59 protein-coding genes (2 of these 59 only partly in view) are annotated in these 54,107 nt (G+C 67.4%); 24 read left to right on the forward strand and 35 right to left on the reverse strand.

Annotated elements, in window-relative coordinates:
• The 3 genes from BMX32_RS00970 to BMX32_RS00980 all read right to left on the reverse strand — a co-directional run.
• Positions 1-328: the beginning of an argininosuccinate synthase gene (locus BMX32_RS00970; protein WP_029213696.1), read on the reverse strand. The gene continues 878 nt to the left of window position 1, outside the view; 328 of the gene's 1,206 nt are visible here — the first part of the coding sequence; the start codon lies at positions 326-328; the stop codon falls past the left edge of the window.
• A 40-nt stretch (positions 329-368) separates the two neighbouring features.
• Positions 369-1,400, reverse strand: coding sequence for an N-acetylornithine carbamoyltransferase (locus BMX32_RS00975; RefSeq protein ID WP_089973972.1), 1,032 nt, complete (start codon positions 1,398-1,400; stop codon positions 369-371).
• A gap of 393 nt (positions 1,401-1,793) precedes the next feature.
• On the reverse strand, positions 1,794-2,345 hold the full coding sequence (locus BMX32_RS00980) for a glycine zipper 2TM domain-containing protein (RefSeq protein WP_029213698.1): 552 nt from the start codon (positions 2,343-2,345) through the stop codon (positions 1,794-1,796).
• Between the two features lie 225 nt (positions 2,346-2,570).
• On the opposite strand from BMX32_RS00980, the gene cysS reads away from it, so the two are divergent.
• Together cysS and BMX32_RS00990 are read left to right on the forward strand one after the other, a co-directional pair.
• On the forward strand, positions 2,571-3,950 hold the full coding sequence (gene cysS, locus BMX32_RS00985; protein WP_029213699.1) for a cysteine--tRNA ligase: 1,380 nt from the start codon (positions 2,571-2,573) through the stop codon (positions 3,948-3,950).
• Positions 3,947-4,381: a SufE family protein gene (locus BMX32_RS00990; protein ID WP_029213700.1), complete on the forward strand. Its 435-nt coding sequence runs from the start codon at positions 3,947-3,949 to the stop codon at positions 4,379-4,381. The genes cysS and BMX32_RS00990 overlap by 4 nt, the downstream gene beginning before the upstream one ends.
• 90 nt (positions 4,382-4,471) lie before the next feature.
• Here BMX32_RS00990 and dksA read toward each other — a convergent pair whose 3' ends face one another.
• Positions 4,472-4,960: an RNA polymerase-binding protein DksA gene (dksA, locus tag BMX32_RS00995; RefSeq protein WP_089973973.1), complete on the reverse strand. Its 489-nt coding sequence runs from the start codon at positions 4,958-4,960 to the stop codon at positions 4,472-4,474.
• Positions 4,961-5,714: 754 nt separating this feature from the next.
• Between dksA and yidD the strand changes: the two genes are divergently transcribed.
• From yidD to BMX32_RS01010, 3 genes are read left to right on the forward strand one after another with little or no spacing between them, the layout of a single operon-like run.
• Positions 5,715-5,921, forward strand: a complete 207-nt coding sequence (gene yidD / locus BMX32_RS18840; protein ID WP_244511464.1) for a membrane protein insertion efficiency factor YidD — start codon at positions 5,715-5,717, stop codon at positions 5,919-5,921.
• Positions 5,914-7,254, forward strand: a complete 1,341-nt coding sequence (locus tag BMX32_RS01005; protein ID WP_089973974.1) for a dihydroorotase — start codon at positions 5,914-5,916, stop codon at positions 7,252-7,254. The genes yidD and BMX32_RS01005 overlap by 8 nt, the downstream gene beginning before the upstream one ends.
• Complete coding sequence (locus BMX32_RS01010) at positions 7,251-8,042, forward strand: M23 family metallopeptidase (protein WP_089973975.1); 792 nt, start codon at positions 7,251-7,253, stop codon at positions 8,040-8,042. Before BMX32_RS01005 ends, BMX32_RS01010 begins: the two co-directional genes overlap by 4 nt.
• 122 nt (positions 8,043-8,164) lie before the next feature.
• Here BMX32_RS01010 and folE2 read toward each other — a convergent pair whose 3' ends face one another.
• From folE2 to efp, 6 genes are all read right to left on the reverse strand, one after another.
• Positions 8,165-9,091, reverse strand: a complete 927-nt coding sequence (gene folE2 / locus BMX32_RS01015; protein WP_089973976.1) for a GTP cyclohydrolase FolE2 — start codon at positions 9,089-9,091, stop codon at positions 8,165-8,167.
• Positions 9,092-9,187: 96 nt separating this feature from the next.
• On the reverse strand, positions 9,188-10,024 hold the full coding sequence (locus BMX32_RS01020; RefSeq protein ID WP_029213706.1) for a squalene/phytoene synthase family protein: 837 nt from the start codon (positions 10,022-10,024) through the stop codon (positions 9,188-9,190).
• Positions 10,021-10,701 carry an HAD-IA family hydrolase gene (locus BMX32_RS01025; protein ID WP_089973977.1) on the reverse strand — a complete coding sequence of 227 codons (681 nt, stop codon included), beginning with the start codon at positions 10,699-10,701 and terminating at the stop codon, positions 10,021-10,023. The genes BMX32_RS01020 and BMX32_RS01025 overlap by 4 nt, the downstream gene beginning before the upstream one ends.
• Positions 10,698-11,402: a bifunctional 2-polyprenyl-6-hydroxyphenol methylase/3-demethylubiquinol 3-O-methyltransferase UbiG gene (ubiG, locus tag BMX32_RS01030; RefSeq protein WP_029213708.1), complete on the reverse strand. Its 705-nt coding sequence runs from the start codon at positions 11,400-11,402 to the stop codon at positions 10,698-10,700. The genes BMX32_RS01025 and ubiG overlap by 4 nt, the downstream gene beginning before the upstream one ends.
• Before the next feature lie 3 nt (positions 11,403-11,405).
• Positions 11,406-12,740 carry a TRZ/ATZ family hydrolase gene (locus tag BMX32_RS01035; RefSeq protein WP_029213709.1) on the reverse strand — a complete coding sequence of 445 codons (1,335 nt, stop codon included), beginning with the start codon at positions 12,738-12,740 and terminating at the stop codon, positions 11,406-11,408.
• Between the two features lie 92 nt (positions 12,741-12,832).
• Positions 12,833-13,414: an elongation factor P gene (gene efp / locus BMX32_RS01040; RefSeq protein ID WP_029213710.1), complete on the reverse strand. Its 582-nt coding sequence runs from the start codon at positions 13,412-13,414 to the stop codon at positions 12,833-12,835.
• Between the two features lie 88 nt (positions 13,415-13,502).
• On the opposite strand from efp, the gene epmB reads away from it, so the two are divergent.
• A complete protein-coding gene (epmB, locus tag BMX32_RS01045) occupies positions 13,503-14,528 on the forward strand; it encodes an EF-P beta-lysylation protein EpmB (RefSeq protein ID WP_089973978.1) in 1,026 nt (341 codons plus the stop codon).
• Between the two features lie 102 nt (positions 14,529-14,630).
• Positions 14,631-16,697 carry a GGDEF/EAL domain-containing response regulator gene (locus BMX32_RS01050; protein WP_089973979.1) on the forward strand — a complete coding sequence of 689 codons (2,067 nt, stop codon included), beginning with the start codon at positions 14,631-14,633 and terminating at the stop codon, positions 16,695-16,697.
• Positions 16,698-16,869: 172 nt separating this feature from the next.
• Here BMX32_RS01050 and rplS read toward each other — a convergent pair whose 3' ends face one another.
• The 5 genes from rplS to ffh form a co-directional block, all read right to left on the reverse strand.
• Positions 16,870-17,265, reverse strand: coding sequence for a 50S ribosomal protein L19 (gene rplS, locus BMX32_RS01055; protein WP_029213713.1), 396 nt, complete (start codon positions 17,263-17,265; stop codon positions 16,870-16,872).
• A 10-nt stretch (positions 17,266-17,275) separates the two neighbouring features.
• Complete coding sequence (gene trmD, locus BMX32_RS01060) at positions 17,276-18,058, reverse strand: tRNA (guanosine(37)-N1)-methyltransferase TrmD (RefSeq protein WP_029213714.1); 783 nt, start codon at positions 18,056-18,058, stop codon at positions 17,276-17,278.
• Positions 18,059-18,077: 19 nt separating this feature from the next.
• Positions 18,078-18,593: a ribosome maturation factor RimM gene (gene rimM / locus BMX32_RS01065; RefSeq protein WP_089973980.1), complete on the reverse strand. Its 516-nt coding sequence runs from the start codon at positions 18,591-18,593 to the stop codon at positions 18,078-18,080.
• Positions 18,593-18,844, reverse strand: a complete 252-nt coding sequence (gene rpsP / locus BMX32_RS01070; protein WP_029213716.1) for a 30S ribosomal protein S16 — start codon at positions 18,842-18,844, stop codon at positions 18,593-18,595. The genes rimM and rpsP overlap by 1 nt, the downstream gene beginning before the upstream one ends.
• A 130-nt stretch (positions 18,845-18,974) precedes the next feature.
• Positions 18,975-20,354 carry a signal recognition particle protein gene (gene ffh, locus BMX32_RS01075; protein WP_089973981.1) on the reverse strand — a complete coding sequence of 460 codons (1,380 nt, stop codon included), beginning with the start codon at positions 20,352-20,354 and terminating at the stop codon, positions 18,975-18,977.
• Between the two features lie 106 nt (positions 20,355-20,460).
• Between ffh and ccsA the strand changes: the two genes are divergently transcribed.
• A complete protein-coding gene (ccsA, locus tag BMX32_RS01080) occupies positions 20,461-21,258 on the forward strand; it encodes a cytochrome C assembly family protein (RefSeq protein WP_089976783.1) in 798 nt (265 codons plus the stop codon).
• Positions 21,259-21,292: 34 nt separating this feature from the next.
• Here ccsA and radA read toward each other — a convergent pair whose 3' ends face one another.
• The 3 genes from radA to BMX32_RS01095 form a co-directional block, all read right to left on the reverse strand.
• Entirely contained in the window at positions 21,293-22,681 is a 1,389-nt protein-coding gene (radA, locus tag BMX32_RS01085) for a DNA repair protein RadA (RefSeq protein ID WP_089973982.1), read from the reverse strand.
• A 69-nt stretch (positions 22,682-22,750) separates the two neighbouring features.
• The gene (gene alr, locus BMX32_RS01090) at positions 22,751-23,839 is read right to left on the reverse strand and encodes an alanine racemase (RefSeq protein WP_089973983.1); all 1,089 of its coding nucleotides are present in this window, start codon (positions 23,837-23,839) and stop codon (positions 22,751-22,753) included.
• A 112-nt stretch (positions 23,840-23,951) separates the two neighbouring features.
• Entirely contained in the window at positions 23,952-24,920 is a 969-nt protein-coding gene (locus BMX32_RS01095; protein ID WP_089973984.1) for a CsgG/HfaB family protein, read from the reverse strand.
• Between the two features lie 234 nt (positions 24,921-25,154).
• On the opposite strand from BMX32_RS01095, the gene BMX32_RS01100 reads away from it, so the two are divergent.
• On the forward strand, positions 25,155-25,484 hold the full coding sequence (locus tag BMX32_RS01100; RefSeq protein ID WP_089976786.1) for a low molecular weight protein tyrosine phosphatase family protein: 330 nt from the start codon (positions 25,155-25,157) through the stop codon (positions 25,482-25,484).
• Between the two features lie 29 nt (positions 25,485-25,513).
• Here BMX32_RS01100 and BMX32_RS01105 read toward each other — a convergent pair whose 3' ends face one another.
• From BMX32_RS01105 to BMX32_RS01135, 7 genes are all read right to left on the reverse strand, one after another.
• Complete coding sequence (locus BMX32_RS01105; RefSeq protein WP_089973985.1) at positions 25,514-26,269, reverse strand: SGNH/GDSL hydrolase family protein; 756 nt, start codon at positions 26,267-26,269, stop codon at positions 25,514-25,516.
• Between the two features lie 167 nt (positions 26,270-26,436).
• Positions 26,437-27,885 carry a flavin-containing monooxygenase gene (locus tag BMX32_RS01110; protein WP_089973986.1) on the reverse strand — a complete coding sequence of 483 codons (1,449 nt, stop codon included), beginning with the start codon at positions 27,883-27,885 and terminating at the stop codon, positions 26,437-26,439.
• A 307-nt stretch (positions 27,886-28,192) separates the two neighbouring features.
• A complete protein-coding gene (locus tag BMX32_RS01115) occupies positions 28,193-29,608 on the reverse strand; it encodes a replicative DNA helicase (protein ID WP_089973987.1) in 1,416 nt (471 codons plus the stop codon).
• Between the two features lie 170 nt (positions 29,609-29,778).
• The gene (gene rplI, locus BMX32_RS01120) at positions 29,779-30,225 is read right to left on the reverse strand and encodes a 50S ribosomal protein L9 (protein WP_029214019.1); all 447 of its coding nucleotides are present in this window, start codon (positions 30,223-30,225) and stop codon (positions 29,779-29,781) included.
• Positions 30,226-30,330: 105 nt separating this feature from the next.
• Positions 30,331-30,561: a 30S ribosomal protein S18 gene (rpsR, locus tag BMX32_RS01125; protein ID WP_029214018.1), complete on the reverse strand. Its 231-nt coding sequence runs from the start codon at positions 30,559-30,561 to the stop codon at positions 30,331-30,333.
• Between the two features lie 15 nt (positions 30,562-30,576).
• Positions 30,577-30,999 (reverse strand): 30S ribosomal protein S6, encoded by a 423-nt coding sequence (gene rpsF, locus BMX32_RS01130; protein WP_029214017.1) that lies wholly within the window; start codon positions 30,997-30,999, stop codon positions 30,577-30,579.
• A 144-nt stretch (positions 31,000-31,143) separates the two neighbouring features.
• Positions 31,144-31,470, reverse strand: a complete 327-nt coding sequence (locus BMX32_RS01135) for a HesB/IscA family protein (protein WP_029214016.1) — start codon at positions 31,468-31,470, stop codon at positions 31,144-31,146.
• Between the two features lie 121 nt (positions 31,471-31,591).
• Between BMX32_RS01135 and asnS the strand changes: the two genes are divergently transcribed.
• From asnS to BMX32_RS01165, 6 genes are read left to right on the forward strand one after another with little or no spacing between them, the layout of a single operon-like run.
• Entirely contained in the window at positions 31,592-32,995 is a 1,404-nt protein-coding gene (asnS, locus tag BMX32_RS01140; protein ID WP_089973988.1) for an asparagine--tRNA ligase, read from the forward strand.
• A 15-nt stretch (positions 32,996-33,010) separates the two neighbouring features.
• On the forward strand, positions 33,011-33,826 hold the full coding sequence (locus tag BMX32_RS01145) for a MalM family protein (RefSeq protein ID WP_089973989.1): 816 nt from the start codon (positions 33,011-33,013) through the stop codon (positions 33,824-33,826).
• Positions 33,827-33,833: 7 nt separating this feature from the next.
• Positions 33,834-34,166: a hypothetical protein gene (locus tag BMX32_RS01150; protein ID WP_089973990.1), complete on the forward strand. Its 333-nt coding sequence runs from the start codon at positions 33,834-33,836 to the stop codon at positions 34,164-34,166.
• 34 nt (positions 34,167-34,200) lie between these two features.
• Positions 34,201-34,989, forward strand: a complete 789-nt coding sequence (locus BMX32_RS01155; RefSeq protein WP_089973991.1) for an SDR family oxidoreductase — start codon at positions 34,201-34,203, stop codon at positions 34,987-34,989.
• A gap of 7 nt (positions 34,990-34,996) precedes the next feature.
• Entirely contained in the window at positions 34,997-36,448 is a 1,452-nt protein-coding gene (locus BMX32_RS01160) for an aldehyde dehydrogenase (protein WP_089973992.1), read from the forward strand.
• On the forward strand, positions 36,438-36,863 hold the full coding sequence (locus tag BMX32_RS01165; RefSeq protein ID WP_089973993.1) for a RidA family protein: 426 nt from the start codon (positions 36,438-36,440) through the stop codon (positions 36,861-36,863). The genes BMX32_RS01160 and BMX32_RS01165 overlap by 11 nt, the downstream gene beginning before the upstream one ends.
• A gap of 37 nt (positions 36,864-36,900) precedes the next feature.
• On the opposite strand, the gene hutG is transcribed toward BMX32_RS01165, so the two are convergent.
• Both hutG and gorA read right to left on the reverse strand, forming a co-directional pair.
• The gene (hutG, locus tag BMX32_RS01170) at positions 36,901-37,677 is read right to left on the reverse strand and encodes an N-formylglutamate deformylase (protein WP_089973994.1); all 777 of its coding nucleotides are present in this window, start codon (positions 37,675-37,677) and stop codon (positions 36,901-36,903) included.
• A gap of 16 nt (positions 37,678-37,693) precedes the next feature.
• On the reverse strand, positions 37,694-39,055 hold the full coding sequence (gene gorA / locus BMX32_RS01175; RefSeq protein ID WP_170843531.1) for a glutathione-disulfide reductase: 1,362 nt from the start codon (positions 39,053-39,055) through the stop codon (positions 37,694-37,696).
• Positions 39,056-39,231: 176 nt separating this feature from the next.
• On the opposite strand from gorA, the gene BMX32_RS01180 reads away from it, so the two are divergent.
• Positions 39,232-39,804 (forward strand): C40 family peptidase, encoded by a 573-nt coding sequence (locus tag BMX32_RS01180; RefSeq protein ID WP_244511361.1) that lies wholly within the window; start codon positions 39,232-39,234, stop codon positions 39,802-39,804.
• 125 nt (positions 39,805-39,929) lie between these two features.
• Positions 39,930-40,424 (forward strand): Ohr family peroxiredoxin, encoded by a 495-nt coding sequence (locus tag BMX32_RS01185; protein ID WP_089973995.1) that lies wholly within the window; start codon positions 39,930-39,932, stop codon positions 40,422-40,424.
• 102 nt (positions 40,425-40,526) lie between these two features.
• Here BMX32_RS01185 and BMX32_RS01190 read toward each other — a convergent pair whose 3' ends face one another.
• On the reverse strand, positions 40,527-41,015 hold the full coding sequence (locus tag BMX32_RS01190; RefSeq protein ID WP_089973996.1) for an FKBP-type peptidyl-prolyl cis-trans isomerase: 489 nt from the start codon (positions 41,013-41,015) through the stop codon (positions 40,527-40,529).
• A gap of 53 nt (positions 41,016-41,068) precedes the next feature.
• Entirely contained in the window at positions 41,069-42,304 is a 1,236-nt protein-coding gene (locus BMX32_RS01195; RefSeq protein ID WP_089973997.1) for an MFS transporter, read from the reverse strand.
• 122 nt (positions 42,305-42,426) lie between these two features.
• Here BMX32_RS01195 and BMX32_RS01200 point away from each other — a divergent pair, with 122 nt between their 5' ends.
• The 4 genes from BMX32_RS01200 (at position 42,427) to BMX32_RS01215 (ending at position 45,559) form a co-directional block, all read left to right on the forward strand.
• On the forward strand, positions 42,427-42,720 hold the full coding sequence (locus BMX32_RS01200) for an EF-hand domain-containing protein (protein WP_089973998.1): 294 nt from the start codon (positions 42,427-42,429) through the stop codon (positions 42,718-42,720).
• 50 nt (positions 42,721-42,770) lie between these two features.
• On the forward strand, positions 42,771-43,427 hold the full coding sequence (locus BMX32_RS01205; RefSeq protein WP_089973999.1) for a class I SAM-dependent methyltransferase: 657 nt from the start codon (positions 42,771-42,773) through the stop codon (positions 43,425-43,427).
• 224 nt (positions 43,428-43,651) lie between these two features.
• The gene (locus BMX32_RS01210) at positions 43,652-45,034 is read left to right on the forward strand and encodes a DEAD/DEAH box helicase (RefSeq protein WP_089974000.1); all 1,383 of its coding nucleotides are present in this window, start codon (positions 43,652-43,654) and stop codon (positions 45,032-45,034) included.
• A gap of 87 nt (positions 45,035-45,121) precedes the next feature.
• Entirely contained in the window at positions 45,122-45,559 is a 438-nt protein-coding gene (locus BMX32_RS01215; RefSeq protein ID WP_089974001.1) for a hypothetical protein, read from the forward strand.
• On the opposite strand, the gene rimJ is transcribed toward BMX32_RS01215, so the two are convergent.
• Both rimJ and fghA read right to left on the reverse strand, forming a co-directional pair.
• Positions 45,543-46,097: a ribosomal protein S5-alanine N-acetyltransferase gene (rimJ, locus tag BMX32_RS01220; protein ID WP_170843532.1), complete on the reverse strand. Its 555-nt coding sequence runs from the start codon at positions 46,095-46,097 to the stop codon at positions 45,543-45,545. The genes BMX32_RS01215 and rimJ overlap by 17 nt on opposite strands.
• Positions 46,094-46,942, reverse strand: coding sequence for an S-formylglutathione hydrolase (gene fghA / locus BMX32_RS01225; RefSeq protein ID WP_089974002.1), 849 nt, complete (start codon positions 46,940-46,942; stop codon positions 46,094-46,096). The genes rimJ and fghA overlap by 4 nt, the downstream gene beginning before the upstream one ends.
• Positions 46,943-47,089: 147 nt before the next feature.
• On the opposite strand from fghA, the gene BMX32_RS01230 reads away from it, so the two are divergent.
• Entirely contained in the window at positions 47,090-48,943 is a 1,854-nt protein-coding gene (locus tag BMX32_RS01230; RefSeq protein WP_089974003.1) for a DEAD/DEAH box helicase, read from the forward strand.
• Between the two features lie 538 nt (positions 48,944-49,481).
• Here BMX32_RS01230 and BMX32_RS01235 read toward each other — a convergent pair.
• Together BMX32_RS01235 and BMX32_RS01240 are read right to left on the reverse strand one after the other, a co-directional pair.
• Complete coding sequence (locus BMX32_RS01235; protein WP_089974004.1) at positions 49,482-49,850, reverse strand: YkgJ family cysteine cluster protein; 369 nt, start codon at positions 49,848-49,850, stop codon at positions 49,482-49,484.
• A gap of 4 nt (positions 49,851-49,854) precedes the next feature.
• Positions 49,855-50,721, reverse strand: coding sequence for a KPN_02809 family neutral zinc metallopeptidase (locus BMX32_RS01240; RefSeq protein WP_089974005.1), 867 nt, complete (start codon positions 50,719-50,721; stop codon positions 49,855-49,857).
• A 105-nt stretch (positions 50,722-50,826) separates the two neighbouring features.
• On the opposite strand from BMX32_RS01240, the gene BMX32_RS01245 reads away from it, so the two are divergent.
• A complete protein-coding gene (locus tag BMX32_RS01245; RefSeq protein ID WP_089974006.1) occupies positions 50,827-51,258 on the forward strand; it encodes an MAPEG family protein in 432 nt (143 codons plus the stop codon).
• A gap of 49 nt (positions 51,259-51,307) precedes the next feature.
• Here the strand turns inward: BMX32_RS01245 and BMX32_RS01250 are convergent, their stop codons facing one another.
• Complete coding sequence (locus BMX32_RS01250; RefSeq protein ID WP_089974007.1) at positions 51,308-52,882, reverse strand: TerC family protein; 1,575 nt, start codon at positions 52,880-52,882, stop codon at positions 51,308-51,310.
• Between the two features lie 122 nt (positions 52,883-53,004).
• On the opposite strand from BMX32_RS01250, the gene BMX32_RS01255 reads away from it, so the two are divergent.
• Complete coding sequence (locus BMX32_RS01255) at positions 53,005-53,781, forward strand: CPBP family intramembrane glutamic endopeptidase (RefSeq protein ID WP_089974008.1); 777 nt, start codon at positions 53,005-53,007, stop codon at positions 53,779-53,781.
• Here BMX32_RS01255 and BMX32_RS01260 read toward each other — a convergent pair.
• Positions 53,778-54,107, reverse strand: partial view of a class I SAM-dependent DNA methyltransferase gene (locus BMX32_RS01260; protein ID WP_089974009.1) — the 3' portion only. It continues 267 nt past the right edge of the window; only the last 330 of its 597 coding nucleotides appear in the window; the start codon falls outside the window, past its right edge; it ends in the stop codon at positions 53,778-53,780. The two genes, BMX32_RS01255 and BMX32_RS01260, sit on opposite strands and share 4 nt — an antisense overlap.

Here is a 54,107-nt window from a genome sequence, read left to right on the forward strand (position 1 = left end):
CGAGTTCGTCGCAACGCTCCAGCGACGCCTTCACGATCAGGTAGCGGTCGGACACGAGCAGCGGGTACTGACCCTGATAGAACTCACCCGCCCAGATCAGCGGCGTGACGAAGCTGTCCCAGATCGCCTGCGCGGCGTCCACGGTGCGATGCGACGCGGCACCCAGTTCGACGGCGCGCTGCTCGATGTACTCGCGCTCTTCCGAGGACACACCGCCGGTGTCGACGAACACCGTATGCACGGCATAACCGCGCTCGATCAGGTAGGGGACGCAGAAGCTGGTGTCGAGGCCGCCCGAGAAGGCGAGGACGATATCGTTGCTGGACATGCGGGCTCCGGAGAAAGGTCGGGAAAGGGAAGAAGGAAAATCAGAAACCGAGGCCGGACGTCGTGCCCGACTGGGAAATGAGCGATGCCATCACGGCCTTCTGCACGTGCAGGCGGTTTTCGGCCTCGTCGATGGCGATGCAGGCGGGCGAATCCATCACCGCGTCCGTCGCCTTGATGTTCCGGCGCAGCGGGAGGCAGTGGCTGAAGAGGCCGTTGTCGGTCAGCGCCATCTTGGCCTCGTCGACGATGAAGTGCCTGTTGGCATCGCGGATCGCCTTTTCTTGGTCCCAGCGACCGAAGTACGGGAGCGCGCCCCAGCTCTTGGCGTAGATCACGTGCGCACCGCTGTAGGCGGCTTCGATGTCGTGCGACACCTGCAGCGAACCGCCGTTCTCGCGCGCGTTGGTCTTCGCGAACGCCATGTAGCGTTGGTCGAGGATGTATTCCGGCGTGGGGCAGAGCAGCGTCACGTCCATGCCCATCTTCGTCGCGATCAACAGCGCCGAGTTGGCGACCGCCGTGTTCAGCGGCTTCGGATGGTAGGTCCACGTGAGCACGTATTTCTTGTTCTGCAGATCGCCCAGGTGTTCCTTCAGCGCCAGCGCGTGGGCCAGCTCCTGGCACGGGTGCGTGATGGTCTCCATGTTGATGACCGGCACCGTCGCGTAGCGTGCGAACGACTCGATCACCTTGTCCTGCCGGTCGATGGACCAGTCGACGAACTTCGGGAAGGCGCGCACGGCGATCAGGTCCACATAACGCGACAGCACACGCGCCACTTCGGCGATGTGCTCTTCCGTGTCGCCATCCATCACCGAGCCCACCTCGAACTCGATGGGCCATGCGTCCTTGCCCGGGGAGAGCACGACGGCGTGGCCGCCGAGCTGGAACGCGCCCAGTTCGAAGCTCGTCCGCGTGCGCATCGACGGATTGAAGAACATCAGCGCGACCGACTTGCCGGCCAGCTGCTGGCCCTGCGGCGAGCGTTTGAACGCCGCGGCCTGGTCGAGCAGCGCGTCGATTTCGGCGCGGCTGTAGTCCTGGGTGGAGAGGAAATGGCGAACGGTCATGGCGGTCCAGATCGGTCGGTGGCCCGAAGGCCGTGAAGGAAGCGGGAATCGGAAACGAAAAAACCCGGCGCATGGCCGGGTTTTTTAGTCGGTACGAATGAAACGCGCGCGACAGCCTACCCGGCCGAGTATCCCATGTACGGTCGACGAGCACGCGACGTCATCCCTGCGGCCATGCGGGCGCTGGTCAGGACGATGGCGGTGTAGACAGTGTGGGACACGGCAGGGTCTGAAAAGATGGAACGGCGATCATGCCGGGAATTGGTGCGGCGCGCAACAGGTTGCGGAGCCTTTAAACGGTGGGAGCCAGCCTGCTGGCGATGGGAGCTTGCGGCAAGCACCCATCGCCAGCAGGCTGGCTCCCACCAGAGCCCAGCCCTAAAGGCTGGAGGCTTAGTCCGCCGGGGACACGTTCACGCGGACGCGCAGCCGCTCGCCCGGGTCGTAGTTGAGGCGCGAGACGTACACCTCCCCGCGATAGCGATATTCGACGTCGTAGCCGGCGATGCGGCGCTGTTCGGACACCGAACTGACGTCGCGGCAGCGGGTTTCCGTGCCTTCGTAGGTGCGGTCGCCGCTGCGGGAGACGTTGTTGCCTACCGCGCCGCCGGCGACGGCGCCGACGACGGTGGCGGCCTTGCGGCCGTCGCCCTTGCCTACCGTGTTGCCCAGCACGCCGCCGACGACGGCGCCGAGAATGGTGCCGGCCGCGCTACCGCCGCCCGACTCGCGACGCACCACGGGCTGGTCGTAGCACTCCTGACGCGGGGTCTCCACGCGGGCGACGCCATAGACCGGGTCCACGCGCAGCACGTCGGCCCAGCCGTAATGGGTGTTGTCGTCCGGACCGGACGGTCCCGGGCCGGGACCGTAACGGCCGTCCTGGGCGCTGGCACCGGAAGCGAAGACCGCGAGGATGAGCGCGGGGATAAGCAGGCGAGACATGTAGGGAAACCTCCGGAGGGCGCACGAGCGCGCCCTACTGGCGTGCATTTCAGCAACACCACGCTGAATCCACGCTTAGAAGTCGTCTGCAGAAATGTCGTCTGCCATGTCAACCGAATCCGCGCCCGCGCGTGGGCAACCGCCGCCGGGTCATCCCTGAACGGGCGCGTCCCTTGCTACTATCTCCGACCGACCACCCGCCGCGCCCTGCCCCACGGAACATCGATGCCGATTTCGCTCTACAACACCCTTTCGCGCCGTACGGAGGCCTTCGCCCCCCTGGATCCGCAGCGGGTGACGATGTACGTGTGCGGTCCGACGGTCTACAACTACATCCATATCGGCAACGCGCGGCCTCCCGTCGTCTTCGACGTGCTGGTGAAGCTCCTGCGCCGGCACTACCCGAACGTGGTCTACGCGCGGAACATCACCGACGTCGACGACAAGATCAATCGTGCCGCCGCCGACGCGGGCGTGCCGATCGCCGAGATCACGGGCCGTTACGCCCAGGCGTACCGCGAGGACACGGCGCGTCTCGGCGTGGCGCCTCCGGACGTCGAGCCGCATGCGACCGACCACATCCCCCAGATCGTGGCGATGATCGAGCGCCTGATCGCGACCGGGCATGCCTACGAGGCCGAAGGCCACGTGCTCTTCCATGTCGAGTCTTACCCCGCCTACGGTGCGCTTTCGGGCCGTGATCCCGACGAGCTGCTCGCGGGCGCCCGTGTCGAAGTGGCGCCGTACAAGAAAAGCCCCGGCGACTTCGTCCTCTGGAAGCCCTCCGACGCCACCCTGCCCGGCTGGGACAGCCCCTGGGGCCGCGGCCGTCCGGGCTGGCACATCGAGTGCTCGGCGATGAGCGAAGCCCATCTGGGCGACACCATCGACATTCATGCCGGCGGCGTGGACCTGACGTTCCCGCATCACGAGAACGAAATCGCCCAGAGCACCTGCGCGCACGGCGGCAAGCCGTTCGCGCGCTTCTGGATGCACAACGGCATGCTGACCTTCGACGGCCGCAAGATGTCGAAGTCGCTCGGCAACGTGCTTCAGTTGCACGAGCTGCTGAACAGGCACCCCGGCGAGGCCCTCCGCCTGATGCTTCTGCGCGGACACTACCGCCAGCCGCTCGACTGGTCCGATGCCGCCATGACGCAGTCCGTCCGCACGCTCGACGGCTGGTACGGCGTGCTGCGCGACCTGGCGGACGTCGACGCGGGGGAGCCCGTGGTCCCCGCCTCGGTCGAAGCGACGCTGTGCGACGACCTCAACACCCCGCAGGCGCTGGCGGAGATCTCGCAGCTCGCCGACGCCGCCCGCCGCGCGACCGGCGACGACCGCAAGGCGGCCAAGGCCGCGCTGATCGGCGGAGGTGCGCTGCTGGGCTTGCTCCAGCAGGATCCCGAGGCCTGGTTCCGCCAGGGCAATCCGAACGGCACGATCGACGCCGCCGCCATCGAGGCCCTGCTCGACGAGCGCCGCGCGGCCCGCGCCGCGAAGGACTTCGCGCGCTCCGACGCCATTCGCGATCAGCTGAAGGATCTCGGCATCGCCATCGAAGACAGCGCACAAGGCACGCGCTGGAGCGTGGTGAAGGCATGAGCGAGCCCATGGAACCGACCGCCGTCGAGGCACAGGCCGCCATCGCGGAAGAATTCGCGTTCTTCGGCGACTGGACCGAGCGCTACCAGTACCTGATCGATCTCGGCCGCCAGCTCCCGGCGTTTCCCGACGATCGCAAGAACGAAGAAAACCGCGTGCACGGCTGCCAGTCCATGGTATGGCTGATTCCCTCGGGCGACGCGGCGAAGATGCATTTCGACGCGGCCAGCGATTCGGCCATCGTGTCGGGCCTGATCGCGCTGGTGCTGCGCGTCTACTCCGATCGATCCGCCCGGGAGATCGTGGACACCCCGCCGGATTTCATCCAGCAGATCGGGCTGGCCAAGCACCTGTCGCCCACGCGGTCGAACGGGCTCGCGGCGATGTTGGCGCGTTTGAAGGCATATGCGGCGGAGGCTTTGGCGCGCTGATCGATCCGGTGGGAGCCAGCCTGCTGGCTCCCACCAGAAAGAAAAGGCCCCGCTGTGCGGGGCCTTTTCGTCTGCGACGGCCGGAAAGGCTCAGTCGCCCATCTGCTTCTGCAGGTGCTCGCGACGCTCCTGCGCGTCGAGCGACAGGGTAGCGATCGGACGCGCGTCGAGACGATCCACGCCGATTTCCTCGTCGGTCTCTTCGCAGAAGCCGTAGCGGCCTTCTTCGATGCGGCGCAGCGCCTTGTCGATCTTCGAGATCAGCTTGCGGTAACGGTCGCGGGTGCGGAGCTCGAGCGAGTTCTCGGTCTCGCGCGTCGCGCGCTCGGCTTCGTCGCCGACGTCGCGGACTTCCTCGCGAAGGTTGTCCATGGTCTGGCGGGATTCTTCCACCAGCTGCTCGCGCCAGTCCTTCAGCTTGTTGCGGAAGTACGCGAGGTGACGAGGATTCATGTACTCCTCGTCGGCCTTGGGCTTGTAACCCTTCGGCAGGTCGATGACGGTGGAAGCGGGCAGCGCATAGCGGCCGTCTTCGCGCGTGATGCCGTTGTCGGCGGTATGGGAGGCAGTGCTGTTCATGCTGGCTTGCGCGGACTTCTCGTTACTGGATGAGGATGCGCCACCCACGGCGGACGCGGTCCGCTGCGGTGTGGCGGCAACGGCCGATGCCTTGCGGCCCGTGTCGGGCGCGGGAGCGGCCGCTGCGGCGGTCTTCGCTTTCGGCGCGGGAGCCGGAGCGGGTGCGGCCTTTGTCGGGGCCGCGGGTGTCTTGCTGGCGGACTTGGCAGGTGCCGCCTTCTTCGCGACGGGAGCGGCCTTCACCGGCGCTTTCGTCGCGACCTTCGGCGCTTCCTTCTTGGCGGCGGCGACCTTCTTCGCCGGAGCGGCCTTCACGGGAGCCTCCCTGGCCGGCGCCTTCTTCGCAGGTGCCTTGGTGGCCGGCTTCGCCGCGGCCTTCTTCGCCGCCGGTGTAGCGACCTTCTTCGGCGCGGGCTTCGCCGCCGTCTTCGTGGCGGATTTCACCGCCGCGCGCACGGCCGTCTTCGCCGGCGCCTTCGTTGCCTTTGCCCCGGCCACGACCGTCCCTGTCTTTTTCACGTCGCCTGCCCCGCCCTTCTTGGCGGTACTTCTGGCGGCTGCGGAACTACGAGCGTTTTTCGCCATATCCTTCACCTCGGTAGCCGTGGCGGCGGGGTGTTATAGCCCAGATGCGTTACCCCAGCAACCTATCTTCTGGGATACTGTCCATTGGCCTACGCCGGTCGACACCGGACCCACAGTGACCCGCCTCCTCCTATTCCTGTTGTCCTTCTACAAACGGTGGCTGAGCCCGATGCTGGGCGCTCGCTGCCGCTTCCATCCATCCTGTTCCGATTATGCACGCGTTGCCATAGCGCGTTTCGGTCCCTTGCGTGGCGGCACCCTGGGTGCCTGGCGCATCCTGCGCTGCCAGCCGCTTTGCGAAGGCGGCCACGACCCCGTCCCCGAGCAATTCATCCTGCGCCGCTGCGGCGCACAAGGAGCAAACACCCATGACTGATGCCTGGCTCATCAAGAACGCCGAACTCGTGAACGAAGGCAAGCGCTTCCATGCCGACCTCCGCATCCGTGACGGAAAAATCGCAACCATCGCTACCGGCCTGGAAAGAGAACGTGACGAACAGGTGATCGACGCGACCGGCCTGTGGCTGCTGCCGGGGATGATCGACGACCAGGTGCACTTCCGCGAGCCCGGCCTCACGCAGAAGGCCGACATCGCGCATGAATCCCGCGCCTGCGCCGCCGGCGGCATCACCAGCTTCATGGAGATGCCGAACACGAAGCCGCCCGCGCTCGACCGCGAGTCGCTCGAGAACAAGTACAGCATCGCCGCCGGCTCGTCGGCCGTGAATTACGCGTTCTACATGGGCGCCAGTAACGACAACCTGGAGGCGATCCGCGCGCTCGATCCGAAGGCGGCGCCCGGCGTGAAGGTGTTCATGGGCGCCTCCACCGGCAACATGCTCGTCGACAACCCGGAAACGCTCGACGGCATCTTCCGCGACACGCCGGTGCCGATCATCACGCACTGCGAAGACACGCCGATGATCGACGCGAACCACGAGAAGGCCCGCGAGAAGTACGGCGAGGACATCCCGGCGTGGGAGCACCCGCACATCCGCTCGCGCGAGGCCTGCATCAAGTCGACCCGTCTCGCGATCTCGCTGGCGAAGAAGCACGACACGCGCCTGCACGTGCTGCACATCTCCACCGCGGACGAGCTCGCCCTGTTCGAGCCCGGCCCGATCGAGGGCAAGCGGATCACGGCCGAGACCTGCGTGCACTTCCTGCACTTCGGCGGCAAGGCCGACTACGACGAGAAGGGTTTCCTCATCAAGTGCAACCCGGCGATCAAGGACGAGGCCGACCGCGAGGCGATCACGAAGGCGCTGGCCGAAGGTCGCCTCGACGTGCTCGCCACCGACCACGCGCCGCACCTGCTCGAGGAGAAAGCGCAGAAATACGACAAGGCGCCATCCGGCCTGCCGCTGGTGCAGTTCGCCCTCCAGGCGGCCCTGCAGCGGGTGACCGAGGGCAAGCTCACGCTGGAGCGCATCGTGGAGACCGTCTGCCACAACCCCGCGAAACTGTTCGACGTCGAGAACCGCGGTTTCCTGCGCGAGGGTTACGCGGCCGACCTCGTGCTGGTGGATCCGAACACGCCGCATACCGTGACGCGCGAGGAAGTGCTCTCCAAGTGCGGCTGGTCGCCGTTCGAGGGTTACACGTTCAGCAGCAGCATCGCCTCGACGTTCGTTAACGGGCAGCGCGTTTTCGACGGAAAGACGGTGGACGGCACGGTCCGCGGCCAGCGCCTGACCTTCGATCGATGAGACGAATCGTAGCGGCGTTCGCCGCAGCGTCGATCGGCACGGCGGCCCTCGCCGCCGTGCCCGACCTTCCCACCCGCGTGTCGCAAGGCGCCCTCGTGATCGGACACGTCGCGCCCGGCACGCGGGTCGCCGTGGCCGGCAAGCCCGTGCACGTCGGGGACGATGGCGTCTTCGTCTTCGGCGTCGGTCGCGACGAGCAGGGTCCGGTGGCCGTGACACTCGGTGCCACGACGCGCAGCGTGTCGGTCGTGCCACGCGACTGGCCTATCGAACGCGTGGAAGGCGTGCCGCCGAAGACCGTGAACCCGCCGCCCGCGATCGCCGCGCGCATCGAGCGCGAGCAGGCGGCCGTGGTGGCGGCGCGCAACCGCGACGATGCGCGCGACGATTTCATCCACGGTTTCGTCTGGCCTGTCACAGGCCGCATCAGCGGCCGCTTCGGCAATCAGCGCATCTACAACGGCGACCCGAAGGCGCCGCATTCGGGCATGGATATCGCGGTCCCGGAGGGCACGCCGGTGAAGGCGCCGGCGTCGGGCATCGTCACGTTCGCCAATCCGGATTTGTACCTGACCGGCGGCACGGTGCTGCTCGACCACGGCTTCGGTCTGTCGTCGAATTTCCTGCACCTGTCGCGTATCGACGTGAAAGTCGGAGAGCGCGTGGCGCAGGGCCAGGTGATCGGCGCGGCCGGAAAGACGGGCCGCGCCACCGGGCCGCACGTGCACTGGGGCTTCAACTGGTTCGGCGTGCGGCTGGATCCACTGCTGTTGCCGGGAATCCGGTAGGCACTGTCGCTAGCACCCATCGCCAGCAGGCTGGCTCCCACCAGAACACCGTCGGCCGACTGGCCTCCACCTACCCGGTGGGAGCCAGCCTGCTGGCGATGGGTGCCGCCGGAACGTATCTTCTAGCGCTGCACTTTCGAAGCGAACGCCACCGCGTCGTGCGGATGCAGGCTTTCGTGATGGGCGACGCGCAGATGGAAATCCGCGATCGTCGCATCGTCCGACAGCGCCTTCTGGATACGACGCGCGGCGTCTTCGCAGAACATCAGGTTCTGGCCGTTCGCCAGGGCGAAGGCCTGCTCGTCCGCGCGCTTGACCGCGGTCTGCACGGGCGTGCCGAGTGCGCCTTCCACGTTGTCGATCATGCCGATCAGGTTGAACACACCCTCGCCCATCGGCTTGACCCGGATCGTGGCGGTGCTGCGCTGCGCGTGCGGCGTGGCGACGATGCCCTTCTCCGTGCCCAGCCAGGCGAGGATCGTGTCGCGATCGAGCGGCTGGTCGGCCGTGAACGTCTTCGCGAAGTTGTCCTGGATCAGCTGGCGCGACAGCGCCGCCGACGCCGGACAGGTCGACGAATAGACCACGTCGGTGGTGATCTGCACGCAGAAGTCCGTGCCGCTGAGCGTGGCGTCGATGGTGATCGGGTACGCGCGCCAGCCGCTGTTGTCGCTGCGCAGCGAACGGCGTCGCACGAGATGCTCGAAGCCGATCGTAATGCGCGCGTGGTCCGACAGGCCATCGTGCGAACTAAGGAACGACGCCAGCAGATCGCGGATGCCGCCCACCGTCAACGGACCGGCCGACAGCGCGTCCGAGACCAGCAGGTAGAGGCGCGACATGTGGATGCCGCGGGCTTCCGGTTTCGTGAGATTGACGAAGGCGCCCACCCGGGCGCCCGTGGAGCGCACATCGCCGTCGCCGGCATCGAACGCCACCGGCATTTCCATGCCATCCATGCCGACCCAGTCGAGCGTGCCGATGGCCAGTGCGTGTTCCTGCGACGCCACATCGGGCAACAGGCGGGTGGGGGAATCGTGGATATACATGGGGAGGATCCTGGGCCGAGCCGTCTTGCGGCTTACTGAGAATCAGATGGGGTTCCGGGCGAGGGCCTCAATGGGCCGTCGCGGGAAACGATCCGTTCAGGTGAAACGCCCCGCGTGCCGTGCGGCGAGCCACGCGCGGATGGCCGTGGCGGGGCCGGTGCGCGACTGGCGCCGGTGCAGCTCGGCGAAGGGTTCGCTCGCGCGCGCGGCCGCCCGCGCCGTCGACAGCGCCGTACGCCCTTCCATGCCGCGGAATGTGCTGAGGGGCTCGCCGAGCGCCAGCGCCTCGCGCAGTGCCGTCGCGAGCTCGCCGAGCTGCGCCCGCAGCGCCTCGCGACGGGCCGGCGTGTCGTCCTTGAGGTGGCCACGCGAGAGTCCATGCCGGGCAAGCCGCGACATGGGCAGCGGCAGCCGCTCGCGCTCGGCGTCGAGTTCGAGACGGGACAGCGCGAACACGAGGTGTGACAGGGCGGCGATACGCGACGCGGATTCCGCCGGCGCCGCCGGCCCGAACCACCAGGCGGTCTCGAGCGCGGCCAGCGCGCCGTGCAGCCCGCGCGCGGCGGTGACCTGCGCGGCGAAGTCCGACGAGGTGCCCTGCTCCAGCTGCGCCATCGCCGCGAGCACGGGGGCGAGCCACAGACCGGCCGGTATCTCCTTCGCGCGCGGGCTGGCGAAAAGCAGCTTGGTGAGCGGGTGCCGGCCACCGCTGGCGGCCGCGCCGGCAAGCTCTTCGGCCCACCATTGCAGCTTCGCCGCGGCCACCTGCGGCTCGCGGATCCCGTACGCCGCGGAGATCAGTTCCTGCTCCAGCGCCGCCAGCGCGACCCGTTCGTCACGAGAGGTCTCGTCGACGAAGCCCAGCGCGATGCGCTGCTGCGGCTGCACGGCGAGCCATTTGTCCACGAAGTTCTGGATCGCGCCGTCGCTCACGCCGCGACCTCCTTCAGGCCGAGCAGCGCGCCGAGCGCGTCGACGTCGTCGACCACCGCATCGGCACCCCAGGCGTCGGGATCGCCGCCATCGAGGTAACCCCAGCGCACCGCCACGGTGAACAGGCCCGCGGCGTTGCCGGCGAGCACGTCGCGCCGGTCGTCGCCCACGAACACCGAGCGGGCGGGATCGCAGCCGGCGACCGCGCAGGCATGCAGCACGGGGGCGGGATCGGGTTTGCGCATCGGCAGCGTGTCGCCCGAAACCACCGCGGCCGGTTTCCAGTGCGGCATGGCCTTCGGTAGCAGCGCGTCCGTGAGGAACCCCGGCTTGTTCGTGACGATGCCCCAGCGCATGTCCGCCGCCCCGATCGCGACGAGCATCGCGTCGATGCCGGCGAAACCGGCGGTATGGCTCGCCATGTCGGCTTCGTAGACCGCGAGGAATCGCGGCACGAGCGCCAGGATGCCCGCCTCGTCCGCCGAGGGGAACGCCACGCCGAGCATGGCGCGCGAGCCGCGCGAGACGACCTCGCGCACGCGATCGAACGGCGGCGCGTCGACACCCTGCTCCCTGCACACGACGACCAGCGCGGCGTAGAGGTCGCGCGCGCTGTCGATCAGCGTGCCGTCGAGGTCGAAGAACACGCCCTCGGGTCGAAACGGCAGCGCGTTCATCCCGCTTTCCTCGCCGCGAGCACGTAGTTCACCGCCGTATGCCGCGACAGGCTCGCGTTGCGCGTGAGCGGGTTGTACGCGAGGCCCTGGATGTCTTCGAGCTCCAGGTCGAAGCGGCGCAGCATCGCGGCGACCTCCGACGGTTTCAGGAACTGCGCGTAGTGATGCGTGCCGCGCGGCAGCAGGCGCATGAGGTACTCCGCGCCCACGATCGCCGCGCCGAACGCCGCGGGCGTCCGGTTGAGCGTGGACAGGAACACCTGGCCGCCCGGCTTCACCATCGCCGCGAGGTCGCGCACGATCGCGACCGGATCGGGCACGTGCTCGATCATCTCCATGCAGCAGACAGCGTCGAACGAAGCCGGCTCGGCCTCTGCGAGTTCCGTCGACGACTGCACGCGGTAATCGACCTGCAGGTTCGATTCGAACAGGTGGAGTTTCGCGATCTGGATGAGTTTTTCACCCAGGTCGATGGCGGTGACGCTGGCGCCGGCACGCGCGAGGGCTTCGCTCAGCAGGCCGCCGCCGCAGCCGATGTCGGCCACCTTCGCGCCGCGCAGGTCGACGCGACCCGCGACGTACGCGGCACGTACGGGATTGAGGTCGTGCAGCGGACGGGACTCGCCGTCGGGATCCCACCAGCGGGCGGCGAGCTTCTCGAAACGCGCGATCTCTTCCGCGCTGACGTTGGCGTTCTGCATGATTCAGCCCTTGTTCTCGGAAATGCGCTCGCGCCAGGCGCGTGCTTTGGCGCGGATAGCGGCGGTGTCGATGCCGACCAGTTCGCCCGCGGCGAGCTTGCGCGCGCCGTCGATCCACACGTCGCTGACCTGGTGGCGTCCCGTGGCGTACACGAGCTGCGAGGCCACGTGATAGAGCGGCTGCGTTTCCAGCGCGTCGAGGCGCACGGCGACGAGGTCGGCGCGCTTGCCCGTCTCGATCGAGCCGATGCGGTCGCCCAGGCCAATCGCCTTAGCGCCGTTCAACGTGGCGGCGCGCAGCGCATAGGCCGCGTCGAACGCGGCGGCGTCACCCGCGACCGCCTTCGCCAGCAGCGCCGCGGTGCGCATCTCGCCGAACATGTCGAGGTCGTTATTGGACGCGCAGCCGTCGGTGCCGATGCAGACGTTCACACCCGCGGCGCGCAGCTTCTCCGCCGGGCAGAACCCCGATGCCAGCTTGAGGTTCGATTCCGGGCAATGCACCACCGACGCGCCGGCCGCGGCGCATGCCGCGATCTCGTCGTCGGTCAGCTGGGTCATGTGCACCGCCACGAGGCGATCGGTGACCAGGCCGAGCTTCTGCAGGCGCTCGAACGGGCGCACCCCGTCCTTCGCCACGCCCTCCTCCACCTCGTGCGCCGTCTCGTGCGTGTGCAGGTGGATGGGGATGTCGAGCTCCGCGGCGAGATCGCGGATGCGCACGAAATTGTCGTCCGACACGGTGTACGGCGCGTGCGGCACGAACGCGGTCGTGAGCAGCGGCTCGCCGCGCAGCGACGCGTGCACCTCGAGCGCGCGGCTGAAGTACTCGTCGGACGTCTGCGCCCAGGCCGTCGGGAAATCGATCACCGGCAGGCCGATCACGGCGCGGAAGCCCATCGTGCGGTACGTCGCCGCGATGACGTCGGGGAAGAAGTAGTTTTCGTTGGCGCAGGTGGTGCCGCCGCGGATCATCTCGGCGACCGCCAGCTCGACGCCGTCGCGGATGAAGTCGGGCCCCATGACGCGGCCTTCGGCCGGCCAGATGTGCTCCTGCAGCCAGGTCATCAGCGGCAGGTCGTCCGCGAGGCCGCGCAGCAGCGTCATCGGGTTATGCGTATGGGCGTTGATCAGGCCCGGGATGACGGCGTGCTCGGGCAGCGTCACGCGCTCGCGCGGCGCATAAGCGGCCTGCGCGTCGGCGATCGGGAGCACGGCGACGATCTGGCCGTCCTGCACGGCCACGGCATGGTCGTCCAGCACGACGGCATGCGGCTCGACGGGAACGACCCAGCGGGCTTCGACGAGGAGATCGATCGGAACGGGGCTTTCGCTCATGGGGGCCTCGGTGGGGTAGCGGGAGCCTCATACAAGAACGGCACGGCGCCTTGGGCTGCCGTGCCGCTCCTGACATCAGAACGCCTGAGATCTTACTTGACGCGGCTGTCGTACTCGCCGGTGCGGGTATCGACCTTGATCACTTCGTCCTGGTTGACGAAGAGCGGCACGCGTACGACGGCACCGGTCTCGAGCGTGGCCGGCTTGCCGCCGCCACCCGAGGTGTCGCCACGAACGCCCGGATCCGTCTCGACGATCTTCAGCTCGACGAACTTCGGCGCCTGCACGGCGATGATCTGGGTCTCGTTGAAGAGCGTGATCTGGCAGAGCTCGTCGCCCTTGAGCCACTTCCAGGTGTCGCCCATGGCGGCCAGGTTGGCGCGGTACTGCTCGAACGTCTCGGAATGCATGAAGACCCACTCGCGGTCGTCGCCCGTGCCCTCGATGTACGAGAAGCTGGCGTCGGTGTCGACGGCGTTGGCCTCTTCGTACGAATCGCTCGACTTCAGCGTGAGCTCCGTCGTGCGGCCGTCCTTCAGGTTGCGCACGCGAATGCGCGTGAAGGCCTGGCCCTTGCCCGGCTTGACGAATTCGGCTTCGGTGATGACCCAGGGATCGCCGTTGTGAAGGATCTTCTTGCCCGTTTTGACGTCATTGAGGCCAAGGGTCGCCATGCGCTTTCTGCTCCAGAGTTAAATCCGCCCCGACGGGCAGCTAAAATGATGTCGTCACGGGCCTTCAATGCCCGATCCAAGGCCGCCAATGATAACCGCAAGCCCCACGTCCCGCCTATCGCCGCCCATTCGGGACTGGCGCGAGCTGTGGCGGGAATCCATCACCGACGCCGAAAGCCTGCTGGACGCCGTGGGGCTCGCCGGCCGCGCGGACCTCCTGCCGCCCGACGACGCCGGCTTCCCACTGCGGGTGCCGCGCGGCTTCGTGGCGCGGATGCGCCGGGGCGACGCGACCGACCCCCTGCTGCTTCAGGTCCTGCCTCGCCGCGCCGAACACGACGTCGCCCCGGGGTTCTCGGTAGACGCCGTCGGCGACATGGCGTCCCGGGCCGGCCACGGCGTGCTGCACAAATACGATGGCCGGGCCCTCCTGATCGCCAGCGGCAGCTGCGCGGTGAACTGCCGCTACTGCTTCCGCCGCCACTTTCCCTACGGCGAGGAAATCGCCGCCGCGGCGCAGTGGCGCGAGGCCCTCGCGCACGTGCGGGGCGATACCTCGATCCGCGAGCTGATCCTGTCCGGCGGCGACCCCCTCTCGCTGGCCACCCACAAGCTGGAAGAGCTCACGCGCTCGCTCGCCGACATGCCGCACGTGATCCGCCTGCGGATCCACACCCGCCTGCCCATCGTGCTCCCCGAGCGCGTGGACGAAGCGCTCGTCGCCTGGCTCGCCGCCCTGCCGCTGCAGAAGGTCGTCGTGCTGCATGCGAACCATGCCAACGAATTCGATGCCTCAGTGGATGCCGCCTGCACCCGACTGCGCGACGCGGGCGCCACCCTCCTCAACCAGTCGGTCCTCCTTCGCGGCGTGAACGACGACGTGACGGCGCTGGCCGCGCTGTGCGAGCGCTCCTTCGCCGCCGGCGTGCTTCCGTACTACCTGCACCAGCTGGACCGGGTGCAGGGCGCCGCGCATTTCGAGATCGACGACGACCGCGCGCTGTGGCTGGTCGAGGCCCTGCGTGCCCGCCTCCCGGGCTACCTCGTTCCGAAACTGGTGCGCGAATTGCCCGGCGATCCGTCGAAGCGCCCTATTGCCGATTTCGCGCGTTAGTATGGTGGGCATCCGGTCAGCATGATCCGACCGGACCGCGCTGTGGGGGGAGCGGGCCGGCGAGCCGGTTCGCGGGATGAGCAAGCGGCAATTCGGAACGGCATGAAACACGACAACGTCATCAGGATCCTGTTCATCGAGAACTCGGTGGAAGACGCCGAGCTCTTGATCAATGTTCTGCGCAATGGCGGCATCGCCGTCCGCCCGGCCCGGGCGACCACGCCCGACGACATCCAGGTCGCGCTCGACGACGCCGTTCCCGACCTCGTCCTCATGAACCCTTCGGTAGCCGGTATCGATACGGCCGCCGTCATGCGCCAGCTCGATGCCAGCGGCCGCGACCTCGCCATGATCGCCGTGGTCGACAGTCTCGACGACGACGCGATCGCCGACCTCTTCGCCAGCGGCACGCGCGGCGTCGCGCTGCGCAAGCGCTCGGATCAGGTGCTGGCCGTGGTCCAGCGCGAGTTCGAAGCCCTCTCCACGCGCCGGCAGGTCCGTCGTCTGGAAACGTCGCTGCGCGAGACGGAGCGTCGTTGCGACGCCCTGCTCGACTCGTCGCGCGACGCCATCGCCTACGTGCACGAAGGCATGCACGTGCGCGTGAACCAGGCCTACCTCGAAGCCTTCGGCTTCATGGAATTCGACGACATCATCGGGCTGCCCATCCTCGATCTCGTGGCGGGCACGCACGCCGACGACTTCAAGAACACGCTGCGCGGCCTATCGAAGGGCGACCGGATTCCGCCCCCGATGGAACTGCTGGCCCGTCGCGACGACGGCAGCACGTTCAAGGCGTCGGTCGAGTTCGCCCACGCCACCTTCGAAGGCGAGGCGTGCCTGCAGATCGTCTTCCGGCAGCAGACCGTCGACGCCGCGCTGGTCGCCCAGCTGCAGCGGGACCCGGTGACCGGCCTCTACAACCGGTCGCGCACGCTCGAATGCATCGACGAAGCCGTGGCCTCCGCTGCCGCCGGTCGCTCCGGCCAGGCGGTGCTGCTGCTCGAGCCCGACAACTGGAAGGATCTGGTCGCCAGCGCGGGCATCGGCAACGCCGACCACCTGCTGGCCGCCATCGCCGCCAAGATCGCCGAGTCGATCGATCCGGAAGAAGACATCGCGGGCGTGCTCGGCGACCACACGCTGGGCCTGATCCTGGCGCCGCGCGGCGACCTCGAGCACGCGGCGCTCACCGAGCGCCTGCGCACGACGATCGCCGAAACGATCTTCGACGCCGGGTCGCGCTCGCTGACCGTCACGATCACGATCGGCGGCACGCTGCTCGCCGAGAAGAACGCGAACACCGAAACCGTCCTCGACCAGGCAAGCGCCTGTCTGCGCGCCGCGCAGAACCAGGGCGGCAACCGCGTCGAGCTGCACGATCCCAGTGCGCGCGAAAAGGCGGACGCCGAGCGGGAGCAGTACTGGCTCGACCTGGTCCGCGAGGCACTCGCGCAGGACGGCCTGCGCCTCTACCACCAGCAGATCATCAGCCTGCAGGACGCCGCCGGCGAGTTCTACGAGATCCTCGTGCGCATGCGCGGCCCGAAGGGTGACGTGCTGCCCTCGTACTTCTTCCCGGTCGCCGAGCGCAACGGCCTGCTTCCCGCGATCGACCGCTGGGTGCTCGGGCATGCGATCGACGCCCTCGCCCACCGCGAGAACGATGGGCTGACGACGACCTACTTCGTGAAGATGACGCTGCAGTCGCTGGAAGACCCGGACCTGCTGCCATGGCTCGTGCGCCGGCTGGAGTCGGCGAAACTGCGCCGCAGCAAGCTCGTGATCGAGATGCCGGAATCCAAGGTCCTCACCAGCCTGCGCCCGACGCAGGAGTTCGTCGCGGGCTGGCGCAAGGCCGGCGGCGGTTTCGCCATCGAGCAGTTCGGCTCCGGCCTGAATTCGTTCCAGATGCTGAACCACGTCGAGGCCGATTTCCTGAAGATCGACCGTAGCTTCATGACCGACCTGCCGCAGCACCCCGAGAACCAGAAGAAGATCGCGGAGATCTGCAAGGAAGGCCACGCCTCCGGGAAGCAGACGGTGGCGGAATGGGTCGAGGACGCCGTGAGCACGTCGCTGCTGTTCGCCGCCGGCGTCGATTTCATCCAGGGCAACTTCCTGCAGGAACCCGCGAAGGTGCTGGCCGAGGAATACATGCCGGTCTGAGGGCGCTGTCGCGGGATCTTCGAACGAGAGGACCCGGCGCCTTGCGGTGGGAGCCAGCCTGCTGGCGATGGGTACTTGCACAAGAGCTCGCCGCCGTAGCGGCTCCGACAGGAAGCCACAAAAAAAGCCCGCGATCGCTCGCGGGCTTTTTCGTACGCCTTGCGGCAGCCGATTACTCGGCGGCGGCGGCAGCCTTCTTGGCGGCCTTGGCGGCAGCAGCGGCGGCCACGTCTTCCTTGATGCGGGCGGCCTTGCCTTCCAGACCACGCAGGTAGTACAGCTTCGCGCCGCGGACCTTGCCCTTGCGCTTCACTTCGACCGAATCGATCGCACGGCTGTGCGACTGGAAGACGCGCTCGACGCCCGTGCCGTGCGAGATCTTGCGCACGGTGAAGGCGGAATGGAGGCCGCGGCTGCGCTTGGCGATGACGATACCTTCGAACGCCTGGACGCGCTCGCGGTTACCTTCTTTCACCTTGACGTTGACGATCACGGTGTCGCCAGGACCGAAATCCGGCAGCTGGCGGGTGATCTGCTCGGCTTCGAACTGTTGGAGGAGTTTGTTCATGGCGCACCTGTCAATTTTCATTACGGCGGTCGTTACCGGCCGCACCGTTTAGCCGCGTAAATTCACGGCGGAATTCATCCAGCAATGACCTCGACTCGTCGTCGAGAGCACGCTGCGTTAGCAGATCCGGCCGGCGTAGCCAGGTACGACCCAGCGACTGCTTGCGACGCCAGCGGCGAATGGCCGCGTGATCGCCGGAAAGCAGGACCTCCGGCACGCCGCCCCAGACATCGTGATGCACGGGGCGGGTGTAATGCGGGCAATCCAGCAGACCATCCGAGAAGGAGTCCTGCTGGGCGGATTGCACGTCGTTCAACGCGCCTTCCTGCAGACGACCCACCGCATCGATAACCACCGCTGCGCCGAGCTCTCCACCAGACAGCACATAATCGCCGATTGAAAGCTCTTCGTCGACCTCGTGCTCGATCAGGCGTTCGTCCACACCCTCGTAACGTCCACAGATCAGGGCGATTCGCGGCATTTTCGCCAGCGCTTCCACCCGTTTCTGCGTCAGCCGCGCACCTTGCGGGCTGAGGTAAATCACATGCACCGGCTCCGGTGCCGCCTCGCGAACCGCCGCGAGCGTGGCTCGCAATGGCTCGACCAGCATCACCATGCCCGGTCCGCCCCCGAAAGGCCGGCCGTCCACGGTGCGATAGTTATCGGTGGCGTAGTCGCGAGGGTTCCAGGCTTCCACCTGTAACAGTTCGCGCTGCTGCGCCCGTCCGATCACCCCGATTCCGGCCGACTGGCGTACGAAATCGGGAAACAGCGAAATCACGTCGATACGCATGACCGTCAGGTTTCGCCGCTCAGAACTCGGGGTCCCAGTCCACCACGATGCGCCCGGCGTCGATATCGACCGAATGCACGTAAGGGCCCTGGACGAACGGAATCAGACGCTCCCTTTCACCATCCTTGACCACCATGACGTCGTTGGCGCCCGTGGCGAACAGATGGCTTACCCGTCCCAGATGCGTATCTTCGCTGGTCACGACCTCGAGACCCTCGAGATCCGTCCAGTAGAACTCACCGGGCGACGGCGGCGGCAGCACATCGCGCGAGACCGTGATCTCGCAGCCGATCAGTGCGGCCGCCTGGTCGCGATCCTCGATGCCCGGCAGGGTGGCGACGATGCCTTTGCCCTGCGCGCGCCCTCGGACTCCGTTCATTTCCTGCTCCATACCCGGCGCGGTGAGCAGCCAGGGCTGGTAGCGGAAGATCTGGATGCGGGGCTCGGTCCAGCTCTCGAGCTTGACCTGACCCTGCACGCCATGGAGCCCGACAATGCGTCCGACACGGACGCGCTTACCGGACCCCGTCGACATCAAGCAGCCAGCTTGCCGGCTTCCTTCACGAGAGCACGGACCTTGTCGGTCAGCTGTGCGCCCTTGGCCACCCAGGCCTGGACCTTGGCGACGTCGAGCTCGAGGCGCTTGTCGGCACCCGAAGCGACCGGGTTGTAGTAGCCGACACGCTCGATGTTACGACCGTCGCGCGGGCTGCGCTGGTCGGTAACGACGACGTGATAAAACGGACGGCCCTTGGCGCCACCGCGCGAAAGACGAATCTTGACCATAAGTTACGAGCTCCAGAATGCCGTAGACCGGCAAGGCGCGCGCGAGAAGCGGGCGCGGTAAAGCCGGACATTTTAGCGAAAGTTTCGAAAAATGGAAGGGGTTCAGCCCCTTCCGTGATCAGGCGGCGCGTCAGCGCGGCGGCATCATCCCGCCCATGCCACCCATGCCCTTCATGGCGCCGCGCATCTGGCGAAGAAGACCCTTGCTGCCGCCCTTGGACAGCTTGGACATCATCTTTTCCATCTGCATGAACTGCTTCAGCAGGCGATTGACATCCGCCGGCTGGGTGCCCGAACCCCGCGCCACGCGGGCCTTGCGGGAGCCGTTGAGGAGATCCGGATGCCGGCGCTCCTTCTTCGTCATCGAGCCGATGATGGCGACCATGCGCTTCAGCTCGTTGTCGTTGACCTTGGATTTGACGCTGTCGGGGATGCTCGACATGCCCGGAAGCTTGTCCATCAGGCCTGCGAGGCCGCCCATGTTGCTCATCTGCTCGAGCTGGTCGCGCATGTCGTTGAGATCGAAGCGCTTGCCCTTGATGACCTTCTCGGCGAGCTTCTGCGCTTTTTCCTGATCGACCTTGCGCTCGACTTCCTCGACCAGCGACAGGACGTCGCCCATGCCCAGGATGCGCTGAGCCACGCGATCCGGATGGAACGGCTCGAGGGCGTCGGTCTTCTCGCCGGCACCCAGGAACTTGATCGGACGGCCCGTGACGTAACGCACCGACAGGGCGGCGCCACCGCGGGCGTCGCCATCGGTCTTCGTGAGCACGACACCGGTGAGGGGCAGCGCGTCGGAGAACGCCTTCGCGACATTGGCGGCGTCCTGGCCCGTCATCGAGTCGACGACGAACAGGGTTTCGATCGGATCGAGGGCGCCGTGCAGCGCCTTGATCTCGTCCATCATCGCTTCGTCGACGTGCAGGCGGCCCGCGGTGTCGACCAGCAGCACGTCGATCACCTCGCGGCGAGCCGCGGCCACGGCGGCCTTCGCGATGTCCACGGGGTTCTGCCCCGCTTCGGACGGGAAGAACGACACCTCGACCTGCGATGCCAGCGTGCGCAGCTGCTCGATGGCGGCCGGACGGTAGACGTCGCAGCTGACCACCATCACGCGCTTCTTCTTGCGCTCCTTGAGGAAGCGGGCGAGCTTGGCGACCGTGGTGGTCTTGCCCGCACCCTGCAGGCCGGCCATCAGCACGATGGCGGGGGGCTGGGCGGCGAGGTTGAGCTCGGTGTTGGCCGCGCCCATCAGCGTCGTCAGCTCGTCGGAGACGACCTTCACCAGCGCCTGACCGGGCGAAAGGCTCTTGAGGACTTCCTGACCGACCGCGCGGACCTTCACGCGCTCCACGAGGGCCTTGACCACCGGCAGGGCGACGTCGGCCTCGAGCAGCGCGATACGCACTTCGCGCAGCGTCTCGCGAATGTTTTCCTCGGTCAGCCGGCCTCGGCCGCGCAGGCGGTTGACGGTGTCGGACAGGCGTTGGCTGAGCGATTCGAACATGAGGAATTCGGCAAGTGATGCAGTGAGTTGGCGATTATAGCCGGATTCCTCGGGTACAACCTGCCGCATTCACGGCCGACGGGCCGCTATGCCACACTCCGCGTCCATGATCGTCACCCTGCTCACCGCGGCCGCCGTCGCCCTGTACCTCACCGCCGCCGGCGTCCTCGCCCGGCCGCTGGCCACGGGCGGCCAGCCGCTGACCCGCGTCGGCATGGGGCTGGCGACGCTCGCCGCGCTGGCGCACGGCGTCGTGTTGCTGACCGCGCATCGCGGCACGCTCGACCTGCACTTCTTCGCCGCGCTCTCGCTGGTGGCATGGATCGCCTCGGCGCTCACGCTGGTGGTGAACCTGTCGCGGCCCGTGGCCGGGCTCGGCATCCTGGTGTTTCCGCTCTCGGCCGCGCTCGTGGCCATCGACGCGTTCGTCGCGCCACGCACCGCGCCCGAAACGATGACCTGGCAGATCGAGCTGCACGTGACGATCGCCGTCTTCGCGTTCGGCATTCTGTCGATCGCCGCGGCGCTGGCCATCCTGCTCGCGATCCAGGAGCGTGCCCTGCGCCGGAGCCGCTTCGGGCACTGGCTGCGCGCCCTGCCCCCGCTGACGCTCACCGAGGTGCTGCTGTTCCGGCTGATCGCGGCGGGTTTCGTGCTGCTCACGCTCACGCTGGTCACCGGCGCGCTCTTCGTCGGCGATCTTTTCGGCCAGCACCTCGTGCACAAGACCGTGCTGTCGATCATCGCCTGGATCGTGTTCGGCGTGCTGCTCTGGGGCCGCTGGCGCCATGGCTGGCGCGGCATTCGCGCCGTCTACCTCACGCTCGTGGGCATGGGCATCCTGTTGCTGGCGTTCTTCGGCACCAAGGCCGTGCTGGAGCTGATCCTGCACCGCACGGCCTGAGACGCCGGTTCCCTGCACGCACGCGTCGCGTGCGTCAATCCCGACTGGCGTCGATCGCCTGCGAAAGCCGCTCCACGCCGATGACTTCCATGTCGCCCACGCGGCCGCGCCTGGGCGCGTTCGCCGCGGGCACCACCGCGCGCCGGAACCCATGGGTCGCCGCCTCCTTCAGGCGCTCCTCGCCGTTGGGCACGGGCCGGATCTCGCCGGACAGACCGACCTCCCCGAACGCGATGGTCTTTTCGGGCAACGGACGATCGCGCAGGCTCGACAGCACGGCCATCAGCACGGGAACGTCCGACGCCGTTTCCTGCACGCGAATGCCGCCGACCACGTTGACGAACACGTCCTGATCGTAGGCCGCGACGCCGCCATGACGGTGCAGCACCGCCAGCAGCATCGCGAGACGATTCTGCTCGAGGCCCAGGACCACGCGGCGCGGATTGCCGAGCGACGACTGGTCCACCAGTGCCTGCACCTCGACCAGCAGCGGGCGCGTGCCTTCGCGCGTGACCATCACGGCGCTGCCCGGCGTGGGCCCGGCATGCGCGGAGAGGAAGATGGCCGACGGATTCGGCACCTCGCGAAGCCCCTTCTCCGACATGGCGAACACGCCGAGCTCGTTCACGGCGCCGAAGCGGTTCTTGAAGGCGCGAAGCACGCGGAAGCGACTCCCGGATTCGCCCTCGAAATACAGCACCGCGTCGACCATGTGCTCCAGCACGCGGGGGCCGGCGATGCCGCCCTCCTTCGTGACGTGACCCACGAGGAAGACCGATGTGCCGGTCTCTTTCGCGAATCGCGTCAGCTTCGCCGCCGATTCGCGTACCTGACTGACCGAACCCGGCGCCGCCGTGAGCATTTCGGTCCAGATCGTCTGGATCGAATCGATGACGAGCACGCGCGGCCGCGCCGAGGCGGCCTGCTCGAGAATGCGTTCGATGCAGGTTTCCGCCAGCGCGTGCAGCGGGCCGAGCGGCAGGTCGAGGCGCTGCGCGCGCCCCGCGACCTGGCCGAGCGATTCTTCGCCCGTCACGTAAAGGCTCGGAAGGCTCGTGCCCAGCGTTCCCAGCATCTGCAGGAGCAGCGTCGACTTGCCGATGCCCGGATCGCCGCCGATCAGCACCACCGAGCCGTCGACGAGGCCGCCGCCCAGCACGCGGTCGAGCTCGCCGATGCCGGTGTTGGTGCGCGCTTCGGCCGTGTGCAGTACCTCGGTCAGCGGCGTGATGCGCGGCGCGCCGGCGGCGTCGCCCGCGTAACCGCCACGGCGGGTCCCGGTAGCGACGGCGTTGGGCCTGGCGGGCTGCACGACGAATTCGGAGAGCACGTTCCACTCGTTGCATTCGACGCACTGGCCCTGCCATTTACTGTGTTCGGCGCCGCACTGCGTGCAGACGTAAGCGGTCTTGGCCTTGGCCATCGGGGCGGTGATTCCGTGAAGTGATGCGATGTTGTACCGCGACGGCGTCGCAGCAGACGATACGGGGCGTCAGGCCTCGTCCTCGACGAAGAGTACGCGGCGGGTCATGCCGCACGTCAGGTCGTAGGAGATCGTACCCGCGGCGGTGGCCACCGTTTCGACGGGAAGGCCCTCACCCCAGAGTGTGACGCGATCGCCCGGACGTGCGCCCGGGACGTCGCGCAGATCGATCGTGATGAGGTCCATCGAGACGCGCCCGACGAGACTCGCGCGCCGTCCGTTCACCAACACCGGCGTGCCGGGCGCTGCGCTGCGCGGATAGCCGTCACCGTAACCGATCGCGGCGACGCCCACGTCCATGTCCTCGGGACATTCGTACGTGCCGTTGTAACCGACGCGCTCGCCCTTCGCGAGACGGTTGATGGCGACCAGGCGGGTGTTGAGCGTCATGACCGGCCGGAACCCGAAATCCGCGCCCGTGCGGCCCTCGACCACCGAAAGTCCGTAGAGAAGCCCTCCCGTGCGCACCCAGTCGCCGCGCGCATCGGGCCAGCCGAGCACGGCGGCGGAATTGGACAGTGCGCGAGGCCCGGGGAGCCCTGCCGTACCTTCCCTGAAGCGACGAATCTGCAGTGCCGTCTCGCGCCCGCCGAATTCTTCCGACGAGGCGAAATGCGTCATCAGACCGACCTCCGGATCGATGGCCGGCATGGCCAGCAGCGCCGCATGCACCTCGCGGGCGCGAGCGGCCGCGAAGCCGAGGCGATGCATCCCGGTGTCGACCTTGATCCAGACGCGCAGGGGCCCGCGCGACGGATCCGCCCTCGCGAGCCACGGCAACTGCGCGTCGTGATGGATCAGTGCCTCCAGCCGAAGGCGCTGCATCTCCGCGATGTCGGACGCGGTGTCGGGGCCCGAAAGCACCACGATGCGTTGCCGGTGCCCCGCGGCGCGCAGACGCAGGCCGTCGGCGATGGCGGCCACCGCGAACGCCTCGGCATCGCCATCGAGCGCGCGCGCCACCCGTTCGAGGCCATGCCCATAAGCGTCGGCCTTGACCACCGCCATGACTTTCGCGCTGCCCGCCAGCGCACGCACGCGGGCAAGGTTGTGGCGCAAGGCACCAAGGTGAACGGTGGCGACGGTGGTACGGCTCATGGGCTCGGTGGCGGGCTGCGCCTGTCGGAGGGACCGCTGAGTCTATCCGGATTGGGCGGGCAGCCGGATGGCGGCCGGAGGGCGGGCCGGTGACGCGGCCCGCCCGTCGCGGTCACTTCGCCAGGTCGAAATGCTCCGACGACAGCCAGCCGCGGTTGCCGTGTTCGTCTTCGACTTCCCAGATTACGCCGGCCTTCTGGCCGGTCGGGTAGACCGTCATGCCCGGATCGAGGGAACGCACGGCCTTGCCCTTCATGGCCGAGGTCGCGAACAGGCGCGTGGCGACACGCACGGTGCCCGACTGCCGGGAGTTGGCGGCCGATGCGTTGCCGGGCATGCCGCCCATCTCGTCCACGAGCTTCGTGTAGGCATCGAGGTAGGCCATGGTGATCACCTGGCCGATCGTGGTGTTCGCGTACGCGCCGATGCCGCCGCCCACGCCACCCTGCGAGCCCTCGAAGACACCCTTCGCGCCGAAGCCGATGTCGTTCTTCTCGCCGTGCCCCTCGGTGAGGGCCACCTGTTCCGACGAGCGGACGTCGGTGACGGTCAACGTCACGTCGGCCGTCTTCGAACTGATGTTGATGGCGCTCACCAGACGCCCCGCGCCGCCACCGATCAGACCTCCGGCGAGCGCACCCAACGCGCTGCCGCCCGCGTCGGCGTTCTTCGATACGAGATCCGGTACGAGCACGTAGTCCGCCGCCTTCACCTGGCCCTTGCCGACATTGGCGCCGCCACGAAGCTCTCCGCCCGCGGCCAGTTCGCGCTCGCGCATGGCCGCACCCATGCCCTTGCCGCGATCGAGCAGTGTGAAGCATCCGGACTTGCTGACGAACACCTTGATGAGTTTCGTGGGCGACGGCAGCTGTTGCTGCGTCCACCAGTGCACGTCGCCTTCCGGCTCGATCACCGAAAGGGTGCCGAGCTTACGCGCGCATTTCGGAATGGCCGCGACCTTCGCCTCGTGCTGCTTCTGGCTGCGGGTGACGAGCGGATTCGCCGTGGTGCATGCCGAGACCGCCAGCGTGCACGCGACCGCGAGCGACGCCGCGGAGGCGCGCTTCAGAGTGATTTCCATGTTGGGAGTTGTCCTGTGAGCGCCCGGTTGAACGCGCCTTCGCGCTGACCGGGCGCTCGCGCGAAGGCATCACGCGAGCGACATGCTAGGCAACGCCAACCCAAACGTCTTTAGGGTTTCGTCCTAAAGTGGCCGACGAATTCGCCGTGTCCAGACATCGGAATGTTCCGACAAAGGAGCGACTATCCTTACGACACGCTTGCCCGCCACCTGATCCAGGACGGACTCCCACGCATGCAACGCATCCTCTTTCTATGCGCCAGAAACCGGTTACGTAGCCCGACGGCGGAACACGTCTTTGCGGGCCGGCCGGGTATCGAGACCGACTCGGCCGGAGTGAACCGCGACGCCGAGGTCCCGGTGTCGGCCGAGCATCTGGACTGGGCCGATGTCGTCGTAGCGATGGAGCGACGCCACGAGGCGAAGTTGCGCCGGGACTTCAGCCAGCACCTGAAGAAAAAGCGCGTCGTCTGCCTCGATATTCCCGACGACTACGACTACATGGAGCCCGCGCTCGTTGCCCTGCTGGAACAACGCGCGAAGCGGTTCCTTCCGCCGTCGTAAACGTACAGCCAGCGAAGCCGGCCAGCGCGTCAGCGGCCGCTCGCGAGCGCCTTGTCGATCGCTGCCTGCGCCAGCGGCATCATCACCGCATACCCGGCGGCGTTGGGATGCAGGCCATCGTCGCTGAGTTCCCGCCGCAGCGAGCCCTGCGCGTCGACGGTCGCGGCGTAGTAGTCGAGATATACCAGGCGATGGGCGCGCGCGTAGTCGCGCGTCCACGCGTTGAGCGCGCGGATCGTTTCCGGCGGCCGTTGCTTGCTCTGCTCGGGATTGCTGGCGTCGTGCACGGGCAGAAGCGATGCCAGGACGACACGGATGCCATTCGCCCTGGCGAGTTCCGCCATCGACGTCAGGTTGTTTTCGATCGTCGAGAGCGACTCCGGCCCGGTATTTCCCGCGATGTCATTGGTACCCGCGAGAATCACCACCACCGACGCCTTGAGCGCGACGACGTCGGGCCGGAAGCGCAGCAGCATCTGCGGCGTGGTCTGACCGCTGATGCCACGATTCACGTATGCATGCCCGGGGAAGAATTCGCCATCCGGGCGACCCCAGCCGTCCGTGATCGAATCGCCCATGAAGACGACGCGCTTCTCTCCTTTTGCCGGAGGCGCCAGCGCGGCGTTGTCGCTGGCGTAGCGGGCGAGATCGGGCCAGTCGTTGAGGCGGCGCTCGATGTCGGCGCGCTGCTCCGGCGACAGCGGATCCGGCACGACGATGCGCTCGCCGGCGACCGTCATCGTGGATACGAGTGCCAGCATCGTGGCGAAAAGCGTGCGGTGCATCGGCCATCCTCCCCGGGGGTCTTCCGGCAGCTTAGCAAGTCGGCGCGGCGTGTCACCCACGAACCGGTCACAGAGTCCGGGCGATACGACACGGCCCCCACGCGTGGCGGGCATCCGTTCGCGCGCGAGCGTGCCGCCCTTGGGCCACGCGGCGATCATCGGCGTCGCTACGAGAGCTGGAGCGCGGAATCCTCGATCGGTTCGCGAAGCAGGACGCGCCGGTCCCTTTCGTAGCTGTGGGAGACGCGCCATGGCCCGGTCTTCCCCTGACGCGGCATCGCTGCTTCCCCGCGTTCGACGTAACCTGCTCGCAACGCATCGAGAATGCAGACATCCAGCGCTTCGTCCCGCGGCGCGCGCGGCACCGCCATGGTGGCGCCCTGCTCTTCCATCGCGATGAGCAGTCGGCAGACGTACTGCGCCGCCAGGTCCACCTTGAGCGTCCACGAGGCGTTGATGTACCCGAAGAGGACGGCGAAATTCGGCACGCCGTCGAGCAGTACACCCTTGTACGTCAAGGCACGTCCTGCGGGCACCGGACGGCCGTCGACCTCGATCGTCATGCCGCCCAGCGCCTGGAGGTCGAAGCCCGTGGCGCTGACGACGATGTCCGCCGCGATCGCCTCGCCGGACGCGAGGCGCACGCCGCCCGCATCGAAAGACTCGACCACGCCGGTTACGATGGACGCCTTGCCTGCGGCCATGGCGTCGAACAGATCGCCATCGGGGAGCACGCACATCCGTTGCGTCCACGGGGCGTACGACGGCGTGAAGTCGGCCATCGATCCCGATGCGCCAAGGCGCTTGCGCACCCGACCGAGCAGCACGGAGCGCACACGCGCGGGCCAGCGCATCGCCGCCTTGTACAGCGTGCGCTGGAGAAAAATGTTCCTGCGCCGGGCCAGCGCATAGACGATGCGCTTGGGCAACACGCGCAGCAACGTCTCGGAGATCGCGTCGCGCGACGGCACGGCGAGCACGTAGCCGGGCGAGCGCTGCACCATGGTGACGTGCGCGGCCTCGGCGGCGAGCGCGGGCACCAGCGTGACGGCGGTCGCGCCGCTACCGATCACGACCACGCGCTTGCCGCGCCAGTCGAGGTCGTCGGGCCAGTGCTGGGGGTGGACGAAACGACCCGCGAAGGATGCCAGTCCGGGGAAGGCCGGCACGTGCCCGCGATCGTAGTCGTAGTAACCCGTCGCGCCGATCAGAAATGCACAGGTCAGCGTGTGCGTCGCTCCTGCCCCGTCCTCGGCGCGAAGTGTCCAGCGACGCTCCACGGACGACCAGGACGCGTGCGTGGTGCGCAGTCCGAAGCGGATCTTCGCGTCGATGCCGAACTCGCGCGCGGTGTCGATCACGTACCGGCGGATCGACGGGCCGTCGGCCAGCACCGTGAGCTCGTTCCACGGACGGAACCCGAAGCCGAAGGTGAACATGTCGGAGTCGGACCGTACGCCGGGATAACGGAACAGGTCCCACGTCCCGCCCATCGCATGACGTCGCTCGACGAGGGCGACACGCTTGTCCGGGCAGGCGAGCGCGAGACGGCACGCCATGCCGACGCCGGAGAGTCCGGCACCGATGATCAGTACGTCGTAGTGATCGGATGTCATCGGGCCGGCCTCCTCGTGGGATGGAGGTTACGCCGATCGACGCGCCATATCCGGGCATCGCGGCGAGTTTGCCCGCTGCCGCGGGTTCGCTGGCAAGCCAGCTCCCACAAGGTGACCCCGGTCACGCAGGACCGAAGCGAACCCGCTGCCACAAGGTGGCCGCGGCTACGCGGGAACGAAGCAAGCCGGCTCCCACACGGCAATCGCCGTAGTGCGGGACCGGGCCGGACCGCCTGCCGCAGGCCATCGCGGTGCGGCAGTCCTGTGGGAGCGCGCTCGCGCGCGATCGGGTGCTCGCCGAAGCCCGTCAGTCGAACGACCCGACGTACGAGTCGGGCGCCCAGTTCTCGAACTTGGTGTAGTGACCGAGGAAGGCCAGTTTCACGGTGTCGGTCGGGCCGTTACGCTGCTTGCCGATGATGATCTCGGCGAGGCCCTTATCCGGCGATTCCTTGTTGTAGTACTCGTCGCGGTAAATGAACATGATGACGTCGGCGTCCTGCTCGATGGCGCCCGACTCGCGAAGGTCCGACATCATCGGCCGCTTGTCGGCGCGCTGCTCCAGCGAACGGTTGAGCTGCGACAGCGCGATCACCGGCACGTTGAGCTCCTTCGCCAGCGCCTTGAGGCCTCGCGAGATCTCGGAAATTTCCGTCGCGCGGTTCTCGGAATTGCCCGGCACCTGCATCAGCTGCAGGTAGTCGATCACGATCAGGCCGAGGCCGTGCTCGCGTTGCAGGCGACGCGAGCGGGAGCGCATTTCCACCGGCGACATCGCCGGCGTGTCGTCGATGAAGATCTTCGCGTCGGCCAGCATCGTGATCGCGGACGTCACGCGCGGCCAGTCTTCCTCGGCCAGGTCGCCGTTGCGCAGGTGCTGCGCGTGCACGCGCCCGAGCGACGAGATGAGACGAAACGCCAGCTGCGATGCCGACATTTCCATCGAGAACACCGCGACCGACTTCTTGCCGCGCATCGCGGCGGCCTCGGCGAGATTCAGCGCGAACGCCGTCTTGCCCATCGATGGACGGGCGGCGACGATCACCAGATCAGAGGGCTGCAGACCCGAGGTCAGTTCATCGAGATCGGTGAAGCCGGTCGAAAGACCCGTCAGCTGGCCCTTCTTCTCGTAGCGCTCGGAAAGCATGCGGAAGGCTTCGCCCGCCGCTTCGCGCACCGACACGATGTCCTTCTTGCCGCGCGCGCCCGATTCCGCGATACGGAACACGCGTTGTTCGGCGAGCTCCATCACTTCCTGGACGCTCTTGCCTTCCGGACGGAAGCCGTCTTCCGTGATCGACGTACCGGCGTCGATCAGCTGGCGCATCACCGACTTCTCGCGAACGATGTCGCCATACGCCGCGATGTTCGCGGCGCTGGGCGTGGAGTTCGCCAGCTCGAGCAGATACGTCGAGTCGCGGATCATTTCCGACATGTCGTTGGCGACGAACCAGTCGCCGAGCGTGATGGCGTCGCAGGGCATGCCCTTGTTCGCCAGTTCGTTGATCGCGCGCCAGATCACGCGGTGGTCGCGGCGGTAGAAGTCGTCGTCGGTGAGCTTGTCGGCCACCTTGTCCAGCGAATCCGGCGAGAGCATCAGGCCACCCAGCACGGCCTGCTCGGCCTCGATGGAATGGGGCGGAATGCGCAGTGCGTCGATGGCGGAAGGCTCGCGACGGCGCTTGCGGTCGCCGCGGTCGCCGCGCTCGGGATTGAAGGACATGGTTTACCTCGTGTTGCAGACGGCGCCCACGCCGGATCGGCTGGCCGTAAAGGCGATCATACGCGGAGACGTCTCACGCGTTGAGAGGATAAGTCTGTGGATAACTTGTGGGCAGAAACGAAAACGGGCGCCTTGCGGCGCCCGTCTCGTGGATCGCGATGGATCGGAGCTTACGCGCCGACCACCTTGACCTTGGCCGTCTGCTGAATGTCGGCGTGGAGGACGATGACGACCTCGTACTCGCCCACATTGCGGAACGGGCCTTCGGCCTGGATCACTTCACTCTTGTCGACTTCCAGACCCTTGGCGGTCAGGGCTTCGGCGACGTCGCGCGGCGTGACCGAGCCGAACAGCTTGCCTTCCGGCGAAGCGTTGACTTCGATCGTGACCTCGGCGCCTTCGAGCTTGGCGGCACGGGCCTCGGCACCGGAGAGCTGCTCCTTGGCCTTGGCTTCGTACTCGGCGCGACGGGCTTCGAACGCTTCGAGGTTGGCGGCGGTCGCGCGAGCGGCCTTGCCGGTCGGGAGGAGGAAGTTACGACCGTAACCCGGCTTGACATTGACCTTGTCGCCGAGATTACCGAGGTTCTTCACCTTCTCGAGGAGGATGAGTTCCATGGGATGTTCCTTTCGTTAGCGCGGGATGGGCCCCGCGCAGCCAGTGATTGGTTGTCCGAGTGTCGTTCAGCGGGCGCCCCTCCCTGCGGGAAGGGCGCTCGACGATCAGACGTCGTGGTTGTCGGTGTACGGCAGCAGCGAGAGGAAGCGAGCGCGCTTGATGGCGGTCGCGAGCTGACGCTGGTAGCGGGCCTTCGTGCCGGTGATGCGGCTCGGAACGATCTTGCCGTTCTCCGTGACGTACTGGCGCAGGGTGTTGAGATCCTTGTAATCGATCTCTTTCACGCCTTCGGCGGTGAAACGGCAGAACTTGCGGCGGCGGAAGAACTTGGACATGGCTGTGATCCCCGATTAGTCGTCGCTGTCGCGATCGTTGTCGTTGTCGCGACCGCCACGGCGGTCGTCGCCGTCGCTGTCGTCGTCACGGCGACGCGAACCCTTCTGCTCGTCCTTTTCCTTGCTCTTCAGGATGAAGGACTGCTCGACGTCGGCTTCGTCGCGACGGATCACGAGGTGGCGCAGGACGGCATCGTTGAAACGGAAGCCCGTCTCGAGCTCGTTCAGGGCGTTCTGCGAAACCTCGATGTTCAGCATCACGTAGTGAGCCTTGGCGAGGTTTTCGATCGGGTACGCCAGCTGGCGGCGGCCCCAGTCTTCGAGACGATGGATCTTGCCGTTGTCGCCTTCGATCAGCGCCTTGTAGCGCTCGATCATGGCGGGCACCTGTTCGCTCTGGTCCGGATGGACCAGGAACACGACTTCATAATGACGCATGGTGGCTCCTTGTGGATGCACCCCTTGCGGGGATGGCAGCCTCCCGGGCGTGCCGGTGAGGCAAGAAACCCCTCCGGGCGGAGAGGTAGCCGCGCATTGTAAGGAGATTCGGGCGTCGCGGTCAATCGGGCCCGGCCGGGCGGCTCAGGAGACCGTGAAGCTCTCGCCGCAACCGCACTCGCCGGTGGCGTTGGGGTTGTGGAAGACGAACGACGCGTTGAGGCCCTGGCGCTGGAAGTCGATCAGGGTGCCGTCGACCAGGGGCAGGCTCTTCGGATCCACCACGACGCGGATACCGTCGATGTCGAGCACCTTGTCGTCGTCGGCGATGACGTCGGCGAGGTCGACGACATAGCCGAAACCCGAGCAACCCATGCGTTTCACGGAGAAACGCACGCCCGTCGCATCGGGCGCCCTGTCGAGGAAGGCACGCATGCGGTCGGAGGCGGCGGGGGTGATCTGGATGCTCATGAAAACGTTTTCTGCCCGTGGTATACCGATGAACGGTGCCGTTCACGCGACCCTTACATTATCATGCAGGGTCGCGTCCTTCGCGCCTTTACATGCGGCGCCTTTTCAGGAGTTTCAATCGATGACGGTGGTAAGCGTCAAGCAGGCCCTCGCCGGCGGTGCGTCCGCGGGCGAACACGAAGTCACCGTCCGTGGCTGGGTGCGCACGTTGCGCGAGTCCAAGGGCGGGCTCTCGTTCGTCAACGTGAGCGACGGCTCCTGCTTCGCCCCGATCCAGGTCGTGGCCACCTCGGATCTCGCGAACTACGAGACCGACGTGAAGCGCCTGTCGGCCGGCGCGGCGGTCATCGCCACGGGCAGGCTGGTCCCGTCGCAGGGCAAGGGCCAGGCCTTCGAGATCCAGGCCACGCGCATCGAGGTCACCGGTTTCGTCGAGAACCCCCTCACCTACCCGATCCAGCCCAAGCAGCACTCGATGGAATTCCTCCGCGAGGTCGCGCACCTGCGCCCGCGCACGAACCTCTTCGGCGCCGTCACCCGCGTGCGCCACACCATGATGACGGCGATCCACCGCATCCTGACGGAGCAGGGCTTCTTCTGGATCAACACGCCGATCATCACCACGTCCGACGCCGAAGGCGCCGGCGACATGTTCCGCCTGTCCACGCTCGACCTGGCCAACCTGCCCCGCGACGACAAGGGCAACATCGATTTCCGCAAGGACTTCTTCGGCCGCGAAGCGTTCCTGACCGTGTCCGGGCAGCTGAACGTCGAAGGCTATGCGCTCGCCATGAGCAAGGTGTACACGTTCGGCCCCACGTTCCGCGCCGAAAATTCCAACACCACGCGCCATCTGGCGGAATTCTGGATGGTCGAACCCGAGGTGGCGTTCGCCGACCTCAATGACAACGCCGACCTCGCCGAGCTGTTCCTGAAGGGCATCTTCAAGGCGGTGCTCGACGAACGGCCGGACGACATGGCGTTCTTCGCCGAACGCGTGCAGCCCGACGCCATCGCGCGACTGGAAGCCTTCGTCGCCAAGCCGTTCGAGCGCATCGAGTACACCGAGGCCGTGTCGATCCTGCAGAAGTCCGGCAAGACGTTCGAGCATCCGGTGGCCTGGGGCGTCGACCTGCAGACCGAGCACGAGCGCTACCTCGCCGAGGAACACATCGGCCGTCCGGTGGTCGTGATGAACTACCCGGAACAGATCAAGGCGTTCTACATGCGCCTCAACGACGACGGCAAGACGGTCGCGGCGATGGACGTGCTGGCGCCGGGTATCGGCGAGATCATCGGCGGCGCCCAGCGCGAGGAACGCCTCGACTACCTCGATCGCCGCATGGACCAGTTCCATCTCGACAAGGCCACGTACGACTGGTACCGCGACCTGCGCCGCTACGGCACCGTGCCCCACGCCGGCTTCGGCCTGGGCTTCGAGCGCCTGCTGGTGTACGTCTGCGGCCTGTCCAACATCCGCGACGCCATCCCCTATCCCCGTGCGGCAGGGAGTGCCGACTTCTAGAACCCCGAGACGATCATGCCCCCTTACCTACCCCGTCTCCTGTTACTCGGCGCGACCCTCGTCGCGCTGGGTGCCTGCCGGAGCATCGTGCCGCCGAATTTCCGCCCGCCGGAAAACCCGACGAACACGATCGACATCGCACGCAAGACGCTCGAAGGGGCGGCGCCCTGCTGCGGCAGCTTCGCCGACCTGTCCTACCAGGACATGCTTCCGTGGCAGCCGCAGCGTTTCGAGCTGAACAAAGACAGCCCCGTCGCCAATCTCAACGGCGACCGCAGCTACTTCCTCGCGTTCCGCCTGCCGCAGGGCGCGACGATGCCGTACACGATCGCGATGAAGTCCGAACTCAACGGCCGCTGGCTGAGTTCGAGCTACCTGTTCGCGCCCACCGTGGTGCTGCTCGACGACGCCTTCCAGCCGCTGCACTCGGAAGACATCCAGCTGTGCGAGTACATCGGCTGGACGAACGAAACCACCGGCGCGTTCGGCAAGTTCAGGGTCGTCGACGACAAGGCCCGCTATCTCGTGGTGTACTCGTCGGCGAAACAGCAGAAAGGCCAGACGTACTGGGAGCAGTCGCCCACCACCTTCTCGGCGGAGGCGCCGGTGAAGATGAATCCGGCCGGCAGCTTCAAGATCGCGCACGGACCCGACGGCGTGCTTTTCGTGGGCGTGCAGAACGACACCTACAAGCGCGCGATCAACAACGCCGTGTGCAAGCAGCCGCAGCAGGGCGACGGCGTAATCCAGACGATCCGCAGCGTGGTTACCACCGACATCCTCGGTACCGATGCGCCGGAAACCAAGAAAGACAAGGAAAAGGGCAGCTGATCTCGCCATGGTGACCGCGGTCTATCTCTACCTCCTGTTGCTCCTGGGCGCCGTCGCGTTCTTCCTGGTGCACTTCGTCGCCCAGTGGCGCTTCACGGCGCTGCTGCGCGCGCGCTATCCCGATCAATGGAAGACGATCACCGAGGCCGACACCGGTCGGCCCAACGGTATGGCGAACTGGCTCCGCGTGCGTCGCGTGCTGCGCTCGGACGCGCCGGCGCTCTTCAACGACGCTGCGCTCGATCGCTGGCAGCGCTGGTGGCGGCTCGCGCCGTGGTTCGCCTGGCCGTGCTGGTTCGCCGCAATGGCGATACAGTGGTGGGCGATGAAACAGGGCTGACCCGCCCTACTCCACCCACCCAGGGAGCGAACGCATGGATCTTCGTCTCACCGGTCGTCACGCGCTCGTCTGCGGCGCATCGCAAGGCCTTGGCCGCGCCACGGCGTTCGAACTCGCGGCACTCGGCGCCAGCGTCACGCTCCTGTCGCGCTCCGCCGATGCGCTCGCCGCGATCGCCGCCGAACTTCCCGCCACGCAGCCCGGGCAGACGCACGGGCACGTGGCCGTCGACATGCTCGATACGGATGCGCTCGCCGCGGCCGTGGCGGGCGTGGTCAGGAATCACGCCGTGCATATCCTCGTGAACAACAGCGGCGGGCCGCCGCCGGGACCGGTGTGGAGCGCCGAACCGGACGCGTTCATCACCGCGTACCGGCAGCACGTGATCGCGGCGCAGGTCGCCACGCAGGCGTGCCTGCCCGGCATGCGCGAGGCGCATTACGGTCGCGTGATCAACATCATCTCGACTTCGGTGAAGGAACCGATTCCGAATCTCGGCGTGTCGAACACGGTGCGCGCAGCGATGGCCGGCTGGTCGAAGACGCTCGCATCCGAAGTCGCCTCCGACGGCATCACCGTCAACAACATCCTGCCTGGCTACACGCGCACGCCGCGCCTGGAGGCCCTCGTCGAGGCGAGCGTGAAGGCCGGCCGGACGCGCGACGAAGTCGAGCGCGGCCTGCTCGCCACGGTGCCCGCGGCGCGTTTCGCCGAACCCGCGGAAGTGGCCGCCGCGATCGCGTTCCTCGCCTCGCCGGCCGCCGGCTACATCACCGGCGTCAGCATCCCGATCGACGGCGGCCGCACCCGCGGCCTGAACTGAGGCCGGCATGCACGCACTCGCCAACCTGATCGACGGTCGTTCGCGCGCACCGCGCGCCGGCGGTTACCTCGACGTCGTGGAGCCGGCCACCGGCCAGACGTTCGCGCGCTGCCCCGATTCCGACGCCACCGATGTCGCCGATGCCGTGGCCGCGGCCGCGCGCGCCGCGGAGGGTTGGGCACGCACGCCCGCGGACGTCCGCGCACGATGCCTGCACCGGCTCGCGGATGCCATCGAGGCGCGCCTCGAACCTTTCGCGGCCGCCGAATCGCAGGACAGCGGCAAGCCTCTCGCGCTGGCCCGTTCCCTCGACATTCCGCGCGCCATCGCCAACCTGCGCTTCTTCGCCGCGGCCGCGGTGCAGTTCGGCGGCGAATCGCACGCCATGGAGCACGGCGCCATCAATTACACGCTGCGCCTGCCGCTGGGCGTGGTGGGCTGCATCAGCCCGTGGAACCTCCCGCTCTACCTGTTCACGTGGAAGATCGCGCCGGCGCTCGCGGCCGGGAATACCGTCGTGGCGAAGCCGTCCGAGGTGACGCCGTACACGGCTTGGCTCCTCGGCACATTGCTGGACGAGGCCGGTTTCCCGCCGGGCGTGCTCAATATCGTGCACGGTACCGGCCCGGTCGTCGGCGAGGCGATCGTCACGCACGACGCGGTCAAGGCGATTTCGTTCACCGGCAGCACGCGCACCGGCGTTGCCATCGCGTCGGCGGCGGCGCAGCGGCTGAAGAAGGTGTCGCTCGAACTCGGCGGCAAGAATCCCGCCATCGTCTTCGACGACTTCGATTTCAGCGACGCGTCCATGGCGACGATCGTACGCTCGGGCTTCGCGAATCAGGGCGAGATCTGCCTGTGCGGCTCGCGCCTGCTCGTGCAGCGGACGATCTACGAGCGCTTTCGCGAAGCGTATCTCGAGCGCGTGCGCGCCCTGCGCGTGGGCGACCCGCTCGACGCGTCGAGCCAGCTCGGCGCCCTGGTGTCCGGAGCGCATTTCGCGAAGGTCATGGGCTGCATCGATCGCGCCCGGACGGAAGGCGGCACGATACTGACCGGTGGACGCCGGGTCGATGTCGAAGGGCGCTGCGCGGCCGGCTGGTTCGTCGAGCCCACCGTCATCGAAGGGCTGGCGCCGCATGCCGCGACGAACCAGGAAGAAATCTTCGGTCCGGTCGTCACGCTCATCCCGTTCGACACCGAAGCCGAGGCGCTGGCGATCGCCAACGGCACGCCCTACGGTCTCGCGGCTTCCGTGTGGACGCGCGACGTCGCCCGCGCGCACCGTTTCGGGGCGAAACTCGATGTCGGTATCGTCTGGGTGAACTGCTGGATGCTGCGCGACCTTCGCACGCCATTCGGTGGCAGCAAGCAATCGGGGGTCGGCCGCGAAGGCGGATTCGAGGCCATGCGTTTCTTCACCGAAGCCAGGAACATCTGCATCGATCATGGGCAATGACGTCATCCGCGCCGACGGCGCACCGGCGCCGGTCGGCGCCTACCCGCATGCACGCCGCGTCGGACAGCTTCTGTTCCTGTCCGGCATCGGTCCACGGGTACCGGGCAGCAACGCGATCCCAGGCAACGTCGTGGACGCGTCCGGCGCGCTCGTGTCGCACGATATCGAGGCGCAATGCCGCCAGGTGTTCGCCAACGTGCGCGCGGTGCTGGAGGCCAGCGGCGCGCGGTTCGAAGACCTCGTGGACGTGACCGTCTATCTCACCGACATGGCGGGCGATTTCGCGACGTACAACCGGCTGTACGCGGAAGCGTTCGCGGGCGTCGATGCGTGCCGTACCACGGTCGAGGTCAACGCGTTGCCGACCGCGATCGCCATCGAGCTCAAGTGCGTGGCGGCACTGGGCAGCACGTGAAACGCCCGGTGAGAGCCAGCCTGCTGGCTCCCACCGGTCAGCCGAGGCACACCTTCAGCAGATCGCCGATCACCATCTGCACGTTCGCGGCCTGTTTCGGCAGGTATTCGAAGGTGTCCTCGTCCATGTAGTTAAGCTGGGCGAGCTCGAGCTGCACGGCATCGATGCCCTCGTCGGGCCTGCCGTAGTGCCGCGTGATGTAGCCACCCTTGAAACGGCCGTTCACGGCGTGCGTGTAGTCGCCTTGCGCATCCAGCACCGCGGCGAGCCTCGCCTGCAACGCCGGCGAGCAACTGGCGCCATCGGCCGTACCGAGATTGAAATCCGGAAGGCGGCCCTCGAACAGCATCGGCACGTGGCTGCGGATAGAGTGCCCTTCCCACAACACGACGCGCCCGTGCAGCTTGCGCAGGCGACGCAGCTCGTCGAGCAACGCCGCGTGATACGGCTTCCACCAGCGCTTGACGCGATCCGCGATCTCGTCGGCATCCGGCTCGGCACCGGGACGGTAGATGGCCTCGCCGCTGAAGAGCTGCGTCGGCACGAGGCCCGTCTCGTTCTGGCCGGGATAGAGCGGATGGCCGTCCGCCGGACGATTCAGGTCCACCACGTAGCGTGAGGCGAACGGCTTGATCACGCTCGCGCCCATCGCACGTGCGAAATCGTACAGCTCCGCGACGTGCCAGTCGGTGTCCGGGCTGCGGCGCGCGGGGCGCTTCATGCGCGCGGCCACGTCGTCGGGGATCGCGCTGCCGTTGTGCGGCAGGCTGATCAGGAGCGGCGCGGTGCCGCGGTGCAGGGTATACGGGGTCATGGTGCGAGTGTAACGCTCATCCGGGTACGCGATCTCCCAGCAGGACCATCTCTTCGGCGGAGGTCGGATGGATGGCCAGCGTCGCGTCGAAGTCGGCCTTCGTCGCACCCATCTTGATGGCGACGGCGAAGCCCTGGAGGATCTCGTCCACGCCCGGTCCGAGCATCTGCATGCCGACGACCCGCGAGTCCTCACCGACGCAGATGAGCTTGAACCGCGTGGTGATGGGACGGTGCGCCAGCGCCAGTTGCATCGGCACGAAGGACTGCTTGTACAGGTGCACGTCGGCACCGTACCGCTCGCGCGCCTGCTGCTCGTTCATGCCGATGGTGCCCAGCGGCGGGTGCGAGAACACCACGCTCGGGATGTTGTGGTAATCGAGCTTCGACTCCGCCTTGCCGGCGAAAAGGCGGTCGGCGAGCTTGCGTCCCGCCGCCACCGCCACCGGCGTCAGCTGCATGCGCGGCGTCACATCGCCGATCGCGTAGACACCCGGCACGCTGGTGTTCTGGTAGTCGTCGATCGCGATGAACCCTTCCGCGTCCGTGGCGACGCCGACCCGTCCCAGGTCCAGCGACGCCGTGTTCGCGTGCCGACCGACGGCCCAGATCACGGCGTCGTACGGGCCGGGGCGATCGCCGGTATCGCAATCGAGCATCAGCACGCCGTCCTTTTCGTGCACCGCCTCGATCTGGCAGCGGTAGTGGATGCGGATGCCATGCTGGCGCATCTCGTCGCCGAGCCCATAGGCCATTTCTTCGTCGAAGTCGCTCATCAGCCGGCCACGCACGAACACGTCCACGTCGCTGCCCAGCGCGCGAAGCACACCGGCGAGTTCGACGGCGATATACCCGCCGCCGACGATAGCCGTGCGCCGCGGGCAGGCGCGCAGGTCGAAGAAGCCATCCGACGTCATGCCGAGGTCGAACCCCGGTTTGTCGAGGCGATTGGCCGACGAGCCCGTGGCCACGATCACGTGCGGCGCCGTGAGCTCGCGATCGCCCGCCCGAATACGATCCGGCGCGAGAAAGCGGCCCATGGCCTTCACGAGCGTGACGTGCCCGTTATCGAGCGTCTGCCTGTACTTCGTGTGGATACGATCGATGTAGGCGTCGCGTCGCTCGATGAAGCGCGGCCAGTCGAGGCTGCCGGGTTTATCGGTGAACCCATAGTCGACCGCGATGTATTGCGCCTCGGCCATCTGCGCGGCGTACCACATGGCTTTCTTGGGGACGCAGCCGACGTTGACGCACGTGCCGCCGAGCTCGCCCGGTTCGATCAGGGCGACCTTCGCGCCGTGCTTCGACGCTCGTATCGCCGCGCCCAGACCGCCCGAGCCGCCGCCGATCACGATGAGGTCGAACGATTCCACGGTCATGCGCCGCTCCAGGGCTGGAAAAGATCGACCGTAGCAGATGGGTCGGGCCGGACGCATGCAGCCGATTGCCGCGTCTCGCCTGTCTCCGCGATAAATTCGCGCGGTTTCACAGGCATTCCTTGCAACCCATTGATTTGATAACCTCGGCTGGCCGCTCCTTACAGGGGAAACGCCCGATGTTCCGTTCCACCCGTCCCGCCCTGCCACGCAACAGCCTTCCGATGCTCGCGGCCGCTGGCCTGGCGCTGCTTCTGGCCGCCTGCGGAAGCGCTCCGCACAAACCTTCTTCGTCGCAGAAGCGCAACCCGGCGTCGGCCGTGCCGATCGCGAAGAATCTCGGCTGGTCCACCCGCCCGGCCGACGCCCCGCCGGCCGATGCGGCCAACGACGTGCTCTTTCGCGCCATCGGCCTCGTGGGAACGCCCTATCGCTGGGGCGGCAATACCCCACAGGGCGGCTTCGACTGCAGCGGCCTCATCAACTACATCTACCTCACGTCGACCGGCCTGCGCCTGCCCCGTACCTCCGCCGAGATGGCCGCGCTCGACAAGCCGAAGGTCGGCGAGGAAGACCTCGCGAGCGGCGACCTCGTGTTCTTTGGCCGGGGCCACGTGACCCATGTCGGGGTTTACGTGGGAAAGGGTCGATTCGTACACGCCCCGAACTCCGGCGGTACGGTACGTTTGGACGACCTCGACGGCGCGTACTGGAAAGAAAACTTCGCCTACGGCAGGCGCGTCCTGAACTGAACGGACGGCAACGGGCCCGGAGGCTGTCGACAAATTGAATTGCGCGCGATTCAATCGTGTGCTCTTATAGCACCACGGCCGGCAACTCCGTGCCGCCATCCCCTGTAGACGAGAAGGACACTGCAATGAGCAACGCTTCCAAGTTCGATGGCACGATCTCCCAGTTCGACGGCGACCAGCTCTACTTCGTCAAGGCGAAGGTCGAAGGCGGCCGCACCGGTCACGGCGAAACCCAAGGCGACGATACCCTGAAGGTGGACCTGCGCCTGCCGAAGTCGATGGGCGGCAATGGCGGCGGCAACAATCCCGAACAGCTCTTCGCCGTCGGTTATGCCGCGTGCTTCGAAGGCGCCGTGCGTTTCGTCGCGGGCAATCAGAAGGTCAAGACCGACGGCGTGGGCGTGGACAGCGAAGTGCAGCTCGGCAAGCGCAAGGACGGCAAGGGTTTCGCCATCCGCGCCAAGCTCGACGTGCACCTGCCGACGCTGAAGGACAACCCGGCCAAGGCCAAGGCGATCGTGCTCGAAGCGCACAACGACGTCTGCCCGTATTCGCACGCGACCCACGGCAACATCGACGTGGAGATCACGGTGAACGGCGCGAAGGTCTATCCGGCCTGATCACGGCTCGCAGATAAGAAAAAAGGCGCCGGGTTCCCCCGGCGCCTTTTTTTGTGGGTGGGAGCCAGCCTGGCTCCACCGACCGATCGGATACGCACGCTGTCAGTGGGCCGCGTCGCCGTTCGGGTGCGCGTGGCCGTGGGCGAGTTCCTCTTCCGAAGCGTCGCGGACGGTCTGCACGTCGATGTTGAAGTTCAGGGTCTTGCCGGCCATGGGGTGGTTCTGGTCGATGTCGACGACGCTGGAACCCACCTTCTGCACCACCACGGCGCGCTGGCCGCCTTCCTTCATCGTCAGCACGGTGGTGTCGCCCGCCTTGAGGCCCTTGCCCTGGTTCGGGAAGTACTTCTTCGGCACGCGCTGGGTCATGCCTTCCTGACGCTCGCCGTAACCCTGGTCCGGCGCGATCTCGAGGTCGACCTTGTCGCCGGCGGACTTGCCTTCGAGGCCGGCTTCCATGCCCGGAATGAGCTGGCCGTGCCCGAGCAGGATCCACAGCGGCTCGCCGGCATCGTGCGAGCTTTCGACCTTCTCGCCGTTGACGGAAAGGGTGTAGTGGAACGAGATGACCTTGTCCTTGCCAGCCTGCATGTCGGGTTCTACCAGAGTTAAAGGCGGGATTTTAGCCGTGGACGGGCCCGGCGTCACGCCGGGCCGCGATCGCGACCGAATCCGACGCCTCGCGCCTCGGGCCCCAGCCAGGTCAGCACGGCCAGCAGCACGGCCACCGCGGCGATCCAGCTCGACATGGCGAAGGCGAAATCGCCGCCATGCCGCGCGGCGATCCAGGTCTGCGCGGTCGCCGTGATGGCGGCCAGCAGGTTGCCCATCTGGTAGGCGAAGCCGGGCAACGTCCCGCGCACGGCATCGGGCGCGAGCTCGTTGAGGTGGGTGGGCACGACGCCCCAGGCGCCCTGCACCATCACCTGGATGAGGAACGCACCCAGGCCGAGCAGCAGCAGCGAGCCACCGTATGTCCACAGCGGAATCACCGGGATGGCGAGCAGCGCCGCGATGATGATCGCCTTGCGCCGGCCGATCCGCTCGGACAGCGAACCGAAGGTGAGGCCGCCGAACAGCGCGCCGAGGTTGAGCAGCGCCGTCAGCATGAAGGCCGTGGCGGAGCCCGCCGGAATCTTCAGCGTCTCCTGCACGAACGTCGGGTACATGTCCTGGGAGCCATGGCTGAACATGTTGAACGCGGCCATCAGAAGCATGAGATAGACGAAGAGCTTCCAGTGTCCGCGCATCGACACGAAGACACTTTCGCGCGGACGGTCGCGGCGGCTTTCCCACACCGGCGACTCCGGCACCTTGCGGCGGATGTACAACACGAGCAGCGCGGGCAGCGCGCCGACCACGAACAGCCCGCGCCAGCCGATCGCATCGACGAGCAACCAGTTCGCCAGCGCGGCGAGGAAGAAACCGCAGGGGTAGCCGCTCTGCAGCAACCCGGAAACGAAACCACGGGATGTCGCCGGAATCGACTCCATCGCCAGCGATGCGCCGATGCCCCATTCGCCGCCCATCGCGACGCCGAACAGGAAACGCAGCGCGAGCAGCACGCCGAGGGACGGCGCGAACGCGCACGCCACTTCGAGCAGCGAGAACAAGACGATGTCGAACATCAGCACCGGACGGCGTCCGTAACGGTCGGCGAGACGCCCGAAGATCAGCGCGCCAATGGGGCGCGCGGCGAGTGTGAGGAAAAGGCCGTACGTGACCTCCTGCTTCGGCACGTGGAACTCGGCGGCGACCGCGAGGATGACGAAGGTGAGCAGGAAATAGTCGAACGCGTCGAGGGTCCAGCCGAGAAAGCTGGCGATGACGGTATGCCGCTGCGTGTGATCGAGATCGCGCAGCGCGGCGGGTAACGGCATGAGAATTTCCTCAGCTGACAGGCGGCGCCGAGGCTAGCACAGCGCTACTATCGCCCGGCGCCTCACGGCGCCACGACAGTGTCCCGTTACACTGCCTACCAACACGACAGACGGAGTACTCGATGAAGTTCTCGCGATCCATCGTTTCATTTGCCCTCGTCGCCGCACTCGGCACCGGCGCGGCCTTCGCACACGGTTCGCCGCAGGATTCGTCCAGCGGGGCACCGGCCTTCTCCGACGTGAGCAAGGACGGCAAATACGTCAAGCGCGGCGATCTGCCCAAGGACAACGACGCCGTGAAGGAACTGCGTGCCCACTTCCCCGAGGCGGACACGAACCACGATGGAAAAGTGGACAAAGGCGAGTACGAGGCGTACCTCAACAAGGCGAACGTGAAGCAGCAGGGTCATAACTGACTCATCCGCCGGGGCGGCGTACGCCCCGGCTCTTCTACGGACGGAGTTCCATGATTCCCGATCCAGGCATCCGGCGACGCATCGCCTCCCGCTTCAGCCGCGCCGGCGACCGGATCTACATCCGCGGCAAGCTCGCGACCGACCCGGTCTACACGGCGACCGCGAACGCGATCGAAGGCCGGAGGCTCCCGCTGCTCGACATCGGGTGCGGCCTCGGGTTGCTCGGCCACTACCTGCACGCCTGCGATGCGCTGGACGAATACATCGGCCTCGATCACGACGGACGCAAGATCGCGCAGGGCCGCGACGCCGCACGCCGTGCCGGCCTGGGCGACGCCATCGCGCTGCGCGAGACGGATGCGGCGACGCCCCAGGGCGTGCGCGGGCACGTCGCGATGCTCGACGTGCTCCATTACCTGCCCCGCGAACGCCAGGACGAACTGCTCGCCTTCGCGGTGGACCATCTCGCCGACGACGGCGTGCTGATCCTCCGCAATGTCATCCGCGACGGCTCCTGGCGATACCGGGCCACCGTCTGGGAAGAGAAATTCATCAAGGCCGTGGGCTGGATCCCCGGCGGGGCCCAGTATTTCCCCACCGAAGACGATATCCGGCGCGTGCTAGAGCCCCGCGGCATCCGGGTGGCGTTCCGACCGCTTTTCGGCCGCACGCCCTACAACAGCTGGTTGATGACCGCGACCCGCTGACGCCACCCCCATTGTGCGCCGCAATAAGCTATACTAGGCGGGTCGTGCCTGCGCTCCGACTCCCTTGCGGACCCCCGGCGTGGAGATTTTCCCGCCCGTTCCCCCACCCCCGGAAGCGCGCGCGACACCGATCAGCTTGCCGTCTTCGTCATGGCTCGCGGTCGCCAAATCCATAACTCGTAGCGCGGTTCCAGGGAACGCTCGAGTCACGCAGGAGTTCCTCCATGTCTTTCGAATCGCTGGGCCTCGCGCCCGCGTTGCTGCGCGCGTTGTCCGAAGCGGGCTACGAAAAGCCGACCCCCATCCAGGCCGCCGCCATCCCCGAGGTCCTCGCGGGCCACGACCTCATGGCCGCCGCGCAGACCGGCACGGGCAAGACCGCCGCGTTCTCGCTGCCGCTGCTCCACCGCCTCGCCAGCGACACCCGTAACGAGGGTCGTCGCCCGATCCGCGCGCTGATCCTCACCCCCACCCGCGAGCTCGCCGCCCAGGTGCAGGAAAACCTGCGCGACTACGGCAAGTACGTGCGCCTCTCCAGCACCGTCATCTTCGGCGGCGTCGGCATGGGCAACCAGCTGCAGGCGCTGCGCCGCGGCGTCGACATCGTCGTCGCCACGCCGGGTCGCCTGATCGACCACATGCAGCAGCGTTCGGTCGACCTGTCGAAGGTCGACGTCCTCGTGCTCGACGAAGCCGATCGCATGCTCGACATGGGCTTCCTGCCGGCGCTCAAGCGCATCCTCGCGGCCGTGCCGCGCCAGCGCCAGACGCTGCTTTTCTCGGCCACGTTCGCGCCGGAGATCAAGGCGCTCGCGCAGCAGTTCATGCGCGATCCGCGCGAAGTGTCGACCGCGCCTGCCAACACCGTGGCCAACACGGTCACGCACGTCGTGCATCCGGTCGACGCCGCGAACAAGCGCGACCTGCTCCTGCACATCCTGTCGCAGGACAGCCGTCGCCAGACGCTCGTCTTCAGCCGCACCAAGCATGGTGCCGACAAGCTCGTGCGCCACCTGGAGCAGTCCGGCGTGAAGTCGGCCGCGATCCACGGCAACAAGAGCCAGAACGCCCGCACGCGCGCGCTGTCCGACTTCAAGTCCGGTCGCGTCACCGTGCTCGTCGCCACCGACATCGCGGCACGCGGCATCGACATCGACCAGCTGCCGGTCGTGATCAACTTCGACCTGCCGATGGTCGCGGAAGACTACGTCCACCGCATCGGCCGCACGGGTCGCGCGGGTGCCGAGGGTCAGGCCATCTCGCTCGTCAGCCACGACGAATCGGGCCTGCTGCGCGACATCGGTCGCCTGCTGAAGTCCGACCTCGCGATCAGCAACATCCCGGGCTACGAGCCGAGCACGCCGCTCCGCCTCGACGCCGGCGCGCCGCGTCCGAAGCAGCAGCAGCGCCAGCCGCGTTCGCAGAACGGCGGTGGCGGCGGCCAGGGTCGCCCCGGCGGCAACGGCGCGTCGCGCAACGCCGGCAACGGCGGCAACCGCTCTCCGGCACACCGTCCGCACGGGCATTCGGCGGCGGGCACCGGCGAGAACACCGGCAGCCACAAGCGCCGTCGCCAGCGTCGCGGCCCGGCTACCAACAAGGCCTGATGGCCTAGCCGCATGGGCGATGGTCAACCCATGCGGCATTCCGGAACATGCGCGGTGGCAGGTCCACCCGCACAGGTAACACCCCGCATGTCCCGCTTCCATCGTTATGGCGTCGCCGTGCTACGCACGGCCTTCGGCGCGTTCTTCACGTTTTCCGGCCTGAACCACATCTTCGGTTTCTGGCAGCCACCCGCACCGCAAACGCACGCCGGCAAGGCCTTCATCGCAGGGCTCGATGCCAGCGGTTTCGTCGTGCCGCTGCTCGGTGTGATCTTCGTCTACGCCGGCGTCGCACTGATGGCCGCGCGACTCGTCCCGCTCGCACTGCTGCTTCTCGCGGCACCCGTGGTCGCCATCTTCGGTTACCACTTCGTCAGCGAGGGCCACGTTCTCGGGCCGCACGTGATCGTGCTCGCCGTCTATCTGTGTCTGGCATGGGAAGAACGCCGGACATGGCGCGCCCTGTTCGTGCGCACGCCCGACCCGGCCCGCGAAGACGAGGTGCCGCTCAGCGCTGCGTTCTGATTTTCGCCATGAGCACGTGGTCTTCCCACAGGCCGTCGATCTTAAGGTAACGCTTCGCATAGCCTTCCTTCTCGAAGCCGAGGCGGGCGAGCAATCGCCCGCTGCGGTCGTTCCGCGGCATGTAGTTCGCCATCACGCGATGGAAATCGAGTGGCCCGAACGCATAGCGGATACCCGCGTCGAGCGCCTCGTACATCAGCCCCTGCCCTTCGTGACGGCTCGCGATCCCGTAGCCCAGATGGCACGCCTGGAACACGCCCCGCACCACGTTGGCGAAGGTGAAGCTCGCGATCATCTCCGTCTGGTCGGGCGTCAGCACGGCGAACGGAAATCCCCGGTCCGCGCGCGCCGCCTCGAGGCCCGCTTCGATGGCCTGACGGCAACCGTCGAGCGTGTAGTGCGACTCCGTGCGCAGCGGCTCCCACGGCAACAGATGCGCGCGATTCTCCTGGCGATACCGCAGCAACAGCGGCGCCTCGTCGACGTCGAGCAGGCGGACGATCGTGCGCGCCGTGCGCATGCGCACCGGCTCGCTCATGCGTGGAGGGCTTTGGCGTGATGCCGCAGGTGGTCGTCGATGAACGACTGAATGAAGTAGTAGCTGTGATCGTAGCCGGCCTGCATGCGCAGCTCGAGCGGCTGTCCCGCGTCTTCGCACGCGGCCTCGAACCGCTGCGGCTGCAGCTGTCCGAGGAGGAATCCGTCCGCTTCACCCTGGTCGATCAGGATCGTGCCGTCGAACCGCGCACCCTCCCGGACCAGCGCCGTGGCATCGTGCGCCTGCCAGCTGGCGCGGTCGTCGCCGAGATAGCGGGCGAATGCCTTCTCGCCCCACGGCACGCTCGCCGGCGCCACGATCGGCGCGAACGCCGACACCGAGCGATACCGACCCGGGTTGCGCAACGCGATCGTCAGCGCGCCGTGACCACCCATGGAATGGCCGACGATGCCCTGCCGTCCCATGTCGAGCGGGAAACGTTCCACGACGACCCGCGGCAACTCGTCCACCACGTAGCTGTACATCCGGAAGCGATCGCTCCAGGGCGCCTGCGTGGCGTCGAGGTAGAAGCCCGCGCCCTCGCCGAACTCCCAGTCGCCCGTCGCACCCGCAAGGCCCGTGTCGCGGGGGCTCGTATCCGGCATGACCAGCGCCAGCCCCAGTTCCGAGGCGACCCGCTGGGCTCCCGCCTTGGTCGTGAACGTCTCGGCGGTGCAGGTCAGCCCCGCGAGGTACCAGAGCACCGGCACGGGACCCTGCGTGGCCGCCGGCGGGAGGTAGACGGCGAACCGCATCGGGCCGCCGCAGGCCTCCGATTCATGGGTGTAAAACCCCTGCACGCCGCCGAAGCAGCGCTGTTCCGACACCGTCGCGATATCCGCCATTGAGCCTACCCTTACGAAAACCTGACTAAGGAGTGTAACGCTCGCGCGACATAGGGCCACGCCCCACGGCGGACGACGCATATCGCTGCTACAATATCGCTACTGCCCGGCGCCGAATGTCGCCGCCGCGCCCCTCTCGAGGTCGCCATGTCATCCCCCGATACAGACAACGCTCCGGCCCTGCCCGGTTTCAGCGCGCTCGCGCTCGACGCTAACGTCGTGCGCGCGCTGACCGAAGTTGGCTATGAGACCCCCTCCCCCATCCAGGCCGCGACGATCCCCGCGCTGCTCGAAGGCCGCGACGTCATCGGCCAGGCGCAGACCGGTACCGGCAAGACCGCGGCGTTCGCGCTGCCGGTGCTGTCGCGCATCGACCTGAAGCCCGGCAAGCCCCAGGCGCTCGTGCTCGCGCCCACGCGCGAGCTCGCCATCCAGGTCGCCGAGGCGTTCCAGAAGTACGCCACCTACCTGCCCGGCTTCCAGGTGCTGCCGATCTACGGCGGCCAGAGCTACGGTCCGCAGCTGCAGGGCCTGAAGCGCGGTGCCCAGGTCGTGGTCGGCACGCCGGGTCGCATCATCGACCATCTCGACAAGGGCACGCTCGACCTCTCGGCGCTGCGCTTCGTGGTGCTCGACGAGGCCGACGAAATGCTGCGCATGGGCTTCATCGACGACGTCGAGAAGCTCCTGCAGGCCACGCCGGAAGGCCGCCAGGTGGCACTGTTCTCCGCGACCATGCCGGCGCCCATCCGCCGGATCGCGCAGACCTACCTGAAGAACCCGGCCGAGGTCACGATCAAGAACAAGACCACCACCGCGGCGAACATTCGCCAGCGTTACTGGTGGGTCAGCGGCGTTCACAAGCTCGACGCGCTGACGCGCATCCTCGAAGCCGAGAGCTTCGATGCGATGATCGTGTTCACCCGCACGAAGTCCGCGACGGAAGAACTCGCCAGCAAGCTGCAGGCGCGCGGTTTCGCCGCCGCCGCGATCAATGGCGACATCGCGCAGGCCCAGCGCGAGCGTGTGATCGATCAGCTGAAGACCGGTAAGCTCGACATCCTGATCGCCACCGATGTCGCGGCCCGCGGCCTCGACGTCGAACGCATCAGCCACGTGTTGAATTACGACATTCCGCACGACACCGAATCGTACGTGCACCGCATCGGCCGCACCGGTCGTGCCGGACGCAGCGGCGAGGCGATCCTTTTCGTCACGCCCCGCGAGCGCAACCTGCTTCGCCAGATCGAGCGCGCCACGCGCCAGCCGATCGAGCAGATGCAGCTGCCGACGATCGAGGCCGTGAACGACACGCGCGTCAACAAGTTCAACGAGCGGATCACCGAGACCCTCGCCACCGGCGACCTCGGCCTGTTCCAGCAGCTGGTCGAGAAATACGAGCAGGAGCACAACGTGCCGGCGATCGAAATCGCCGCCGCGCTCGCGCGCATCGCCCAGGGCGACCAGCCGCTGTTGCTCACGCCGCCGCCGAAGCGCGAATACACCGAGCGTCCGCCACGCGAGTTCGATCGCGAGCGCCCGCCGCGCGATTTCGATCGCGATCGTCCGTCGCGCGACGGTGCCGACTTCAACGACCGTCGTCCGGTTCGCGAAGGCATGCGCCAGCCGCGTCCGCACGTCACCGAAAACGGCAAGAAGACCTACCGCATCGAGGTCGGGCACGAGCACGGCGTGAAGCCGGGCAACATCGTCGGCGCCATCGCCAACGAGGGCGGCGTCGAAGCGAAGTTCATCGGCCGCGTCAGCATCCGCGACGACTACAGCCTGATCGACCTCCCGGACGGCATGCCGCCCGAGACCTTCGATCACCTGAAAAAGGTGTGGGTCGCGCAGCAGCAGCTGAAGATCCGCGAGTGGGACGGCACCGAGCAGCCGCAGAGCGGCGCAGCTGGCGGCGCACCGCGCCCCCGCGGCAACTTCCGCCCGCAGGGCAACCGCCCGAGCGGTGGCAAGCCGCCACGCAAGAAGCGCGACTTCTGATGTGATGAGGGCCCCGGGAACGGGGCCCTTTTTTTTTGGAGCGGGCTCGGCTGCGCCGTCGCGTTGGGTTTCGCGTGGCCGCGAAGAGCCGTCGGCCCTCACCCTCGCCGCTCCGAGCTCCGGCGTCGCTTGGGTAAGGAGGCCGCTGCGCGGCCGTGTCCGATGGCTGCGCCCCTTCGCGCGCGGGCTTCGCGCGGGGGTCTTCGATTCGGCCTCCGTGCCTCAACGAAAACGGCCGGCCGTCCGGGCCGGCCCCCTTCGGGCCTTATCCGCGCGAATCCCTCGCCTCCACAGTCGCGCCGAGGGTGAGGGCCGACGGCTCTGCCGACCGTTGAGGCGCCGGGCGAGAAAAGGCAAAGCGTACTGCGAGGTGGAAGCCAGCCTGCTGGCGATGGATGCTCGCCATGAGTGGAGCCTTTGCCCGGTGCTCTGTGGGAGCGGCATGGCCGCGATGGTGCTTGCCGCGAGCACCCATCGCGGCCGAGGCCGCTCCCACACCAAGCCAGGAGCTCGCCGCCATGGCGCCCCAAGCCGAGGCCTAGAGCGAAGCCGCGTCGGCCGCCGCCACCGCAAAGTCCCCGGGTGTCAGCGGCACCATCCCATGACGGATGCGTGCCTTGTCGCACTGGGGGCTTGGCGTGCCGTTCTCCCAAGCCGGCTGGAGCTCGTGGCAAGGCGAGGGGCGCACGGCGTAGATACCGCAATGGGCCGCGACGCCGACTTCGCCGACGAGCGACTTGCAGCGCGGCTCGTATGCGTTCGTGCCGTGCATGTTCACGCGGTGCGGATCGAGGTGTTCGGTGAGGCTGGCCGGCGTAATACCGCCGGCCAGATCCGTTTCCATCCAGTGGAAGGCGACGCGGAACGTCGCGCAGCATGCGCCGCAGCGCAGGCAGGGGTGAGTCATGGGCCTAGATCGAACCTGTAAAGGTGTTGCACTTGCCGATGTCGCCACTGTCGAAACCGGTACGGAACCAATGCACGCGCTGCGCCGACGTGCCATGCGTGAACGAGTCGGGCACGACCCGGCCTTGCGACTGCTCCTGCAGGGTGTCGTCGCCGATCGCGGTGGCCGCCTTGAGCGCGGACTCGATGTCGCCCGCCTGCAGCCATTGCTGGCGCTGCTGCGACCGGTTGGCCCAGACGCCGGCGAAACAGTCGGCTTGCAGCTCCTGACGCACCGAGAGGCCCGAGGCGCCTTCGAGCGATGCGCCACGACGACGCGCGTCGTTGACCTTGTCGAAGACACCGACGAGGTTCTGCACGTGATGGCCGACCTCGTGCGCGATGACGTAGGCCCGGGCGAAATCGCCGGTTTCGTGGAAGCGGTCCTGCATCGTCTGGAAAAAGCCCAGGTCGAGGTACACGCGGTGGTCGCCCGGGCAGTAGAACGGGCCCACGGCCGACGAGGCGGACCCGCACGCCGTGCGCACGCCATCACGGAACAACACGAGCTTCGGCCGTTCGTAGGTCTGCCCATTTGCGGCAAAGATCTCGCGCCACGTGTCTTCCGTCTCGCCGAGGATGGCGCGCACGAAATCGACCTGCGGGTCGTCGCTCGCGGCCTGCCGCGGCGCCTGTTGGGTCTGGGTGGGCGTGGCCGCGCCAGGATCGCCCTGGCCGAGCAGCGCGGTCGGATCCTTGAAGAAGACCAGGCCGAGGATGGCCAGGATGACGATGCCGCCGATCCCTAACCCGCGGCCGCCGAACGACGGTCCGCCCCCGCCCTGACCTGCGTCTTCCACGTTGTCGCTTCTACGGCCTTTGTTCCAGAGCATGGCGCTTGTCTCCCATGGTGGCGCCTCGAGCGAGACACGGTCGGCATGATCGCATGGACGGTTGCCGGTACACTGCTTGGCTGATGTCGCCCCCCGGATCGTTTCATGACCAGTCAGCTGCCCGCCGTCGTCACCCTGCTCACCCTGCTCCTGATGTTCGCCACCGTGTGGATGGTGGGCCGTGCCCGTGAACGCTACGGCATCAAGGCCCCGTCCATCTCGGGCGACCCGGCCTTCGAGCGCGCGTGGCGGGTGCAGATGAACACCCTCGAGAACGCCACGATGTTCATCCCGGCGCTCTGGCTCGCGGCCCAGTACGTCGATCCGCTCTGGGCGGGCATCGCGGGCATGGTCTGGCTGCTCGGCCGGGTCTGGTACGCGCTGGCGTACCTGCGCGACGCCACGCGTCGCGGCCCCGGCTACATGGTGTCCATGCTCGCCTGGGCGATGCTCATGCTCATGGCGGCGGGCGGCATCGGCATGGCGATCATGGAGAACAACGCCACGCCGCCGGACGAAGCCGCAAGCACGCTCTGAGGGACGACCGACCATCGAGTGGGAGCGCGCTCCCACCCGACGGTCTGCATCACTCGTCGTCGTTGGCGAGCGCCATCACGCGGACGCGCTGGATGCGTGCGCCTTCCATCGCCGTGACCTCGAACTCCATGCCGTCGGCCTCGAAGCGATCGCCGGCGGTGGGCAGGCGGCCCAGGCGCTGTAGCACGAAGCCCGCCAGCGTCGCGAAGTTGCCGTCGCCGGCACCTTGCAGGCTGTGGCCGAGCAGGTGTTCCACGCGACGCACGTCGAGACTCGCATCCAGCAGCCAGGCGCCGTCGGGCTCGCTGACCGCCGAGGGATCGCCTTCGCGGGTCTCGTTGGGAAACTCGCCCGCGATGACCTCGAGCACGTCGGCGGGCGTCACGAGACCGAGGATGCTGCCGTACTCGTCGACCACCAGCGCCATCTGCAGCGGCGCGCGCCGGAATTCGTCGACGAGGCGCAGCACGCTCAGCGATTCCAGGACCGTGACCGGCTTGCGGACCGCGTCGATCGCCAGGTGGCCGTGGTCGCCGAGACTCGCCAGCAGGTCGCGAGACGACACCACGCCTTCCAGCTGATCCAGATCGCCGCGGGCCACCAGCATCCAGTGATGCGGCGACTCCCGCGCCTCCGCCAGCAGCGTCGGCATGTCTTCCTCCGGATCGATCCAGACGATCTCCGTCCGGGGCGTCATGATCGAACGCACCGGACGCTGCGAGAGGTCGAGCACGCCCTGCACCATTTCGAGTTCGTCCTTGCCGAAGATGGACGCCTGCGCGGCGTCGGGCGCGACCTCTCCCTTGCCGGTGTCGCCTTCGTCGCCGTCCGGCCGGCCGCCGAGCAGGCGCAGCACGGCCTTGGCGGTGCGGTCGCGCATCACGCGGCCGCCGACCAGCAGCGAGCGGCGCCGGTTGCGCCGCATCGTCTGGTTGAACACCTCGATCATGATGGAGAAACCGATCGCGGCGTAGAGGTAACCCTTCGGGATATGGAAGCCGAAGCCCTCCGCGATCAGGCTGAAGCCGATCATCAGCAGGAAGGACAGGCAGAGGATGACGACCGTCGGCCGCGCGTTGACGAACGTCGTCAGCGGCTTGCTCGCGGTGATCATCAGCGCCATGGCGATGACGACGCCGATCATCATGATCGACAGGTGATCGACCATGCCGACCGCGGTGATCACGGAGTCGAGCGAGAACACGGCGTCGAGCACGACGATCTGCGCCACCACCAGCCAGAAGCTGGCGCGGCGGCCGGTCTTGCCGTCGTCGTGGTCCGACGCCTCGAGGCGCTCATGAAGTTCGAGCGTGGCCTTGAACAACAGGAAGGCGCCGCCGATGACCAGGATGAGGTCGCGCCAGGACAGCCCGAAGCCGTTCCACTCGAAGAGCGGGCGCGTGAGCGTCACCAGCCAGGACATGGCCGCGAGAAGGCACAGGCGCATGACCAGCGCCAGGCCGAGACCGAGCAGACGCGCGTGGTCCCGCTGGCGGGCGTGCAGCTTGTCGGCGAGGATCGCGACGAAGACGAGATTGTCGATGCCGAGCACGATCTCCAGCACGATGAGCGTGAGTAGACCTGCCCAGGCCGAGGGGTCGGCTAACCATTCGAAAGCAAACATGGGTCGGCGCGTCGAGGCGCCCGTGTTCCTCCTCTAGGGACGGTCCACTATACAGACCTTGCGTGACGGTCTGTGCCAACCGTCGCGTTGCGCGGGGCACGGCCGGTTGGCTAGGCTGGCACATGCCTTACGACGACCTCTCGGTAACCCCACCCGTGCCCCTCTCTCCGCGCCGACCCGCCCCCGGCGTCGTCGAGACGATCCTGTGCATCACCGGCTATTTCGCGCTGCAGTTCGGCTTCGGCGGCCTCTTCGGCGGCCTGTCGATGCAGCTCGCCCGACGCTTTCCGGGGGCCGTGCCCGACGCGCCCGACCGCCTGATCGTCGTGGTCATCCTCACCATCGCCTGCTCGGCCGCGCTCACCTTCTGGGTCATCCTGCGACGATGGGGCCCGTGGCGCGCCACGGACGATGGCCCGGGCGGCCTCGGATTCACGCCGCCGACGGGCCAGTTCATCGCCCTTGCCACGGCCATGGGTATCGCCGCCCCCTTGCTCGGCGGCCTGCTGACGAAGCTGCTTGCCGGCGACCACGACGTGACCCAGGCGGTCTCCGACATCGCCGACAACGCGCACCTGGCGATGCGGATCGCCCTGCTCCCGGTGGTCGTGCTGGTCGGACCCGCGGTGGAAGAGCTGCTGTTCCGCGGTGCGCTGCTTTCGCTCCTGCGCACCCGCCTTGGGGACGGCTGGGCCATCGGGCTTTCGGCGGCGATCTTCGGGCTCGTACACCTGCCCGACCTGGCGTGGCTCTGGTACGCGATCCCTAACCTGATCCTCGTGGGCGTCTTCTGCGCCTGGCTGCGCGTGCGCAGCGGCTCGATCTGGCCTTCGTTCGTCACGCACGCCGCCAACAACGCGCTGGCGACCGTCGCGTGGTTCACGGCCACGTCGGGCTAGAACGTCTCCAGCGCCGCCACGTGACGCGCCAGCCGTGGGCTGGCGTAGCACTGCGAACCGACCGGGATCAGGCCCGCCTCGCCGAAGGCCTGGCGGTAAAAGCGCGCCGGCCGGCCGAAGAAGCCCACGCGATCGCCGCCGGGATCGTCCTCGCGGGTATAGACCTCGAGGAACGCCAGCCCCTCGACCATCTCGCCGATGCCGGTCAGGCCGGCGCGGATCTCGGCGGGCTTCAGGTAATGCAGCACGTCCGTGCACACGATGAGGTCGAAGCGGGTATCGAAGCGCAGCTCGGCCAGCTGTCCGAACCGCGCGTAGCCGATGTT

This window comes from Luteibacter sp. UNCMF331Sha3.1 (assembly GCF_900109915.1).
Lineage (GTDB): Bacteria > Pseudomonadota > Gammaproteobacteria > Xanthomonadales > Rhodanobacteraceae > Luteibacter.

What these genes read in the sequence shown, in the direction of transcription:
- epmB (WP_089973978.1), top strand. Translation starts at nt 13,503, where the DNA reads ATGATAACCGCAAGCCCCACGTCCCGCCTATCGCCGCCCATTCGGGAC.
- ccsA (WP_089976783.1), top strand. Translation starts at nt 20,461, where the DNA reads ATGATCGTCACCCTGCTCACCGCGGCCGCCGTCGCCCTGTACCTCACC.
- dksA (WP_089973973.1), bottom strand. Translation starts at nt 4,960, where the DNA reads ATGAACAGCACTGCCTCCCATACCGCCGACAACGGCATCACGCGCGAA.
- BMX32_RS01145 (WP_089973989.1), top strand. Translation starts at nt 33,011, where the DNA reads ATGCCCCCTTACCTACCCCGTCTCCTGTTACTCGGCGCGACCCTCGTC.
- BMX32_RS01190 (WP_089973996.1), bottom strand. Translation starts at nt 41,015, where the DNA reads ATGCAGGCTGGCAAGGACAAGGTCATCTCGTTCCACTACACCCTTTCC.
- trmD (WP_029213714.1), bottom strand. Translation starts at nt 18,058, where the DNA reads ATGCGTATCGACGTGATTTCGCTGTTTCCCGATTTCGTACGCCAGTCG.
- BMX32_RS01185 (WP_089973995.1), top strand. Translation starts at nt 39,930, where the DNA reads ATGAGCAACGCTTCCAAGTTCGATGGCACGATCTCCCAGTTCGACGGC.
- yidD (WP_244511464.1), top strand. Translation starts at nt 5,715, where the DNA reads ATGCTGGGCGCTCGCTGCCGCTTCCATCCATCCTGTTCCGATTATGCA.
- BMX32_RS01195 (WP_089973997.1), bottom strand. Translation starts at nt 42,304, where the DNA reads ATGCCGTTACCCGCCGCGCTGCGCGATCTCGATCACACGCAGCGGCAT.
- BMX32_RS01240 (WP_089974005.1), bottom strand. Translation starts at nt 50,721, where the DNA reads ATGCTCTGGAACAAAGGCCGTAGAAGCGACAACGTGGAAGACGCAGGT.
- BMX32_RS01165 (WP_089973993.1), top strand. Translation starts at nt 36,438, where the DNA reads ATGGGCAATGACGTCATCCGCGCCGACGGCGCACCGGCGCCGGTCGGC.
- BMX32_RS01245 (WP_089974006.1), top strand. Translation starts at nt 50,827, where the DNA reads ATGACCAGTCAGCTGCCCGCCGTCGTCACCCTGCTCACCCTGCTCCTG.
- BMX32_RS01180 (WP_244511361.1), top strand. Translation starts at nt 39,232, where the DNA reads ATGTTCCGTTCCACCCGTCCCGCCCTGCCACGCAACAGCCTTCCGATG.
- hutG (WP_089973994.1), bottom strand. Translation starts at nt 37,677, where the DNA reads ATGACCCCGTATACCCTGCACCGCGGCACCGCGCCGCTCCTGATCAGC.
- alr (WP_089973983.1), bottom strand. Translation starts at nt 23,839, where the DNA reads ATGAGCCGTACCACCGTCGCCACCGTTCACCTTGGTGCCTTGCGCCAC.
- BMX32_RS01115 (WP_089973987.1), bottom strand. Translation starts at nt 29,608, where the DNA reads ATGTCCTTCAATCCCGAGCGCGGCGACCGCGGCGACCGCAAGCGCCGT.
- fghA (WP_089974002.1), bottom strand. Translation starts at nt 46,942, where the DNA reads ATGGCGGATATCGCGACGGTGTCGGAACAGCGCTGCTTCGGCGGCGTG.
- BMX32_RS01025 (WP_089973977.1), bottom strand. Translation starts at nt 10,701, where the DNA reads ATGAACGCGCTGCCGTTTCGACCCGAGGGCGTGTTCTTCGACCTCGAC.
- BMX32_RS01250 (WP_089974007.1), bottom strand. Translation starts at nt 52,882, where the DNA reads ATGTTTGCTTTCGAATGGTTAGCCGACCCCTCGGCCTGGGCAGGTCTA.
- BMX32_RS00990 (WP_029213700.1), top strand. Translation starts at nt 3,947, where the DNA reads ATGAGCGAGCCCATGGAACCGACCGCCGTCGAGGCACAGGCCGCCATC.
- BMX32_RS01095 (WP_089973984.1), bottom strand. Translation starts at nt 24,920, where the DNA reads ATGGAAATCACTCTGAAGCGCGCCTCCGCGGCGTCGCTCGCGGTCGCG.
- rimJ (WP_170843532.1), bottom strand. Translation starts at nt 46,097, where the DNA reads ATGAGCGAGCCGGTGCGCATGCGCACGGCGCGCACGATCGTCCGCCTG.
- ubiG (WP_029213708.1), bottom strand. Translation starts at nt 11,402, where the DNA reads ATGCAGAACGCCAACGTCAGCGCGGAAGAGATCGCGCGTTTCGAGAAG.
- BMX32_RS01205 (WP_089973999.1), top strand. Translation starts at nt 42,771, where the DNA reads ATGATTCCCGATCCAGGCATCCGGCGACGCATCGCCTCCCGCTTCAGC.
- gorA (WP_170843531.1), bottom strand. Translation starts at nt 39,055, where the DNA reads ATGACCGTGGAATCGTTCGACCTCATCGTGATCGGCGGCGGCTCGGGC.
- rplI (WP_029214019.1), bottom strand. Translation starts at nt 30,225, where the DNA reads ATGGAACTCATCCTCCTCGAGAAGGTGAAGAACCTCGGTAATCTCGGC.
- rimM (WP_089973980.1), bottom strand. Translation starts at nt 18,593, where the DNA reads ATGTCGACGGGGTCCGGTAAGCGCGTCCGTGTCGGACGCATTGTCGGG.
- rpsF (WP_029214017.1), bottom strand. Translation starts at nt 30,999, where the DNA reads ATGCGTCATTATGAAGTCGTGTTCCTGGTCCATCCGGACCAGAGCGAA.
- asnS (WP_089973988.1), top strand. Translation starts at nt 31,592, where the DNA reads ATGACGGTGGTAAGCGTCAAGCAGGCCCTCGCCGGCGGTGCGTCCGCG.
- BMX32_RS01135 (WP_029214016.1), bottom strand. Translation starts at nt 31,470, where the DNA reads ATGAGCATCCAGATCACCCCCGCCGCCTCCGACCGCATGCGTGCCTTC.
- BMX32_RS01150 (WP_089973990.1), top strand. Translation starts at nt 33,834, where the DNA reads ATGGTGACCGCGGTCTATCTCTACCTCCTGTTGCTCCTGGGCGCCGTC.
- folE2 (WP_089973976.1), bottom strand. Translation starts at nt 9,091, where the DNA reads ATGTATATCCACGATTCCCCCACCCGCCTGTTGCCCGATGTGGCGTCG.
- rpsR (WP_029214018.1), bottom strand. Translation starts at nt 30,561, where the DNA reads ATGTCCAAGTTCTTCCGCCGCCGCAAGTTCTGCCGTTTCACCGCCGAA.
- BMX32_RS01050 (WP_089973979.1), top strand. Translation starts at nt 14,631, where the DNA reads ATGAAACACGACAACGTCATCAGGATCCTGTTCATCGAGAACTCGGTG.
- BMX32_RS01110 (WP_089973986.1), bottom strand. Translation starts at nt 27,885, where the DNA reads ATGACATCCGATCACTACGACGTACTGATCATCGGTGCCGGACTCTCC.
- ffh (WP_089973981.1), bottom strand. Translation starts at nt 20,354, where the DNA reads ATGTTCGAATCGCTCAGCCAACGCCTGTCCGACACCGTCAACCGCCTG.
- rplS (WP_029213713.1), bottom strand. Translation starts at nt 17,265, where the DNA reads ATGAACAAACTCCTCCAACAGTTCGAAGCCGAGCAGATCACCCGCCAG.
- BMX32_RS01160 (WP_089973992.1), top strand. Translation starts at nt 34,997, where the DNA reads ATGCACGCACTCGCCAACCTGATCGACGGTCGTTCGCGCGCACCGCGC.
- BMX32_RS00975 (WP_089973972.1), bottom strand. Translation starts at nt 1,400, where the DNA reads ATGACCGTTCGCCATTTCCTCTCCACCCAGGACTACAGCCGCGCCGAA.
- BMX32_RS01005 (WP_089973974.1), top strand. Translation starts at nt 5,914, where the DNA reads ATGACTGATGCCTGGCTCATCAAGAACGCCGAACTCGTGAACGAAGGC.
- BMX32_RS00980 (WP_029213698.1), bottom strand. Translation starts at nt 2,345, where the DNA reads ATGTCTCGCCTGCTTATCCCCGCGCTCATCCTCGCGGTCTTCGCTTCC.
- BMX32_RS01210 (WP_089974000.1), top strand. Translation starts at nt 43,652, where the DNA reads ATGTCTTTCGAATCGCTGGGCCTCGCGCCCGCGTTGCTGCGCGCGTTG.
- efp (WP_029213710.1), bottom strand. Translation starts at nt 13,414, where the DNA reads ATGGCGACCCTTGGCCTCAATGACGTCAAAACGGGCAAGAAGATCCTT.
- BMX32_RS01010 (WP_089973975.1), top strand. Translation starts at nt 7,251, where the DNA reads ATGAGACGAATCGTAGCGGCGTTCGCCGCAGCGTCGATCGGCACGGCG.
- BMX32_RS01215 (WP_089974001.1), top strand. Translation starts at nt 45,122, where the DNA reads ATGTCCCGCTTCCATCGTTATGGCGTCGCCGTGCTACGCACGGCCTTC.
- BMX32_RS01255 (WP_089974008.1), top strand. Translation starts at nt 53,005, where the DNA reads ATGCCTTACGACGACCTCTCGGTAACCCCACCCGTGCCCCTCTCTCCG.
- BMX32_RS01230 (WP_089974003.1), top strand. Translation starts at nt 47,090, where the DNA reads ATGTCATCCCCCGATACAGACAACGCTCCGGCCCTGCCCGGTTTCAGC.
- BMX32_RS01035 (WP_029213709.1), bottom strand. Translation starts at nt 12,740, where the DNA reads ATGAGCGAAAGCCCCGTTCCGATCGATCTCCTCGTCGAAGCCCGCTGG.
- radA (WP_089973982.1), bottom strand. Translation starts at nt 22,681, where the DNA reads ATGGCCAAGGCCAAGACCGCTTACGTCTGCACGCAGTGCGGCGCCGAA.
- BMX32_RS01235 (WP_089974004.1), bottom strand. Translation starts at nt 49,850, where the DNA reads ATGACTCACCCCTGCCTGCGCTGCGGCGCATGCTGCGCGACGTTCCGC.
- rpsP (WP_029213716.1), bottom strand. Translation starts at nt 18,844, where the DNA reads ATGGTCAAGATTCGTCTTTCGCGCGGTGGCGCCAAGGGCCGTCCGTTT.
- BMX32_RS01200 (WP_089973998.1), top strand. Translation starts at nt 42,427, where the DNA reads ATGAAGTTCTCGCGATCCATCGTTTCATTTGCCCTCGTCGCCGCACTC.
- cysS (WP_029213699.1), top strand. Translation starts at nt 2,571, where the DNA reads ATGCCGATTTCGCTCTACAACACCCTTTCGCGCCGTACGGAGGCCTTC.
- BMX32_RS01100 (WP_089976786.1), top strand. Translation starts at nt 25,155, where the DNA reads ATGCAACGCATCCTCTTTCTATGCGCCAGAAACCGGTTACGTAGCCCG.
- BMX32_RS01105 (WP_089973985.1), bottom strand. Translation starts at nt 26,269, where the DNA reads ATGCACCGCACGCTTTTCGCCACGATGCTGGCACTCGTATCCACGATG.
- BMX32_RS01155 (WP_089973991.1), top strand. Translation starts at nt 34,201, where the DNA reads ATGGATCTTCGTCTCACCGGTCGTCACGCGCTCGTCTGCGGCGCATCG.